Annotated in this window: 54 protein-coding genes and 2 pseudogenes (1 of these 56 cut by a window edge); 35 read left to right on the top strand and 21 right to left on the bottom strand. The window is 58.1% G+C overall.

The genetic code is table 11. The annotated features are described in order from the left end of the window. Positions 1-247: 247 nt before the first annotated feature. A pseudogene (locus ACR0E2_RS09260) lies at positions 248-627 on the bottom strand (hypothetical protein); the annotation flags it as partial. Between the two features lie 122 nt (positions 628-749). On the opposite strand from ACR0E2_RS09260, the pseudogene ACR0E2_RS09265 reads away from it, so the two are divergent. Next, positions 750-1,391 (top strand): annotated as a pseudogene (locus ACR0E2_RS09265) (IS6 family transposase). A gap of 97 nt (positions 1,392-1,488) precedes the next feature. Here the strand turns inward: ACR0E2_RS09265 and ACR0E2_RS09270 are convergent. The 11 genes from ACR0E2_RS09270 to ACR0E2_RS09320 form a co-directional block, all read right to left on the bottom strand. Beyond that, positions 1,489-2,952, bottom strand: a complete 1,464-nt coding sequence (locus tag ACR0E2_RS09270; protein WP_480446193.1) for a M81 family metallopeptidase — start codon at positions 2,950-2,952, stop codon at positions 1,489-1,491. Positions 2,953-2,968: 16 nt separating this feature from the next. Beyond that, a complete protein-coding gene (locus tag ACR0E2_RS09275; protein WP_480446194.1) occupies positions 2,969-3,823 on the bottom strand; it encodes an alpha/beta fold hydrolase in 855 nt (284 codons plus the stop codon). Positions 3,824-3,852: 29 nt separating this feature from the next. Beyond that, on the bottom strand, positions 3,853-5,871 hold the full coding sequence (locus ACR0E2_RS09280; RefSeq protein WP_480446195.1) for a CocE/NonD family hydrolase: 2,019 nt from the start codon (positions 5,869-5,871) through the stop codon (positions 3,853-3,855). After that, entirely contained in the window at positions 5,868-6,869 is a 1,002-nt protein-coding gene (locus ACR0E2_RS09285; protein WP_171205890.1) for an ABC transporter ATP-binding protein, read from the bottom strand. Before ACR0E2_RS09285 ends, ACR0E2_RS09280 begins: the two co-directional genes overlap by 4 nt. Continuing rightward, on the bottom strand, positions 6,866-7,852 hold the full coding sequence (locus ACR0E2_RS09290) for an ABC transporter ATP-binding protein (protein ID WP_480446196.1): 987 nt from the start codon (positions 7,850-7,852) through the stop codon (positions 6,866-6,868). The genes ACR0E2_RS09285 and ACR0E2_RS09290 overlap by 4 nt, the downstream gene beginning before the upstream one ends. Beyond that, a complete protein-coding gene (locus ACR0E2_RS09295; RefSeq protein WP_480446197.1) occupies positions 7,852-8,730 on the bottom strand; it encodes an ABC transporter permease in 879 nt (292 codons plus the stop codon). Before ACR0E2_RS09295 ends, ACR0E2_RS09290 begins: the two co-directional genes overlap by 1 nt. Then, on the bottom strand, positions 8,711-9,655 hold the full coding sequence (locus ACR0E2_RS09300; protein WP_171118247.1) for an ABC transporter permease: 945 nt from the start codon (positions 9,653-9,655) through the stop codon (positions 8,711-8,713). The genes ACR0E2_RS09295 and ACR0E2_RS09300 overlap by 20 nt, the downstream gene beginning before the upstream one ends. A gap of 56 nt (positions 9,656-9,711) precedes the next feature. Further along, on the bottom strand, positions 9,712-11,271 hold the full coding sequence (locus ACR0E2_RS09305) for an ABC transporter substrate-binding protein (RefSeq protein WP_480446198.1): 1,560 nt from the start codon (positions 11,269-11,271) through the stop codon (positions 9,712-9,714). 93 nt (positions 11,272-11,364) lie between these two features. Further along, the gene (locus tag ACR0E2_RS09310; RefSeq protein WP_171170118.1) at positions 11,365-12,057 is read right to left on the bottom strand and encodes a helix-turn-helix domain-containing protein; all 693 of its coding nucleotides are present in this window, start codon (positions 12,055-12,057) and stop codon (positions 11,365-11,367) included. Between the two features lie 108 nt (positions 12,058-12,165). Next, positions 12,166-14,205, bottom strand: coding sequence for an oxidoreductase (locus tag ACR0E2_RS09315; RefSeq protein WP_480446199.1), 2,040 nt, complete (start codon positions 14,203-14,205; stop codon positions 12,166-12,168). Further along, on the bottom strand, positions 14,202-14,864 hold the full coding sequence (locus ACR0E2_RS09320) for a helix-turn-helix domain-containing protein (protein ID WP_480446200.1): 663 nt from the start codon (positions 14,862-14,864) through the stop codon (positions 14,202-14,204). Before ACR0E2_RS09320 ends, ACR0E2_RS09315 begins: the two co-directional genes overlap by 4 nt. A 166-nt stretch (positions 14,865-15,030) precedes the next feature. Between ACR0E2_RS09320 and ACR0E2_RS09325 the strand changes: the two genes are divergently transcribed. Next, complete coding sequence (locus ACR0E2_RS09325; RefSeq protein WP_480446201.1) at positions 15,031-16,995, top strand: CocE/NonD family hydrolase; 1,965 nt, start codon at positions 15,031-15,033, stop codon at positions 16,993-16,995. A 288-nt stretch (positions 16,996-17,283) separates the two neighbouring features. Here ACR0E2_RS09325 and ACR0E2_RS09330 read toward each other — a convergent pair whose 3' ends face one another. Beyond that, complete coding sequence (locus ACR0E2_RS09330; protein WP_480446202.1) at positions 17,284-18,342, bottom strand: LysR family transcriptional regulator; 1,059 nt, start codon at positions 18,340-18,342, stop codon at positions 17,284-17,286. 63 nt (positions 18,343-18,405) lie between these two features. Between ACR0E2_RS09330 and ACR0E2_RS09335 the strand changes: the two genes are divergently transcribed. Then, on the top strand, positions 18,406-18,837 hold the full coding sequence (locus ACR0E2_RS09335) for a hypothetical protein (protein WP_480446203.1): 432 nt from the start codon (positions 18,406-18,408) through the stop codon (positions 18,835-18,837). Beyond that, positions 18,795-19,493, top strand: a complete 699-nt coding sequence (locus tag ACR0E2_RS09340; protein ID WP_480446204.1) for an aminotransferase class III-fold pyridoxal phosphate-dependent enzyme — start codon at positions 18,795-18,797, stop codon at positions 19,491-19,493. Before ACR0E2_RS09335 ends, ACR0E2_RS09340 begins: the two co-directional genes overlap by 43 nt. A gap of 203 nt (positions 19,494-19,696) precedes the next feature. On the opposite strand, the gene ACR0E2_RS09345 is transcribed toward ACR0E2_RS09340, so the two are convergent. Continuing rightward, positions 19,697-22,123, bottom strand: coding sequence for a GcvT family protein (locus ACR0E2_RS09345; RefSeq protein ID WP_480446205.1), 2,427 nt, complete (start codon positions 22,121-22,123; stop codon positions 19,697-19,699). A 4-nt stretch (positions 22,124-22,127) separates the two neighbouring features. Further along, positions 22,128-23,624: a trimethylamine methyltransferase family protein gene (locus ACR0E2_RS09350; protein ID WP_480446206.1), complete on the bottom strand. Its 1,497-nt coding sequence runs from the start codon at positions 23,622-23,624 to the stop codon at positions 22,128-22,130. A gap of 165 nt (positions 23,625-23,789) precedes the next feature. Between ACR0E2_RS09350 and ACR0E2_RS09355 the strand changes: the two genes are divergently transcribed. From ACR0E2_RS09355 to ACR0E2_RS09440, 18 genes are all read left to right on the top strand, one after another. Then, entirely contained in the window at positions 23,790-24,674 is an 885-nt protein-coding gene (locus tag ACR0E2_RS09355) for an NAD(P)-dependent oxidoreductase (RefSeq protein ID WP_480446207.1), read from the top strand. 3 nt (positions 24,675-24,677) lie between these two features. Continuing rightward, positions 24,678-26,153: an aldehyde dehydrogenase family protein gene (locus ACR0E2_RS09360; RefSeq protein ID WP_480446208.1), complete on the top strand. Its 1,476-nt coding sequence runs from the start codon at positions 24,678-24,680 to the stop codon at positions 26,151-26,153. A gap of 2 nt (positions 26,154-26,155) precedes the next feature. Then, a complete protein-coding gene (locus ACR0E2_RS09365) occupies positions 26,156-27,415 on the top strand; it encodes an aminotransferase class I/II-fold pyridoxal phosphate-dependent enzyme (RefSeq protein ID WP_480446209.1) in 1,260 nt (419 codons plus the stop codon). Beyond that, positions 27,412-28,419, top strand: a complete 1,008-nt coding sequence (locus tag ACR0E2_RS09370) for a glutamate cyclase domain-containing protein (RefSeq protein ID WP_171232396.1) — start codon at positions 27,412-27,414, stop codon at positions 28,417-28,419. Before ACR0E2_RS09365 ends, ACR0E2_RS09370 begins: the two co-directional genes overlap by 4 nt. 230 nt (positions 28,420-28,649) lie before the next feature. Then, positions 28,650-28,784, top strand: coding sequence for a hypothetical protein (locus ACR0E2_RS09375; RefSeq protein WP_480446210.1), 135 nt, complete (start codon positions 28,650-28,652; stop codon positions 28,782-28,784). 91 nt (positions 28,785-28,875) lie between these two features. Beyond that, the gene (locus tag ACR0E2_RS09380) at positions 28,876-29,802 is read left to right on the top strand and encodes a hypothetical protein (protein WP_480446211.1); all 927 of its coding nucleotides are present in this window, start codon (positions 28,876-28,878) and stop codon (positions 29,800-29,802) included. 84 nt (positions 29,803-29,886) lie between these two features. Next, positions 29,887-30,843 carry an AAA family ATPase gene (locus tag ACR0E2_RS09385; protein ID WP_480446212.1) on the top strand — a complete coding sequence of 319 codons (957 nt, stop codon included), beginning with the start codon at positions 29,887-29,889 and terminating at the stop codon, positions 30,841-30,843. Next, the gene (locus tag ACR0E2_RS09390) at positions 30,840-31,745 is read left to right on the top strand and encodes a DUF58 domain-containing protein (RefSeq protein WP_480446213.1); all 906 of its coding nucleotides are present in this window, start codon (positions 30,840-30,842) and stop codon (positions 31,743-31,745) included. Before ACR0E2_RS09385 ends, ACR0E2_RS09390 begins: the two co-directional genes overlap by 4 nt. After that, positions 31,742-32,113 (top strand): hypothetical protein, encoded by a 372-nt coding sequence (locus ACR0E2_RS09395; protein ID WP_480446214.1) that lies wholly within the window; start codon positions 31,742-31,744, stop codon positions 32,111-32,113. Before ACR0E2_RS09390 ends, ACR0E2_RS09395 begins: the two co-directional genes overlap by 4 nt. Beyond that, entirely contained in the window at positions 32,106-33,065 is a 960-nt protein-coding gene (locus ACR0E2_RS09400) for a VWA domain-containing protein (RefSeq protein ID WP_480446215.1), read from the top strand. The genes ACR0E2_RS09395 and ACR0E2_RS09400 overlap by 8 nt, the downstream gene beginning before the upstream one ends. Continuing rightward, positions 33,065-33,964: a vWA domain-containing protein gene (locus tag ACR0E2_RS09405; protein WP_480446216.1), complete on the top strand. Its 900-nt coding sequence runs from the start codon at positions 33,065-33,067 to the stop codon at positions 33,962-33,964. Before ACR0E2_RS09400 ends, ACR0E2_RS09405 begins: the two co-directional genes overlap by 1 nt. Then, the gene (locus tag ACR0E2_RS09410; RefSeq protein WP_171232390.1) at positions 33,961-34,635 is read left to right on the top strand and encodes a tetratricopeptide repeat protein; all 675 of its coding nucleotides are present in this window, start codon (positions 33,961-33,963) and stop codon (positions 34,633-34,635) included. Before ACR0E2_RS09405 ends, ACR0E2_RS09410 begins: the two co-directional genes overlap by 4 nt. Further along, positions 34,632-35,822, top strand: coding sequence for a hypothetical protein (locus tag ACR0E2_RS09415; RefSeq protein ID WP_480446217.1), 1,191 nt, complete (start codon positions 34,632-34,634; stop codon positions 35,820-35,822). The genes ACR0E2_RS09410 and ACR0E2_RS09415 overlap by 4 nt, the downstream gene beginning before the upstream one ends. 101 nt (positions 35,823-35,923) lie before the next feature. Beyond that, positions 35,924-36,643: a response regulator gene (locus ACR0E2_RS09420; protein WP_171118293.1), complete on the top strand. Its 720-nt coding sequence runs from the start codon at positions 35,924-35,926 to the stop codon at positions 36,641-36,643. A gap of 9 nt (positions 36,644-36,652) precedes the next feature. Beyond that, positions 36,653-37,810: an FIST N-terminal domain-containing protein gene (locus ACR0E2_RS09425; protein WP_171205907.1), complete on the top strand. Its 1,158-nt coding sequence runs from the start codon at positions 36,653-36,655 to the stop codon at positions 37,808-37,810. A gap of 2 nt (positions 37,811-37,812) precedes the next feature. Next, the gene (locus ACR0E2_RS09430) at positions 37,813-40,068 is read left to right on the top strand and encodes a hybrid sensor histidine kinase/response regulator (protein WP_480446218.1); all 2,256 of its coding nucleotides are present in this window, start codon (positions 37,813-37,815) and stop codon (positions 40,066-40,068) included. Positions 40,069-40,113: 45 nt separating this feature from the next. Further along, positions 40,114-40,788 carry a hypothetical protein gene (locus tag ACR0E2_RS09435; RefSeq protein WP_171229305.1) on the top strand — a complete coding sequence of 225 codons (675 nt, stop codon included), beginning with the start codon at positions 40,114-40,116 and terminating at the stop codon, positions 40,786-40,788. Positions 40,789-40,820: 32 nt separating this feature from the next. Next, a complete protein-coding gene (locus ACR0E2_RS09440; protein ID WP_171229304.1) occupies positions 40,821-41,174 on the top strand; it encodes a hypothetical protein in 354 nt (117 codons plus the stop codon). A gap of 15 nt (positions 41,175-41,189) precedes the next feature. Here the strand turns inward: ACR0E2_RS09440 and ACR0E2_RS09445 are convergent, their stop codons facing one another. Further along, complete coding sequence (locus tag ACR0E2_RS09445) at positions 41,190-42,002, bottom strand: quinoprotein dehydrogenase-associated SoxYZ-like carrier (RefSeq protein WP_480446219.1); 813 nt, start codon at positions 42,000-42,002, stop codon at positions 41,190-41,192. A 122-nt stretch (positions 42,003-42,124) separates the two neighbouring features. On the opposite strand from ACR0E2_RS09445, the gene ACR0E2_RS09450 reads away from it, so the two are divergent. Next, positions 42,125-43,156 (top strand): quinoprotein relay system zinc metallohydrolase 2, encoded by a 1,032-nt coding sequence (locus ACR0E2_RS09450; RefSeq protein WP_480446220.1) that lies wholly within the window; start codon positions 42,125-42,127, stop codon positions 43,154-43,156. Positions 43,157-43,161: 5 nt separating this feature from the next. Here the strand turns inward: ACR0E2_RS09450 and ACR0E2_RS09455 are convergent, their stop codons facing one another. Both ACR0E2_RS09455 and ACR0E2_RS09460 read right to left on the bottom strand, forming a co-directional pair. Then, positions 43,162-43,941: a pentapeptide repeat-containing protein gene (locus ACR0E2_RS09455; RefSeq protein ID WP_480446221.1), complete on the bottom strand. Its 780-nt coding sequence runs from the start codon at positions 43,939-43,941 to the stop codon at positions 43,162-43,164. 29 nt (positions 43,942-43,970) lie between these two features. After that, on the bottom strand, positions 43,971-44,585 hold the full coding sequence (locus tag ACR0E2_RS09460) for a hypothetical protein (protein WP_171229300.1): 615 nt from the start codon (positions 44,583-44,585) through the stop codon (positions 43,971-43,973). A gap of 165 nt (positions 44,586-44,750) precedes the next feature. On the opposite strand from ACR0E2_RS09460, the gene ACR0E2_RS09465 reads away from it, so the two are divergent. The 7 genes from ACR0E2_RS09465 (at position 44,751) to ACR0E2_RS09495 (ending at position 50,997) form a co-directional block, all read left to right on the top strand. Continuing rightward, positions 44,751-45,863: an S-(hydroxymethyl)glutathione dehydrogenase/class III alcohol dehydrogenase gene (locus ACR0E2_RS09465; protein WP_480446222.1), complete on the top strand. Its 1,113-nt coding sequence runs from the start codon at positions 44,751-44,753 to the stop codon at positions 45,861-45,863. A gap of 1 nt (position 45,864) precedes the next feature. Then, positions 45,865-46,698 carry an S-formylglutathione hydrolase gene (fghA, locus tag ACR0E2_RS09470; RefSeq protein ID WP_216601148.1) on the top strand — a complete coding sequence of 278 codons (834 nt, stop codon included), beginning with the start codon at positions 45,865-45,867 and terminating at the stop codon, positions 46,696-46,698. Positions 46,699-46,753: 55 nt separating this feature from the next. Then, positions 46,754-47,110, top strand: a complete 357-nt coding sequence (locus tag ACR0E2_RS09475) for a c-type cytochrome (protein ID WP_480446223.1) — start codon at positions 46,754-46,756, stop codon at positions 47,108-47,110. Between the two features lie 134 nt (positions 47,111-47,244). After that, positions 47,245-49,047 carry a methanol/ethanol family PQQ-dependent dehydrogenase gene (locus tag ACR0E2_RS09480; protein ID WP_171118316.1) on the top strand — a complete coding sequence of 601 codons (1,803 nt, stop codon included), beginning with the start codon at positions 47,245-47,247 and terminating at the stop codon, positions 49,045-49,047. Positions 49,048-49,116: 69 nt separating this feature from the next. Then, entirely contained in the window at positions 49,117-49,620 is a 504-nt protein-coding gene (locus ACR0E2_RS09485) for a c-type cytochrome, methanol metabolism-related (protein ID WP_480446224.1), read from the top strand. Beyond that, positions 49,604-50,446, top strand: coding sequence for a substrate-binding domain-containing protein (locus ACR0E2_RS09490; protein WP_371809338.1), 843 nt, complete (start codon positions 49,604-49,606; stop codon positions 50,444-50,446). Before ACR0E2_RS09485 ends, ACR0E2_RS09490 begins: the two co-directional genes overlap by 17 nt. Continuing rightward, a complete protein-coding gene (locus ACR0E2_RS09495; RefSeq protein WP_171640690.1) occupies positions 50,443-50,997 on the top strand; it encodes a PQQ-dependent catabolism-associated CXXCW motif protein in 555 nt (184 codons plus the stop codon). The genes ACR0E2_RS09490 and ACR0E2_RS09495 overlap by 4 nt, the downstream gene beginning before the upstream one ends. A 1-nt stretch (position 50,998) precedes the next feature. On the opposite strand, the gene ACR0E2_RS09500 is transcribed toward ACR0E2_RS09495, so the two are convergent. Genes ACR0E2_RS09500 through ACR0E2_RS09510 form a run of 3 tightly spaced genes read right to left on the bottom strand, consistent with a single transcriptional unit; the run spans position 50,999 to position 53,284 of the window. Further along, on the bottom strand, positions 50,999-51,817 hold the full coding sequence (locus ACR0E2_RS09500) for a quinoprotein dehydrogenase-associated SoxYZ-like carrier (protein ID WP_480446225.1): 819 nt from the start codon (positions 51,815-51,817) through the stop codon (positions 50,999-51,001). Then, positions 51,814-52,758 carry a YncE family protein gene (locus ACR0E2_RS09505; RefSeq protein ID WP_480446226.1) on the bottom strand — a complete coding sequence of 315 codons (945 nt, stop codon included), beginning with the start codon at positions 52,756-52,758 and terminating at the stop codon, positions 51,814-51,816. The genes ACR0E2_RS09500 and ACR0E2_RS09505 overlap by 4 nt, the downstream gene beginning before the upstream one ends. Next, on the bottom strand, positions 52,745-53,284 hold the full coding sequence (locus ACR0E2_RS09510; RefSeq protein ID WP_480446227.1) for an SRPBCC family protein: 540 nt from the start codon (positions 53,282-53,284) through the stop codon (positions 52,745-52,747). The genes ACR0E2_RS09505 and ACR0E2_RS09510 overlap by 14 nt, the downstream gene beginning before the upstream one ends. A 366-nt stretch (positions 53,285-53,650) precedes the next feature. Here ACR0E2_RS09510 and ACR0E2_RS09515 point away from each other — a divergent pair, with 366 nt between their 5' ends. The 5 genes in view from ACR0E2_RS09515 to ACR0E2_RS09535 are tightly spaced (at most 20 nt apart) and all read left to right on the top strand, a layout consistent with a single transcriptional unit that may run on beyond the window. Next, positions 53,651-54,784 carry an ABC transporter substrate-binding protein gene (locus tag ACR0E2_RS09515; RefSeq protein WP_480446472.1) on the top strand — a complete coding sequence of 378 codons (1,134 nt, stop codon included), beginning with the start codon at positions 53,651-53,653 and terminating at the stop codon, positions 54,782-54,784. Positions 54,785-54,796: 12 nt separating this feature from the next. Then, positions 54,797-55,768 carry a YVTN family beta-propeller repeat protein gene (locus ACR0E2_RS09520; RefSeq protein WP_171205913.1) on the top strand — a complete coding sequence of 324 codons (972 nt, stop codon included), beginning with the start codon at positions 54,797-54,799 and terminating at the stop codon, positions 55,766-55,768. 19 nt (positions 55,769-55,787) lie between these two features. Further along, positions 55,788-56,225 carry a cupredoxin domain-containing protein gene (locus ACR0E2_RS09525; protein WP_480446228.1) on the top strand — a complete coding sequence of 146 codons (438 nt, stop codon included), beginning with the start codon at positions 55,788-55,790 and terminating at the stop codon, positions 56,223-56,225. A 15-nt stretch (positions 56,226-56,240) separates the two neighbouring features. Further along, positions 56,241-56,489 carry a PepSY domain-containing protein gene (locus ACR0E2_RS09530; protein ID WP_171232378.1) on the top strand — a complete coding sequence of 83 codons (249 nt, stop codon included), beginning with the start codon at positions 56,241-56,243 and terminating at the stop codon, positions 56,487-56,489. A gap of 20 nt (positions 56,490-56,509) precedes the next feature. After that, positions 56,510-56,734 carry the 5' end (the start) of an ABC transporter substrate-binding protein gene (locus tag ACR0E2_RS09535; RefSeq protein WP_480446229.1) on the top strand. The gene runs 741 nt beyond the window's last position, so only the first 225 of its 966 coding nucleotides appear in the window; its start codon is at positions 56,510-56,512; its stop codon lies off the right edge, out of view.

Raw genomic sequence — 56,734 nt, forward strand, 5'->3', positions numbered from 1 at the left:
ATCCGTCCGTTTCAGCAGTTTATCCAGCTTGCGGGATAAACGGCTCACCAGTTTCGTCTATACAACTCTCAAAGAAATTTGCGACAGAACCCATTCTTCCCTATGTTTGACATGCTTTCGACCCACCTGACCGCGATGTTACGGTGGCGGTTTAACCGTGAGTGAGTGTTTTCAGTACGTTCTGCACTCGGGGGCTGGTTCCCCGAGTGGCATTCAACCGACCGCGAGTGTGGTTTCATGGAGTTCACTAGCTACTCTGGCGAGGCCAGTTGTGCGTCTTGTACACAGTTCGCAATTGGCCTGTGATCGATCTCAGACAACCGGACCCTCTCAAGTCGCGGCATGAACACGGATGTGACGACTGCGGATCAATCTCGTGATGCTTATAGAGATCACAAATGGTTCCCGTCTGGCCAAAACGCTCGACACCGAGCCAGATCGTATGATCTCCAGCCACACCCCCAGCCATGCGAGGGAGGCCGGGTACCCATCAATGGCAGTGACGATCTTGCAGTGCGACGGTAATTCGCCCATCAGGGTTTCGATGTGTGACTGGGCAAGAAAATTTCCTCGCGAACGGGGCCGCCGAGCGGCAGTCCAACCAGCATTAAGCCGTTCAGCTGACGTCGGCTTTATCGCAAACTCTGTCCCCACCTGTCAGCTCGAACGAAGTTTTGTTAACGCGGGTTGGAATATGACGGGAGCCGATCGCGACGATCTCTTTATAGGGCGCATTTCCGAAAGACGTTATCTTGTGCTCGGATTTCGTCTTCCTTCGATTCGGTGTGTCGTACCGTGACCTGGAAGAAAAAATGGCAGAACGCGGCGTTAATCTGGATTATGCAACACTGATCCGTTGGGTCACAAAATACGCTGGTGCAATTGCCGATGTCGCGTGCAGGCGAAAGGGACCGTGCGGCTGTTCGAGGAGAATGGAAGAGACTTGCATCAAGGTAAAAGGAGCGTAGGTCTGTCACTATCGCGCTGTCGACAGGAACGGAAAGACACTTGATTTCATGCTTTCGCAGCGTCGAAACAAACCCGCCGCCGCCATATTTTTCGCGTAGCTACTGGAGGTCAACGGCCACCCGAGAATGATTGTCGTCGACAAAAGCGGAGCTAACACGGCTGGCATCAAATCCATAAACAAGATGCTGAAAGGCTTTGGCTGCCCGATACCAATCGAGATGGTCAGACGGAAGTATCTAAATAACATCTTGGAACAGGGCCATAGCTGCATCAAGAGACGAACACCGCCTATGTTGGGGTTCAAGGCCTTCGCTTCAGCGGCGGCTACATTGGACGGGATCGAAGTGGCGCATATGATCCGCAAAGGCCAACTCACGCCTGGGGTTTGCCCGTTTCGCCAGTTGGCAGAACTGGCGGCATAAGCCGCGGGTTCGGTGTCAACTCTTCGGTCAATAAGAAACTTTGCAACAGATCCGTTTCGTACTGTTGCGGAGACGACGCTGAGGCGCTTTGACACCCTTATATTATGCGCACGCCCGGTCGCAGTTTGGTATACCTGACATCCTTGAGCTGACACGGAAACTGCCCCCGTACGGCACATTTCAAGACTTTTTGCGCGATGGGTTCAAAGTCAGCTCGGAAGTGGGTTGTGCTTTTGACACATAGTATCCGAGCGTCTGCCGGCTCCAGGTTGAACAAACGTATTTGCGCCAGATCCAGACACTGATTTCGAATGCTGGTGACCAGGACATGGATTTGCGTTCCAATCAGCTGTAAGGCGGCCGACGGACCCATCGTAGCAACGCCGCCACCATACATTTCGCCCGAATAACGACATTGGCCATCGCTTAGGTGATGCACGCGCACCTTTGAGGCGAAAGGAACGTCGCCGGGACCTCGACCACCAATCTCGGCCTCGAGTTCCGCGCCTTCGCCCAATTCGTGGGCCTTTGCCGCCAGTTGCGGGTCGTTCAGCAACCCGAGAATGGCCGAGGGGGCGTTTTGTTGCATCAACTCACGTAGCAATCCTGTCGTGTCGGCCGACGCTCCAGCCCCCGGATTGTCCTGCACATCAGCGATTACTACAGGCCCTTTGCCATTTGCATGCCGTGCAGTTTCAACAGCATCTTTCGGACAAAGCAGAGACGTATCGAACTGCGTTTCCGCCGCTTGAAGCTTTTCGAATATCTGCGCGGCCATTGCATCGGCATCGGATTGTGACTCGCCGTAAGCCAGGACAGATGGTCCACAATCGGCCGTATCCGCTGCAGTAAACCCAACGGCGAGTTCAACCAGTCGCGCGTTTGGCCCGTCGAAGACATCCAACGCGGCGTACAGCGTTTTGGCGGGGGCGACTTCAGTATACTGGCTGTGCAGCGGGATCAGATACTCCCCTTGACGCCACGCTTTTGCGGGCGGGCCATTTGTGCAGATGTCGCACATCATTCGAAAGGCCCGCGCGCCTGTTTCTGCCATGTCGAGATGCGGATAGGTGCGGAAAATGGTCATCGCGTCCGACAGATCCACCATCTGCCTCGAGATATTGGCATGCATATCGAGGCTTGCAACAAGCGGCAGGTCTGGACCTATGACCTGTCTGATCCGCGACAACAGCTCTCCCTCCCCATCATCCAAAGACTCTGTGACCATGGCCCCATGCAGGTCCAGGTAGACCCCATCAAGCTGCGCCATGTTCGCAAGCGTATTGGTGATATGTCCGGCAATGGTATCAAAGGCGTGATCCGTAACCTTGCCACACGGTTCAGCAGCGCACCACAGGATAGGTTGTAATTCGACCCCATCCGCCAAGGCAGTTTTTGCGAAACCGGCTATGGGCAGGTTCATACCTTGGGTTATGTTCAGCACGTCTTGGCCCCAAAGCAATTCCGGCCAGCTATCTGCCTGCTCAAAATCGCTCAGCTGCGTTGGAGTGGCGACGAAGGTATTGGTTTCATGTTGAAATCCTGCGATAGCAATTATCATCTGACCCTTCAGCCGCTTATTGCTGCACCAATTCGGCGGTCAAAATCTCACGCAGTTTTGCCGCCACGATTTCTGGTTTGTGGCGGGTCATCGAAACATGACCCAGGCCAGGAATTTCATGGAACACGCCGTTCGGCGCAAGATCAGAAACCACCTTGCACATGACCGGAGCGGTTTGAACATCCTCGGAAAAGGCGATGACATGCATCGGGACCGGGCAGGTTTTCAACCCTTCACGACAGTCGAATTCCAGACAGGCTTCCCACTGATCAATTGTTGCCTGCGGGTCGCGATTCCGAAAACGCTCGGTGTAGGATGCTTTGAGCTGCTCCCAAAGCTCAGGCTCGTGCAGCGCTTTGGCCGGAAAGGCGTAAACGGCATAGTGCGGGGCCAGGAAATAATCAGGCAGGGTGATGCCGTCCTTGCGCAAGTCGATCTCGGCCTGCATCCAGTCGCGAGTGAACCCGTCGATATAGGCCGAGGTGCCCATCGGAATTGCCAGTCGCACCTTTTCTGGGAAGTCGATTGCGGTTTGCTGCGTGACCAGCCCGCCCAGTGACAACCCGCAGACAACGGCCTGACCACCAGCGAATGCATCAATCACCGCAGCGCAATCGGCCGCGTAATCCTGCATCGACCAGGGCGGAGGGGGCGATTGCGTGTCACCCGCGCCGCGTGGATCATAAGTGATGCATTTAAAGTGATCTGACAGGCACGAGAATTGTTCGGAATAAGCCTCAGCCGTCTGATCTCCGCCGGGGACGAACACGACCGGAGGCCCTTCGCCTTCAACGACGACTCGCATGGTGAGGCTGCCCATGGTCAATTGATGTGTTTCTGATTTTGGCCCAAATTCGGGGAAGACTGACATTGGAAGGCTCCTGTGGCCGCAAAGATGCGCTACATTCCGTTGCGGGGAATGGTGTGCGTCTTTTCTTCTTCGAAAATGAGTTCACCACCTGACCAGGCTTTTAGGCGTGAGGTCAGGTGAAACTCGGTTGCCGTTGCCCGTTGCTCGGAATAGGTCCAGATTTTCGCGGACCAGCCGTCCCGATCGAAACCGGCCGTTTGCTCCATTGTGGCGACGGCAGACAAGGGATCGCCGGGGTGGATCGTGTAGCGCCGGTCGGACACATCGCTGAGCACCGTTCCGATGTCGTCAAGACGGAAATCGCCGACCGGACCAAACACACCGCCATCCAGAAAGAATCGGTGGGTCACTTCGCCATTGGTCAGATCAGTGTGGACCGAGCGTTCCATTGAGCCATTGCGAACATGGGTTTTTCGCGGGGCCGCGTTTGGGGGCTCCGGTTCCGGCAGCGGACGCGGCTCGGCGCTGCCGTCAGGCTGGACTCTGATCGGCAGGGTCAGCCGGGACATGCCGGACTTGATCATGAGTGTCACCGGCTGCGGCGCAGGCCACAGAACAGGCCAATAGGCTGAGGCGATTTGCAATGTGATGCGGTGGCCTTTGGGAACATGATAGCCGGTTCCGTACAAGGGAACCGTAACGGTCATGTCTTCGCCGGGCGTGATCAGCGTAGGTTGGGTGTCGCTGTCGCGGTGGTTGAGATTGCAAAATCCCCGCGCGATCAGCGTTTGCGCGCCGTCCGGGGCCTCATCCACCAGCAGCACGGCGACATAGGCTTGCGTCTGATCCGCCGACACCGTCAGGTCAACGCTGGGCTGACCCAATAAGTCCAGCGGTTCGGTCAGGGGTGACCCCTTGAACTGTAGTGCCCCCCCAGCGTCGATCCGGCAATCCGCTGCCATATCGCCGGGAATGGCGAAAGAGCACATATCGCCCGCAGCGGCACCGAAGCTCTGTGGCGAGCAGATGGACATCGCAGTCCCTGACTGTGCCGTTTCGCCCAGAGTTTGGTCATTCAGCCAGAACGTTTGCTCGGCGATATTGGGCGACGGCCAAGACGGTTCTTCCACCCAGCGCCCCGTGCGTTGCAGATGGGTCCCCGAAGGCGCCGCGCTGTCCTGCAAGAAAAACCGCAATGGGGGTTCATCCATTAACCCCGTGTCGATCCCTTTCAGCCAATGATCCCAGAAACGGATTAACTCGCCGACAAAATCGGCCTTGGGGCCGGGCACCCCTTCATGGGGGTAAAGATGCGCCCAAGGTCCCATCAGGATTTTGACTGGTCCGCCGAGGTGTTCTGCAATGCGGAAGGGCGTGTCCCGATACAGATCCATCCAGCCGCCAAAGAAGTAGACCGGTACCTGTAGGTCAGAGTAATTCTCGCAGATCGAACCACGTCGCCACATTTCGTCGTGGGTTTGGTGTTCCAGCCACATGGCGGGCCAGAATTCAGCGCCTTCCAAACGTTCGCGCCACATGTCGAGCCAGCGATCAGCTCCGACAATTTCGGGGTCCGGCGGCATAGCGTTGTAGAGCTGCATGATTGAGCCCCACCAGAAATTGTCATTGGCCAAACAGCCGCCGTAGAAGTGAATATCCTCGCGCCATCGGTCATCCGTGCCCATCACCGGAGCGATTGCCTTAAGGGCCGGGGGCCGGGTCGCCGCAACTTGGAACGCGTTATACGCCCCCCAACTTTTGCCGAACATGCCGACATTTCCGTCGCACCAGTCCTGATCGGCTATCCATTGGACAATGTCATGGCCGTCCTGGATTTCCTGGTGGGAATACTCATCCTCGGACACGCCTTCACTGTCGCCATACCCTCTTATGTCGACGCGGATTGAGGCGTACCCGGCGGCTGCGAAATGCGGGTGCATGCTTTCATCGCGCATACGCGTGCGATCCCGACGCCGGTAGGGGATGTACTCAAGGATACAGGGCATCGGTGAAGTTCTGGTTGTTTCAGGCAGCCAGAGCCGGGCAGCAAGCTTGGTTCCGTCAGGCATTGGAATCCAAACGGTTTCAATGACCTCGATATCGCTCATGACGCTGCCTTTTCTGCTAGTTCCGGCGGGCGGGCGCCGGGTTCCAAAGGGAAATGACAGGCGACAGCGCGCCCGTTTGCAACCTGCCGCTCCGGCGCATCCACACTGCATCGCGATTGCGCCCATGGGCAGCGGGTGTGGAACTCGCATCCCGATGGGCGGGCCAGCAACGAGGGGACTTCGGCCGGCAGCGTGATCCGGTCATGTGTCTTGTCCGGGTCGGGCTCGGGGTTGGCTGACAGAAGCGCCGCCGTATAGGGGTGTTGAGGCGCACTGAACACCTGTTCGGTGTCTCCGGCCTCGACAAAGCGGCCCAGATACATGACTGCGGTTCTGTCCGCCACATGATGTACCACATGCAGGTTATGGGTGATGATCACCATCGCCAGACCCAGCCGTTCGCGCAGATCATTCAGCAGGTTCAAAACTTCGCCCTGCACCGACACATCCAGGCCCGCAGTGGGTTCATCCGCGATGATCAGCGCCGGGTCCAGCGCAATGGCGCGCGCGACGCCGACACGTCGGGCCTGTCCACCCGATAGCTGATGCGGGAAACGCGACGCGAAGCTGGTCGGCAAACCTACTAGTGTCAGCAGGCGGTCAGCTTCTTCCCGCAGATTGCGCCCTTCTATACCGTGAATTCGGAAAGGTTCGGTCACCAGATCGCCGACGGTCATGCGGGGCGAGAGGGAGCCTACCGGGTCCTGAAACATCATCGACATGCGTTTGCGAACGGGCTTCATCGCCTTTCGGTCCAACTCGTCGATGCGCTGGTCCTCAAAAGTGATGGCGCCGGCGCTAATCTCTTGCAAACCGTTCACGGCCCGCGCAAGCGTTGTTTTGCCAGAACCGCTTTCGCCAACCAGGGCAAAGGTCTCGCCGCGGTTGACCTCAAAACTCACCCCAGCCACACCCAGGATCGCGCTGCGGCGTCCCAGTCCGCCGACCGGAAACGAGACCTGAACATCTTCGACCTTGAGAATCGGATCGCTGCTCATGCTGTCACTCCGGTTTCTGCTGGTGTGTCCGCGACAAAGCAGCGGGCGACATGGCCTTCCCCGATGTCCTTGTCAGGTGGCGGGGCCGAACACGCGTCGCTTACCCGGTCACAGCGGTTGGCAAAGATGCAGCCCGCGGGCCGTGCGCGCAGATCGGGGATTTCTCCGGGTATCGTCGGCAAGTGCCGCGTGCGTTCGCTTTGCCGCGCAGGGTCGCATTCCAGCAGCCGCGCTGTGTAGGGGTGGCGTGGATCCTGGAATATCTGACGGACGGTACCGCGCTCGACCACTTCCCCGGCGTACATCACCACGACATCGTCACAAAGCTCGGCGATGACACCCAGATGGTGCGAGATGAACATGACTGAACAGCCGATCTTTTGCTGAAGGTCCTTGAGAAGTTCGATTGTCGTAACCTCAAGCGTCGCATCCAGCGCCGTTGTGGGTTCGTCCGCGATCAGCAGAGCGGGCTCCATCATCAAGGCCATGGCGATGGCGATGCGTTGCTTCATCCCTCCCGAGAACTGGTGCGGATACCGTGCCAGCGCCGCACGGGCATCGGGGATGCGCACCAATTCCAGCATCTCGACCGCGCGGCTTAGCTTTTCGTCCTTTGAAAGGGGCGAGCGATACTGAATGTTCAGCATCTGTTTGCCGACCGAGATCACAGGGTTCAGCGCGCCCATCGGGTCCTGAAACACGGTTGCGATGCGCGGGCCACGCAGGTCCCGCATGCGCGACGGGGGCAGGGTGTTTAGCTCATCCTGCCCCTCAAACAGGATCGATCCGCTGTCGATGCTGCCATTGTCGGCCAGCAATCCAAGAATGGCGTTGATCAGGGTGGATTTCCCGCAGCCAGATTCGCCCACGATACCGACAATCCGGTTTTCGGGTACATCGAAGCTGACGTTTTTCAACGCGTGCAGCGGCCCGGCCTCGGTCGAGAAGCTGACGTTCAGATTTTCTATGCGCAGCGTGGTCATCAGCGTCCTTTCAGCCGGGGATCGAATACGTCCCGCAGCGTCTCGCCCAAAAAGGTAAAGCCCAGCGTTGTGATGATGATCGGCACGCCGCCAGCAATCGCGATCCAGGCAGTATCGCGGATATTGGTGAAACCGTCATTCAGGATCGAGCCCCAGCTTGGGGTCGGGGGGCGCACACCGAGGCCCAGAAAACTCATCCCTGCTTCGATGCCGATGACGACCGGGATGTCCATCGATGCGAGGATAACCAGCGGACCGATGACGTTCGGCAGAATATGCACTCGCAGGATACGCGCCGAAGAAGCGCCCATGCTTTGCGCCGCCGTGACATATTCTGACGTCTTCAACGCGATAGTCTGAGTGCGAATGATCCGCGCGTAACCGGGCACGGTGACCAGAACGACGACGACCATAACGGCGGTCAGCGACGGCCCCATAAGCGTGACCAGCGCAAGGGCCAGCATGACGGTCGGAAAGCTTTTCATTGCGTCGAACAAAAGGATCATCAGATTGTCCAGCCAACGCGGCCCATAGCCCGCGATCAAGCCCAGAACGATGCCTATCACCAGCGACACAGCAGTCGAGACCAAAGCCACAAAAAGCGCAATCCGTCCACCATGCAGCACCCGGGCAAACAGATCCCGACCCAGCTGATCGGTGCCCATCAGATGCTGCGCGCTTGGGCTTTGGAACCGGTCACGCGGGTTGATTTTCGTCGGGTCCCAGCTGGTGAGAAAATCGGCAAACACGGCGCCAAAGATGACAAACAGCACAAGGAATAGTCCCAGCGCGCCCAGCGGTTCACGCAGGATTTTGCGGATCGGGCGCCACAGCTCGGCCATGCGCCCGGGGGCGGGGTTAGAAACTGCTTCTGACACGGGGATCCAAAGCTCCGATGATGAGGTCTGCCAACAGATTGAGCAGAACGAACAGGACTGTCGTGATCAGAACGGTTCCTGTCACGATGGGGAAGTTGCGGGTCAGGATGGCGTCATAGACCAGCTTGCCGACGCCGGGGCGGGCAAAGACGATCTCGGCAAAGACTGCCGATGAGAGCATTTGACCGATGCCCACGCCCAGCAACGTGACCGTGGGCAGGATCGCAATCGACAGGGCATAGCGGTAGGTGATCGTTCGATCCGGCAGGCCAAAGGCGCGGGCGGTGCGGATATGGCTGGCCTCAAGCACTTCGAGCATAGAGGCGCGCACCATTCGGGCGATATAGCCGACCCAGCCCAGACCAACCGCCAGCGAAGGCAGGACCAGGTGCGTGAGTTGATCGCCGAGATTGCCGGGTTCGCCTGCGCCAATGGCAGGCAGCCAGCGCAATTCAACGGCAAAGATCAGCAGCGCATAGATCGCGATCACGAACGAGGGCACGGCAATCACTGCAACGGACAGGATGCCAACGATCCGGTCGGCCCAGCTGCCGCGGCTGACCGCCGCCCAGCAACCCAGCGGAATACCAAGCGCAACCGACCACGTGATACCGCCGACGATCAAGGCCAGCGTATAGGGCAGTTGTTCGAACACGACCGTAGTGACGGGACGACCCGATAGAACCTCATCCCCTAAATCACCTGTCCAGGCTCCGATGTAAAAGTTCCAGAACTGAACCAGAACCGGCTGGTTCAGCCCCATTTTTTCGCGCAGGGCGGCGCGCATTTCCTCGGTTGCCCGAGGCCCCAGCGCAACCGAGGCCGGGTCGCCGGGGATCAGGTAGATCATACAAAACAGCAGGAACATGGCGACCGAAACGATCGCGGCAGCCAGCCCAAGCCGTTTGAAAAAATAGCTCAGCATACGCGCCCCCCAAAAGGCCGTGCGGGCGGCGGCCATACGCCGCCCGTTTGCGTGGATCAGGCGGGTTTGAACAGCGGCAGCAGCGGCTCGCCATTCGGTTTCAGGCCCGGATTGACCGTATCCTTGTGGATCAGGCCGACCACTTCGTGCGTCAGGAAGACATAGCAGCCACTTTCATCCATGAGACCTTGCATCTTCTTGTAGATCTCATCGCGCTTGGCCGGATCGCTTTCGACCAGACCTTCGTCGTGCAGCGCCTTGTATTCCGCGTTGTTGAACCGTTCCCAGTTCCAGACGCCAACCTGTTCCGGCGTGAACCAGACCGTCGCCCAGCTTGGGTCAGGGTTCATCGAAAACCGGCTGAGCACCAACTGAAGATCCATGAAATAGTCGCCGTCCTTGGAACCAAGCGTCCAGAACGTCCCACTGTCATTTTGCTTGATCTCGCAGGTGATCCCCACATCGGCCAGATTGGCCTGTATGACCTGAGCCGCCGTCAGGCGTTCGGACTGGTTCAGGATGTCGAGCGTGACGGTCATGCCTTCCGCACCCGCTTCGGCCAGCAGTTCGCGCGCTTTATCGGGGTCGTAGTCGTATGTCACGCTATCCCGGCTGCCCGGCAGGCCAGGGGCGATGATACCGTTGCCTACGGCCGCTGCGCCGAAATAGGCCGCGTCAACCACAGTCTGCCGGTCAATCGCGTGCTGAATGGCACGGCGGATGCGAACGTCTTTCAGTGCTTCGTTGTCCTGATTCATTCCCAGCCAGACATAGGCCAGCGAGGGTTTTTCCTCGACAACCGATCCCGCCGGCGGGTTTTCCTTAAGCCGCGGCAGAGAGGATACCGAAGTCCAGGTGTAGTCCAGATCACCAGCTTCAAAACCCAGCTCGGCTGTCGAGGGGTCCTCAATGGGTAGGATGTGGATTTCCTCATACCCGCCAGGTTCATAAGCCCAATCCGGGTTGCGCTTTAGAACGGTTTTCTGCTTGGGAACCCATTCAGTCAGAATGTACTGGCCAGATTGCGCCACAGGCTCTGACCCGATCTTTCCGCCGATTTCTTCGACCGCTTTGCGCGAAACGATACACGAGGCGGGGGTCGGCAGCGTGGTTGTCCACAGCGGCACGAATTTGTTTTTCAGATGAATCAAGCCCGAAAGGGTGTCTTTTACTTCGACCTCTTTCAGCGCGGTCCAGTCACCCGCATAGGGGCTTTCATTCGCTGGGTCAGCGATACGCTCGATCGAGAACTTCACGTCATCGGCGGTCATCTGACCGAAGCCGTCTGTGAAACCGATATTGTCGCGCAGTTTGAAGGCGATAGTCAGGTCGTCCAGCTGTTCGATGCTTTCAACAGCAACGGGGCGCCAGTTCCACTCATCGCCCTGTTGGTTTGAGACCAGCGGGGCATAGATCGACCGCATGATGTCGGCCTCGGGCAGAGCCAGCCAGAAGGCCGGGTCCAGCACTTGCAAATCGCTATAGGACCGGATGGTCAGAACTGAGCCATCGGCACTAACTGCCATATGGGGAAATGCGAGGCTGGCCGCGCCCAATGCACCGGCACCGGCCAGAACGGAGCGTCGGGAAACGTCCCCCTTAAAAATCGAACTCATTTGCTTACTCCCTGTTTGTCTTCGTATCCGGGCATCTGTCCGGTTTGGTTGCTTGCGGGCAGGCGTGCCCGCGACTTCAGGTGCCAGCAGGCGTTATCCGTTCTTTTTCTTGTGTGACTGTGGCAGTTGCTCATCAGCGCCGAGCGCTGAGAATCTTGGAATGATCACGGGTGAGTTCACCCAGATCATGCGCGCAGGTTGATTGGATACGTTGCGCAGGACGTGAAGAATGTCTCCGGGAAAGCTGAAACTGTCACCGGTGCGCAAGGTTACGGTTTCGTCCTCGAGCACCAGTTCTAGCTCACCGTCCAGAATGACCCCGTGCATCTCGCCATCGCGCGAGAAATATTGGTCTACCACCTGTTCGGAATAAGGGCGGTAGTCCGAGACGCCCATACAAAACCCACCGCCGATGGAGCTGGACAGTAACTGATCGGCATAACCGGATTGCTCGGCCGGTTCGTCATACAGCATGTTCAGGTTTCGTCGGTTGGACTGGCGCACGACATAGGCGCGCTCCAACGGGCCAGAGCCGGGGCGGTGGTTGAAAAACCATTCCTCAGGGACGCCAAGAGCATCGGCAATGCGAGAGATCTTGTTGAGAGACGCGCTGACGGTTCCGCGCTCAATCGCGCTGAGATGGCTGATCGAAACACCGCTGCTGGTCGCAAGCTCGGCCAGGGTCATCTGGCGCGCTTTGCGCAGCTGGCGCACCTCGGCACCGAAGGCTGCAAGGCCCTCTTCGCTGGCGGTGCGGGTTTGTTTTTTCGATTTGCCCTGGCTCACGAATCCTCCCTACGCTCGCTATATATGTCGGAAATCCTACGTTTGTTTTTCTTCTTCGCAAGAAAAATTATTCAAAATTCCTTTATTGGCGCTGCCTCCCTGCGCTTGCTACCATTGGATGCCCATACGCAGGGCGTCGTAGATTGCTGCGTGAATGTTGCGAGCCGATACGGCGTCACCGATGCGATACAGGTCAAATCTGGCGCTGGGATTGGGTTGCGGAAACAGGTCGCCTGTGCCGGAGACAAGCGCACCCTGATTCACTGCTCCGCGATTGCGCGACAAAGGTTTAAGATCAAAATAGAGATCGTCCAGAGGCTGCGTGCCTTGATTGACAACGACCTGATCATATTCCCTTTTTTCGACCAGATCAGAATAGTCGGTGCCAATATGGGCTTGCAGCTGATTGCCTGATTTTTCGATCGCTTGCAGGGTTCGGGTGACAGTGAACACGGCTCCGGTTTTCTGCAGGGACCGCATATAGGGCACCAGATTCATTGCCATCACTTCAGGTGCGAAACTGCGATCCCGGGTCATGATTTCGACCCGTGCGCCGGTGGCTGCGATGACCTCGGCGGCCATCAGGGCCGGGTGATCTCCTGCATCGTCATAGATCAGCACGTTTTCGCCCGGCTGCACGTCGCCGGATAGGATATCCCAGGCGGATACCGCCAGCTCATTGCCCGAATCGAGGATCGTTGTATTCGGCAGGCCCCCGGTCGCAATCACGACCATATCCGGTGACAGCGCGGTCACGTCACTGGCTTCGGCATATGTGTTGAACTGAAACTGAACGTCCCGCGCAGCACATTGCGCCATGCGCCAATCGATGATCCCGATCATCTCGGCCCGGCGCTTGGATTGTGCTGTAAGGCGCACCTGCCCACCAGGTTCGGGGGCGGCTTCCAGAACGGTGACATCGTGCCCGCGTTCTGCGGCGACGCGCGCGGCCTCCAACCCACCGGGACCTGCGCCCACAATGACTGCCCGGCGGCGCGTGTCCGCCGCAGGTATTACATGCGGCATGGTCAGTTCACGCCCGGTGGCAGGGTTGTGGATGCACAGCGCTTCGCCCGCTTGATAAATTCGATCCAAACAATAGGTCGCGCCGACGCAGGGCCGGATGTCATCTTCCTGTCCGGCTTGAACCTTGGAAACGATCATCGGGTCGGCCATGTGCGCGCGGGTCATCCCCACCATATCCAAAAGCCCCGAGGACACCGCATGTCTAGCCGTCGCCACGTCAGGGATGCGCGAAGCATGGAAGGTCGGCATGCCCGTTTCGGCCCGCACCCGCCCGGCGAAATCCAGATGCGGCGCGCTTTTCATGCCCTGCACAGGGATCACGTCCGTCATGGCAGGGTCGGTGTGAATGCGCCCGCGAATGACATTCAGGAAATCCACCTGACCGCTGTCGCGCAGCCTGCGCGCGATCTCGAGCCCTTCTTCCTCGGTGATGCCGCCCTTTTCAACCTCATCGGCAGTATAGCGAACGCCGACAATGTACTCTGGTCCTACACGGTCGCGGATCGCATCCAGGACCAAGAAGCCAAAGCGCAGTCGGTTGTCGAGATCACCTCCGAACGGTGCGTCCATCGTGTTGGTCAGCGGCGACCAGAACTGGTCCAGCAGATGCCCGTAGGCCTGCAACTCGATCCCGTCCAAACCGGCGGCCTGCATGCGTTCGGCCGCATCGGCATAGTCGGTCACGATCCGCTCGATGTCGAAGTCTTCCATCTTCTTCGGAAAGGCCCGATGCGCTGGTTCGCGATAATGTGAGGGCGAAACTGACGGTAACCAGTCACCTTTGTTCCAACCGGTACGCCGACCCAGGTGGGTCAGCTGGATCATCACGGCGCAGCCATGGGCGTGGCAGGCATCCGTCAATTCACCCATCCAGCGCACGACCTCATCTTTGTAGGCGAGGATGTTGTTGAACACCGGGGGGCTGTCACGGCTGACGGTGGCAGAGCCAGCGGTCATCGTCATCGCAACGCCGGCTTTCGCGCGCATTTCGTGATAGGCGCGATAGCGTTCCTTAGGCATTCCGTCTTCGGGATAGGCGGGTTCATGACTGGTGGTCATGATCCTGTTTTTCAGGGTCAGGTGCTTCAGTTTATAGGGTTGCAACAGGGCGTCGCTGCTCATGAGGACGTTTCCCGGTTAGAAGGCTGCGTTGCGACGACATCCTTGGGAATGACGACAGGTGAGACGGCCCAGATCAACCGACAGACCTGATCGGTGCGGTTGCGGGCATGGTGCGGGATGCGTGCGTCAAAGCTGTAGCTGTCCCCGGCGCGCAGGGTGATGAACTCATCCCCGATCTGCATCTCCAGCTCGCCTTCCAAAACCAGCCCGTGCTCTTCGCCTTCGTGCTTTTGCAGCGGTTCTTCCGGGCGCTCGGAATGAGGCGCGTAGACTGCCAGACCCATATAAAACTGTCCTCCGATCGAACTGGAAAGAAGGTGATCGGTATATCCAAGTTCAGCCGCGTCCTGACCGTAAAGCGTGTTCAGTGCACGACGGTTCTGGGCGCGCACAACAAAAGCCTGTTCCATTGGACCCGCCCCAGCGCGGCGGGCAAAGAACCAATCTGGCGTGACGCTGAGTGCGCTGGCGATAGTTTGCAATACGTCAACAGAAGGCTTGGATACCCCGCGCTCAATCGCCGACACGTGGCTGAGGGAGATGCCCGCTTCTTCGCTCAGTTGCTTCAGCGTAAGCTGACGGGCTTTGCGTAATTGCCGAACCTCGCTGCCCAGCGAAGAAATAGCGGATGGCAAGGCGACAACTTTGTCAGATGACATGCGGGTCTCCGAAAAATGAGTGGAGTGGTTAAACTCTATCCAAATTGAAAGCAGACTAGAATTTTAAAGTCAAATTCTATTTTTGGACGAATAGCACGAAACTATTGCATGTTCGATCTGGATTTGCAGAAGTGAGGCAGACATGGATTCCACGCGGCGGATCAAAATGACCGATCAAACCGATCATCCCTTCAAAGTGTCAGAGACAGACCATCTATGGATCGAAATGCCTGATGGCGTACGTTTGGCAGGCCGTCTGTGGCGCCCGGTAACACAGATGCCTGTTCCTGCCATTTTGGAATACATCCCGTACCGCAAAACCGACATGGTGCGCGCGCGAGATGAAAGGAACCACCCCTACTTTGCAGCCCACGGCTACGCCTGCATTCGGGTTGACATGCGGGGCTCGGGCGACAGCGAAGGGCACATGCCGGATATGTATGCGCAGGCTGAATTGGACGATGCGCGACAAGTGATCAAGTGGCTGGCTGCGCAACCTTGGTGCAATGGCCGTGTGGGAATGTTCGGCACGTCCTGGGGCGGTACGGCATCGTTGCAGGCCAGTGTGAATGCGCCCGATGCGCTGAAGGCGGCGATCGCTGTTTGCGCAACCCATGACCGTTTTGAGGATGACATCCACTATATGGGCGGTTGCGTTTTGTCGGATACGTTCGAATGGGGTGCGACGCTTCCGGCTATTCTGGCCTCGCCTCCAACGGCAAATGTCGGGACAGATTGGAAAGCGCTGTGGAAAGAGAGAATTGAGAACCTTACGTTTCCATTGGAAAACTGGCTGCGCGAGGATGGTAGGGGGCAATACTGGCGACACGGTTCTGTCATTCATCAAGCAGATGCACTTTCTGTCCCGGTTCTGGCTATTGGAGGGTGGAGCGATCGCTATTCCAATTCGGTAATGTCTCTGGTTGATGCGCGACCCACCCGGGTTTGGGGGGTGGTCGGCCCTTGGGGTCACCACTATCCAGATCAAGGGTCGCCCGGACCCGCCGTCGGGTTTCAGAAACTGGCTCTGGATTGGTGGGATCACTGGCTGAAGTCAGACACGTCGCAAACGCCAAACTGGCCGCAGCTTCGGGTTTGGTTACGCGAATACGTTGATCCGAAGGATTTTTTATCCATGGCCACAGGGAAATGGATAGAAAGTGGCCCAACGATCCAAGAAACAAAAGTTCAGGAAATTTCCCTGTCTTCACTAAAATCCAATACCAACCACGAGCGGTGGATCGTTCCAGCAGATCCGACGGTGGGGCAAAGCGCAGGGGATACAGGGTATTTTGGCCGAACCGGCGGTTTACCCCTTGATCAAAACTTTGATGATTCCCGTTCTTTGGTTTTCGAAACAGCGCCTCTTACAGAGGATCTGATAATCTATGGGTCGGTCGTTTTGAGGTTACATGGAGAAACGAAAGACAAACCAAATCAGATTATCGCAAGACTCAGTGATGTAAATTCTGACGGCGTGTCGGCACGTATAACCTATGGCGTCAGGAATCTGTCGCTGGATGAGAACCTGGATCGCATTTCGCCCTCTGCAAAATCCGACGCATTTAACGCAGACATCCGTTTTCACTCAACCGCCTACCGCATCCGCAAAGGACATCGCATCCGACTAGCGTTCTCTTCGTCTTACTGGCCGCTCATTCACGCGGCGGCACCGAAAGGTGACTTGAGTCTGGATGATGGAGAATTTGTTCTTCCTTTGATGGCCAATAAGCCTTCCGACTTAAGCGAACCTCTTCCGCCTGCAGAAGATTTGCCAGAAGAGAAATCGCATTTCACTTCTGCTGCTGACAGGCTGACACGTTGGAATAAAACCCGTGACAACTGTATCGAGATGGGCTGGCGCCAACCACTGGTGAAGACTGCATTCCCTCAGATGGGTACTGTTTTTAGCTACGAAACAGACATGGTGCATAGATTGAAGACCTCGGATGTCGTCGAGCAAGAGACAAACGTTGATCACAAAATGATTTTTGAACGACCTGACGGAACCGCCAAGGTTTCAGTTACTTTGACTGCGTGTTCATCGCTCGGGCATACGACGGTGGATGCTGAACTGATTGTTACATGGAACAAAGAAATCTTCATGACACGGCACTGGCGTAAATCTTAATCAATGCAGCGCAAGTGGTTTCCTCCAACCAGTGTTAGCAGTATCGCAGGTTTTCAATGTTTCGGCACTGGTTGCAATCAAGTAGAAACGTCGCTGGTTCTGCAAACTGCAAATATCACCATAGTGCGCGGCGGCAGCAAAGCCTGATAGTGCAGAGGCTTCATAAACCGTAGCCCCAGCTGGCCTTGCGGTTGTTGATGCGCTTACGATCAGCCAATGAGATTCAACCGTCGTTGCGATGACCGTTTGGCTTGTAACTTGAACGTTGTTTGCTGGCACATCGTTTCTTCAGTGGCGCTTTGTCCTGTTCTTCTTCGATGAACTCCGGGACGGAACTGAGGCGCTTGTTCTCGGTGATTGCGGCATGGGTGACGCGCTGATCCTTGTCGAAGACACAGTAGGGGGGCGAGACGCCCTTCCAGCGATTTCCCAGTCCTTTAGCGCATGCGCGACGCGGAGCACCGGCCCATCTTCAGGTTCGTCTGTGCGGAACTTGCAACTCCAATTCATGAGCACCGGATCGGGGCCAAGCGGTATTGCCAGGATACGCTTGGACGCCACGTGTGGTGAGACGGCCCATTGCGCCAGAATGCTTGTACCTTGGTTTGCAGCAACCAATTCGACAATGGCTTCGGGCAACTCAACGGCTGCAGTCCAGTTGGGATAGCGACGTTCTGCTCGAAACAGTCTTGCAAATTCTTGATCAGGCTCGGGGATCTTGGTGAATGTGATAAACCGTTGCCCTTCGATATCACGCGCAGATACCGATGCAGCCCCGGCCAGCGGGTGTTCCGGCGCGCACACGAATACAAGAGGATCCTGAAAGAGATGCAACGACCGCGTCGCTGCATGGCTCGACTCTCCGGCGACGATGGCCAAGTCAATCTGACGGTCCAGAAGCGATGTGACCATGTCACGACGGTAACCAGCCATTATTTGAATATCGATCGCCGGGTGTTTAGCGCGAAACATTTGCAGAAACGCGGGGAACCAGTGATAGGCGCTGTAGTTTTCCACCGCGATGCGCACGACGTGATCAATGCCCGCATTCATCCGACGCACTTCATCTTCGATCACATACATCTCGCTCAGAAACTTGTCGCTGAATCGGGCAAGATACTCGGCGGCAGCCGTCATGCGCAAACGCTTGTGCATGCGTTCAAACAGGGGCACACCCAGCCTGCGTTCTGCTTCGCGGATTCTGTGGGACAGCGCTGACGGTGTCAGGCCCAACTCATCGGCCGCGTCAACGACGCGACCGGTTTTCCCAATGGCGCGGATCATCTGCAGGTGGCGGATGTCTAGTCGCGGATTTTCCATACTGATCTCTGCATGAAAGTTGTTCATGAAAACCTACGATTAACGCGAGTGTTGCTCAATATTTTTTCGCCAAGAATACGCCCGGCACAGATGATCAAGATCCATATGGACAAGCTCGCAGACGTCGATTCACCCCGCGCTTGGGACCGTCAGTTCCATGTGCATGGACAGACGAACGCCCGCCTGCACCAGCGAGATGGCCCCAACGCGATGGTGACGCGCGGCCAAGGGGTCCGGATTGAAACGGATGATGGGCAAAGCATCATAGACGGCTTTTTCGGGTTGGGATGCGTGTCATTGGGTAATCATGACGACCGGCTGGCGCGGGCGGCCATGGATCAGATTCAGGAACTGCCTTTCGCGCCGACATTTTACGGGAGGTCCCATCCAAGAGCCGCGGATTTGGCGCGCGCACTAACGTCGAAAGCAGCGGTGCTCTGTCCGGCCAGCCTCACATTCATGCGGGCTTTGGTCTGCCGATGCATGATTTTCTCAAGCTGTCGACGTCGAACTACTATTTAAATGCCGAGGCCGGTGAAACCGAGGAGGAGTTCTCTGCCCGAATGGCGGCTGAGTTCGAAGCCACCGTACTGGAGGCGGGATCTGACACAATCGTCGCCTTCTTTGCTGAGCCGGTGCAATCCGGCGGCGGCGCGATCCGCCCGCCAAAGGGAAATTGGCAGGCGATGCAGACCGTGATCCGGAAGTATGACATTCATTTCCATGTGGACGAGACCGTTTGCGGCTTTGGCCGCACCGGGCATTACTGGGGCGTAGAGGCCTTCGATCTAACCCCTGATAGCACCACCTGCGCCAAGGCGCTGACCGCTGCGTTTTTCCCGATATCGGCGATCATGTTCCGGCAGGATTTCTTTGACGATCTGATGCTGAGCTCAGACGCATCCAGCGTGTTGGGCCACGAGTTCACCTATGTTGGTCACCTTGTCGGTGCCGCCGTCGCGTCGGAGGCGCTGAAAATCTATGGCGACATAGATCTGATCGGTCATGTGCGCGGGATCGGTCTGTTTTGCGGTATTCAACTGGTGCAGGGCAAAGGGACGCGTGCGCTGTGGGATCCGGCGCTGAAGGTGGGGACGATGGTGCAGGATCGCGCCCACACGCGGGGCTGTACTTGCGGTCCGTCCCGCCCGATCGGATTAGTTTTATGCCGCCGTTGATTATCAACGAAGATAAGATCGACGAGGCAACTGCGATCCTGAAAGCCGCCTTGGACAGTGTCTGGGCCGAGGTGAAAGGGCGCGCCTAGGGCTCATCCAGAACGCGGCCATCACGGTAGGAAATCAGCGATTTCATCGCATCGGCCCAATTGAGTTTCAGACAAAAGAAAAAGGTGCCTATTCATACAGACGCCTTTAGTCGTTCAGGCCTTCATTTTCAGATTGTCCGGGTCATAGACATGGGGATTATGCCGCCGAGCGTTGCGGGGCTGGCCAAGCACACGCACCGTGCAATCGGCCCCCATACCCAGTGATCCGCGCTTGATATAAGCCAGAACACAATGTGTTCCGGTGCGATAGCCTTGGCTGGCTGAGGTCACGTACCCGATCCATTCGCCATCCTTCAGGATCGGATCAGAGGCAAGCGGTTCGGGGCTGTCGTCACTGATTTCCAGCCCGATCCATTCCCAGTTGGCCTCCTCGCCAGACTGCCGCTCGACCGCATCGCGTCCGATGAACTCCCCCTTATTCATATTGGCAAACCGGCCCAGACCCGCATCGTAAAGCGTATATTCCGTTCCGAAATCCGAACCCCATCCGTGATAACCTTTTTCGATCCGCATCGCGTTCAGCGCGTAGGAGCCGAACTGGCAGCCGCCAACCTCGTTCACGCGCGTCACGATCGTGTCGTAGACCGCTACAAGGTGCTCGGAGGCCAGATGCAACTCCCAACCCAGCTCACCGACGTATGATACGCGCATAGCGGTGACAGGAAAGCCGGCCAGCGTGATCTCGGCCACTGACAGCCACGGGGCAGCAGCGGCAGAGAGGTCTGCATCGGTCAGCGGGGCAAGCACCTCTCGCGATTTGGGGCCCATGACCATCAAAGCGGCATCGTGTTTGTAGCCGCGGCTTAGTGTGACGCCCTCTGCTGGTAGGTGGGCGTTCAGCCAGTCAAAGTCTCGCAGATCGGCCAGGGTCGGGCCACATAGAAGGAACCTGTCACTCGCCAGTCGCGCAACGGTGGCTTCTGACCAGATGTGCCCCTTGGGGGTCAGCATATAGCTGAGCCGGACGCGTCCCGGTTTCGGAACACCGCCGCACAGGACGCTGGATAGGAACGCCTCAGCGCCGGGGCCGCGCAGATCGTATTTGGTGAAACCGCCGTGATCCATGACGCCGACGCTTCTTGCCACGGTTTTGCATTCTTGCGCGACAGCGTCCTGCCAGGGTTCGTGGTGGAAGGACAGGTCGGCATCGCCATTGTCCTTGATCGCATCGGTTTCGAACCAGAAGGCGCGCTCCCACCCGGCGATCTGGCCCATGACGGCGCCCTGATCCTTCAGGCGTTCATAAAGCGGGGTACAAAGCACCGGGCGGCCACGCTGCATGTTCCGATGCGGAAATGGAATGGCATATTGTAGATCATAGTGTTGTGAGGCACGGGAATGGGCATAGTCCTGCGTGGTCCAATCGCCAAAGCGGCGCGGATCCCACGCACTGAGGTCCCATTCTGTTTCGCCTTCGGTGATCCATTCGGCCATCGCTTTGCCGATAGCGGCCGAATGGGTGATGCCAACCTGCACGCCAGTCGCTTGATAGAAATTCGGCGCACCCGCCGCCGGACCGACCAGCGGCAGGGCATCTGGGGCATAGGCGATGGGGCCGTTGACAAACCGCTGCGCGCCCGCTTCGCCAAGCAGCGGCACATGGACCATCGTCGCCTCCAGCACATCCAGAATATCCTCAACACTGTCAGGGAAAAGCTGATGCGCAAAGTCATCCGGCGGGCCGTCCTCCTCCCACGCGGGGCGACCATCATGGGCGTAGGAACCAACAAGGAAAGCGTTGCGTTCGCGGCGCAGATAGAAGCGGATATCGGGGTCACGCACCAGTGGGAAAAGACCGGCATGATCCTCCAACGCTTTGAGCGGTTCGGTCACAAGATACTGGTGCTCGAGCGTGACCACCGGGGCAGGCAATCCTGCCATCTCGGAGATTTTGCGGCCGTAGAAGCCACCTGCGTTGATGACGATCTCTGCCTTCACTGTGCCTTTCGCACAAGTGACCAGCCATTCCCCTGACGCCTTGCGGTCAATGGCTTTCACGGGCGCAAACCGTTCCACCTGCGCGCCCAGATCCCGCGCGCCCTTGGCCAGCGCTTGCGTTAGCTGGCTGGGGTCAATGTCACCTTCGTAAGGGTCCAGAATGCCGCCCAGAACGGATTTGTCCGGGTGCCAGAACGGGTGCATCTTGTCCATCTCGGACGGGCTCAGCATCTGCAGATCGAAGCCTGCGCTTTCTGAAATTCCGCACAGATGGCGGAACAGGTCCATCCGTTCCGGCGTATGGGCAGGCCAGAACGCCGAGGTATGACGATAGGTGATCGCGCTGCCCACCTTTTCGGCCAGATCTTTATAGATTGACCAGCCGTAGTTTCCTGCTCGCATTCCCAGCCATGAAGTCGCGTAGGTCGGGATGTTGCCCGCTGCGTGCCAGGTCGAGCCGGAGGTCAGTTCGTTGCGCTCAAGTAGAAGCGTATCAGTTACGCCGGCCAAAGCGAGATGATACAGGATTGAGGTGCCAACGGCCCCCCCGCCAATCACAACAACGCGGGCAGTGTCTTTCATGGGGCTATTTTCCTTCGGGCAATCGGATATCGAAAGCGGCGCGTATCGCGGCCTCCCGGTCCTTGGGCAAATGGGTTGGTTGCTCGCGCAACATCTCGGCGCTGCGATCAACAGCGACATCCCAGATCGTGCGCGACCCGGCATCTTTCCAATCCGAAATACTCTGCCGGTTGCCGAGGCTCGGATAAGTGTATTCGGATTTCATGAGTTCCAGTGTCTGCGCCTCGCCCAGGTAATGCCCTTCGCCGGTCGCCACGGCTTCGATCCGGCTGAGGTCGATCGCGGTTTCGGTCAACTCGACCCCGCGAACCGACCGTAGGATCGCGCCACACATGTCATCGTCGATCACCAATGCCTCGCGCGAGGCGGCCATGATGGACCCGAGCATGCCAACAGACAGGTTGATCATGTCTGCCCCGGCTTGCGCTGCAAGAGCCACCGTGTACCCTTTTTCATACCCCGCCTGCGCATCGGGGGTTTTGGCATCGGTCATTCCCGCAGAAGCGGTTGACGGCAAGCCTAGATGCAACAGCAATTGCGCGGCGGCAGCGGCGGCGACGGCAGCTTCGCCTGATCCACCTGTCATTGCACCGGTGCGCAAATCGGAAATGAATGGCATGAACGCAAAGATGCAGGGATACCCCGGCTCGAGGGCGTCGACGACCATCAACCCAGCCAGCGTTTCCGCAAGACCCTGCGCCAGCGCGCCCGCCAAAGTGACAGGGCTGGTTGCCCCCGCCTGCGCCGCGGTGCAGATCTGCAGCGGCATTCTGTGGGCCATGGCCCGTTGCATAATGTCTAACCCTTCGGGCGCAAAGCGCAGCGGCGAGACCGCATGCACGATCACGCCGAAACAGAAGGGTTGCGCTCGAAAGGCGCCCTCGTGGCCCAGGGCCATATCGAACATGGCGATAACCGGATCCAGATGCGCGGCGCTGTCAAAGCTGATCCCGATGGGTTTGGGGCAGGCCCTGAGACAGGCAAACCCGGTGTTGAGGTCCAGCAGCAAGGGCTGGTCCATGTCCCGTGCAATCACCGGGCGCAAACCGTAGTGGATGTTCGGCAATCGTCCCACCAACTGCATAAGATCGTAGAGATCGTACAGCTGGGCACCGCGAAACTCGCCGGTGGCGCTGTCCAGAACCTCTGTCGCCGCTCCGCCTGTTCCGATATGCACACGGCCGCCGCCAACGGTCAGGCCCATATCCTCCACAAACCCTGGTAGATTGACGCGCCTCGCCGCCCGCGCAATGGCGGTTTCCACCATCGATTGCGAAAAGCAGACCCGCCCATCCGAACGTCTGGTTGCCCCGGCATTGACGAATTGTTCTGCGATGGCGTCGGGGCATTCTGCGATCCCGGTCTGCGCAAGGATATCAAACGCGGCCTGCACGATCCGATCTACCGCAGCAGCATCCAGTGGCGCAAACCGCCCACCCTGTGGAGGCGGAGTGATGCGGGGCGCGCAACTGTCGGTTTTTGAGCGGGTTCTGCGGGCCATCGGGCGGTCCTTAGAAGAACAATCTACGCAAGGATTGCGCAAACTCACGCAATGGCAATTCGAAAATTCGCGCACTCAGACCAGAATCTTTCATGCAAACGTCGGCTTTTCCTGCGCAATACTACAAACCAGCATTTGACGTTCTACGACTTCGGCGGGGTGAACATGGCGAGGATTGCGTTTATTGGCTTGGGCACGATGGGCCGTCCGATGGCGCAAGTTCTGCGGGACGCAGGCCATGACGTAACGGGCATGGATATCAGCCCCGAAATGCGTGAAGCGTTTGTCGGTGCGATCGCGCCGTCGTCGGATACCATCGCAGCGGCAGAGGTCATTATCACCATGCTGCCAGAAGCCGATCACGTCGCGCGCGTTCATGAGACACTGATCCGAGCGGCTGCCAAACCCGGCGCGCTGGTGATCGATTGTTCGAGCATTGATGTGAACACGGCGCATGCGCTCGCCCTTGAGGCGATGTCTCATGGGTTGGCAATGCTAGACGCGCCCGTTTCCGGCGGCCCTGCTGGGGCCGAGGCCGGGACACTTAGCTTCATGGTCGGCGGAGATGCGGCGAATGTCGAACGGGCGCAACCAATCCTGCTGGCAATGGGCTCCAAAATTACCCATTTCGGTGGACCCGGAACGGGGCAGGCCGCGAAGGCCAGTCACAACATGATCTGCGGTATTACCGCGATGGCGGTGATGGAAGGATTTGCGCTTGCCGACGCCTTGGACCTCGATCTCGACAAATTCTATGCGTTGTGCGCGGGGGCCGCGGCGCAAAGCTGGACCCTTGAAAACCGCTGCCCGATACCCGGTGTGGTTCCCGACGCCCCATCGTCCAACAACTTTGACCCCGGCTTTGCAGTGCGCCTGATGGCAAAGGATTTGCAACTTGCTCAGGCGGCGGCAAAGTCGAGCGGACAGCCCACGCCTTTCGGGGCCGAGGCGGCCAAAGCCTTTACAAAATTTGCCGAAACGCGCGGCGACCGCGACTTCTCGGCCTTTTACACCACGCTTCGGGCGTTGCCCGAGCACCAGAAGGAATAACATATGGCAATTCTGGATTATACCTTGCCCACAGATGGGTTGGCCGGGTCCTTCATAGACGGGCAATGGCATTGGCCCGCAAGCGGAGAGATGCTGGCAGTTGAAAACCCCTCGCGGCGCGAAACGATCTGCGAGATTGGCCGGGGGACCAAAGTAGAAATAAGCCTTGCCGTTGCCGCCGCTGAACGGGCGCGCCGGGACTGGGCCGCGCGACCCGCCGCAGAACGCGGCGCAATGCTGACCGAGCTGGGCAACCGCCTGACTACACATGCCGAAGAGGTCGCCCGCGTTCTGGCCGCCGAAAGTGGCAATGCGGTCCGCACACAATCCCGGGGCGAAGCGATGGGCGCGGCTGGAGTGCTCAAGTATTATGGCGGTGTTGCGGGTGAGCAAAAGGGCGAGACGCTGCCCTTTGGCCCCGGGCTCATGTCGTATTCCACGCGCGAGCCATTGGGCGTTGTCGGCTCGATCATCCCATGGAACTCGCCCTTGCAATTAGGCGCGGTGAAGATTTCCATGGCGCTGGCCACGGGCAACTGCATCGTCCTGAAACCTGCCGAAGATGCGCCACTCGCCGTTCTGAGGCTGGTTGAGCTGGCTGCCGACATCTTTCCACCAGGTGTCTTAAACGTGGTCACCGGGCTTGGGGAAGAGGCCGGCGCGGCGCTGGTCAATCATCCCGGTATCGCGAAAGTGTCGTTCACCGGATCGTCCGAAGTGGGCAAACTGGTGGCTCATTCCGTGGCGGATCGGGTGGCCAATGTAACGCTTGAACTGGGGGGCAAAAGCCCCTGCATCATCTTTCCCGACGCTTGCGCACCAGAGCGTATCGACGCCACGGCGCAAGGTGTGGTCAATGCCATGCGATTTGCACGTCAGGGGCAAAGCTGCACAGCCGGATCTCGCCTGTTTGTGCATAAATCTGTCTGGGATGACCTGATGCCTTTGGTCGCAGAAAAGGCTGCTGCGATGAAAATCGGCGATGCGCTGGATGAAGACAGCGACATCGGGGCCGTGGTGAATGAAGAACGCTACTCTGAGATTTGTGCCTATGTCGCTGAGGCCGAAGAGCAAGGCGCCACATTCCTGACAGGCGAAACGCCAAAGGCAACAGACAATGGGTTTCATCCGATCCCCACAATCCTGACGGGGCTAGACAATTCTTGGCGGATTGCCCGCGAAGAAGTGTTTGGCCCTGTCCTGGTCGCAATCCCGTGGGAGGATGAGGCCGATATGATCGCGCAGGCCAACGACACGCATTACGGGCTGGCGGCGTTCATTTTCAGCTACGACATGAGCACCGTCATCCGCATGACCCGCGCGCTTGAGGCCGGCTGGGTGCAGGTCAATCAGGGTGGCGGGCAAATCCCCGGCATGTCTTACGGCGGGATTAAGCAATCCGGAATGGGCAGCGAATATTCTATCGAAGGCGCGCTTGAGGCCTATACCTATCGTAAGTGCGTGACCGTGGCGCTGTAGGCATGGAAACAGACCGGTTCGGGAACACGATTGACGCTTCGGTCGGCTATGCGCGGGGGCGATATTTGTCCTCCAGCGCAGCCGAAATCCGCCGGCTGCGCCATGCGCAAGCGGTTGCGGCAGAGGTCTTGGAAACGCGCGGGGCTGACGGAATTGGGATTTTTACAGGTAACCCGCGTTACTTTCCGCTGAAACCGGATGATCTGTCGACCTATTGCGAAGAATGGGTGGGACCGGGCCTGTTTTCAGCGGAACTGACCCAGGCTGCCATCGCGCATTTTGGGGGCGGGGATACGGTCGCTGTCACCAACCGCACAAGTGCAGGTATTGTGGCGGCCATATTGGCGCTATGCGATGGGCGACCCGTGGTCTCCGTGGTGCCCGATAAGGACCGCAGCCACGCATCGGTTGTGCGCGGATGTCGGCTGGCGGGCGTTGAGCTTGTGGAAATCGAAGGATCGGCGGACCCAGGGCCAGCGATAACCAAGCACGCGCCCGCATTGGTGGTGATCACGACTGTCACAAGCACGTTGGCGCGATTGCCGGACGCTGAGACGAGCCGCGCCATAGCTGAGGGGCGGGCCGCGGGCGCCACCGTGTTCATGGACGAAGCTTATGGCGCGCGTCTGCGCCCGGTGCTGCATGGTGGAGCGCTGAGCCTTTCCATGGGAGCGGACATAGCCATCACGAATGCGGATAAGGCGGGCCTGTGCGGCCCGCGCGCGGGCATCCTTTGTGGGGCGTCCACGCCGGTACTGGCCACACTTGCCAAGGCGTCGGAACTGGGCCAGGAGGCACGCGCGCCCATAGCGGCCGGCGCGATGCGCAGCCTGCAGGCCTTTGACCCGGAAGATTTGCGAATCGAGGCAAGCGACGGCGCGTCCATTGCAGAAGCGCTGGCCGGGGCCTGGGGTGCAGAGGTTGTGCAGCGGTCTGATCTGGGGCCGATGCTGGATGAAGAGGACGTGTTAGCGCGGGTGCTATCACTGGCAAGACGGGACAAGACCGACATTGTCCCGGCAGAGGCGACAGCGGCCGTTGGTATGCTATTGCTGAAAGAGCACGGCGTTTTGACCGTGAACACCCATGGCGCGCCGGGCGGAAGGGTTTCGCTGCGCCTGAAACCGACCGCCGGAGCTGTGGCCGCCGTGGGTGGGGTTGCTGCTTTGGTGTTGGCGCTGGACGCGGCCACAGAAGAAGTGTCGCACAGGCTTGACGATGACGCGTGGTTCACGGCGGTTTTGTTCGGAGACGAGTCATGAGCGAATTCGCAAAGTATGATGACAGGCTGGACCGGCTGGTGAACCTCGACCTCGGCAACCGGGGGATCGAGCCGCTCTATGACGCCTCGCGCGCCTTGGCGGGCCAAGCGTTGTGCGGCGCCGCGGCGGATTTGCTGCTTGCCATGCCCGAAAGCGGGACGGCAATCGTCACCACGGGTTCCGTGTCGCGGGCGTGGCTGTCTCCGGCTTTGGGCGAAAACGATGGCCCATCCGGGGCGGCGGCCCTCATTCGCGCGCTTTGGCTCGCCCGAAAAGCAACCTGCGTATTGGTGATCGAGGAAACGCTGATCCCGCCCATGGCTGCTACCCTGCAGGCCTGTGGCGTCGCGATCGTGGATCTTGAGACGACGCGCAAGGCCAGTGCGGATGGCTCAATGGCCTGCGCAACCTTGCTGCCGTATCCGGTGACAGATGCCGAGGGCGCCGTTGCGGCGGCCAAGATGCTGAATCAGCTCAAGCCCGATATCATGGTCTCGACCGAACGCGTGGGGCGCAACGAAAACGGCATCTATTACAACATGCGTGGGCGCGACTACGGCTTAGGCCGGGCGCGCATCGACATGCTGTTCGATGCTGCCATGGCGCGAGGTATCCCGACGCTGGCTGTGGGTGATGGCGGCAACGAGATCGGCATGGGGCTGGTCGCCGATATCGTGAAAACCGCCGTTCCTTTTGCTGCCCCCGGCGATTGCGCATGCGGCGGTGGGATCGGCGCGACCTCTGGCGCCGATATCCTGATGACCGCTGCGGTTTCGAATTGGGGCTGCACAGCGATTTGCGCGGCCATGGCCATGCGCACAGGCGACGCCCGCCTGATCCACACCCCAGCGATGGAAGCCCGCCTGTTGAAGGTCATGACCGCCAACGGGCTGATCAATTCTGCCGATGGGATCATCGACCCCCATGTGGACGGCATCAAGGACACCACCCATATCGCGCTGGCGGAAATGGCCGAGGCCATTACCCGCAAAGCGCCGTCATAGCAGAAAGACCCAACCGTGATCACCGAAACACTCCTTCGCAATATCCGCGACCCCATCGCTCATGTGAAAAATTGCCCTGTGACGGGGGCTCTGTTGCAAAGCTTTGGCGGTTGATGCGTCTGAGTTTAACGTGCGGGTGGCTTTCGGTCCCAATTGAAAACGTAAGGTTGAAATTTCCTGATAGCATTGTTGAGCAAGGCCATCGGTTTAACAAATGTCTGGCAGAGCCAATGCTATGGTCTAAGTCCATCGATACTAAAATATCTGTCCTTGCGGGAATGGACCTGATCGACATGGCCGGCAATGTTCAATACTCGTCCGGCCGCTCTGCCCGGTTCAGCAGGTTGCTCAGCTGGCGGGCTTAACGGATCGCCATTCCCATCAAGGCGGGTCTCAAGAAATTTTGCGAGAGACCCGTATCCCAGATAGAATGCGCGTCACATTGAGAGGGGCTGAATGCGCTATCTGTTGTTGCAAGTATTGGCGATTGTCGCTTTTGCAGGCGCGCTTTGTGCAGAGAAGAGCGATTATATCGAACTTGCACAGAGAGGATGGGGGTATGAACTGCGGTCCACGATGCTGGGGCGGGACATGGCGATCCCCGTTCACATCAATGGCCGCGATCAGGCCGGTGCAGCCTTGTGCCTGGTCGGCGAAAAACCGCATCCGCAAACGCTTGTCGTTCTGGATACCTTTCGGGCGTTGCTGAAACACAGCTTCGGCCACCCGACGCCCATGCGCTACGCAGGCCCATCTGCGCGGGATTGTGGAACCGGTCGAACCGTGGTTTTGCGATTGTATTCCGGGTACCCTCCCAATCGGGACCTTTCGTCAGATATCGACTGGCTCAGCGAACTCCACCAGCTTGGTTTGCCTGCGGGTCGAAACTATGTGGTGACATCACCGGCGATGGCACAGACCTTTTTTGGTCATCGGGGGCAGGGGACCCATATCGTGGTGAAACAACCGGCGCATGATCGGCCCAGCAAGCTTGAAAGGGATTTTCACAAATCGATCCTGCTGGAAGAGCTGTTTCAGTCCTTCACCTTCGGCATGGACATCCTGCTATATGACAAATCGTCAGGGTTCTTGTCGAAGTTGCAGGAAACGCCGGTAAACTTGCAGCGCCTGCCTTGGAGTTCGCACGACTTCATGCGCGCATTGCTGGCTTCGAACCCAAGCGGTCTTTGTGCGTTTGACGTCTTTATGATGCATGCTGTCGCGCAGTCCCCGGTGGATCAAACCATAGACCCCGGCTTTATCGAATACATTGACGCCCAATATGATCGGCTATGGGCACAGGCGGACGAAACCCTCGCCAATCCCAGATTTGCAGCCCTTTTTGATGAAGGCTGCACCAATTCGGTTCGTGTGCCCAGGTAATACCATCTGACGTGTTTTGTCGGGCGGGTGACTCCGGGTAGCCTGAGCGCAGGCAATGCGCCCTCAGAGGCTATGGGAGGACATATGGATACGAGGCCTGAAAACCCGCCACGCGCCATTGCGGGATTGTCCGCGTATCTGTCGCAGGGGCTTATCGGTCACGCGCATCTGGTGGACTCCCTTTTGATCGCGCTGCTGGAAGGTGGCCATCTTCTTGTAGAAGGTCCGCCCGGGCTGGCGAAGACACGGGCGGTCAAATGGCTGTCAAACGCTGTCGAAGGCGGCTTTGCCCGTATTCAATGCACACCTGACCTGATGCCCTCTGATCTGACCGGAACGCCAGTCTACCAGCCTCAGGAAGGCCGCTTTGAGTTTGTTCCGGGGCCGGTGTTTCACACGCTGGTGCTGGTTGACGAGATCAACCGCGCGCCGCCAAAGGTGCAGTCTGCCTTGTTGGAGGCCATGGCAGAACATCAGGTTACGGTTGGTAATGAAACATACGCCCTGCCGGATCCCTTTCTGGTTGTGGCGACCCAGAACCCCATTGAACATGATGGAACCTTTCCCTTGCCCGAGGCGCAGTTGGACAGGTTTCTGCTGCATGTCATACTGACATTGCCGGATCTGGAAACGGAACGTGAGATCCTTGATCTGGTCATCGCCGAAACCCGGAATGGGCCTCCGGACGCGCAGCGGATGACGCTTGAGGAGCTGAAGATTGCCCGTGCCGAAGCCCAGTCGGTTCACGTCGCGCCAGAATTGCGGGACTATATCGTACGGCTTGTGCTTGCGACCCGTGAAGGTCCGTTTTCCGAATATATTGAACACGCAGTCTCGCCGCGCGGGTCATTGGCCCTGGCCTCGGCATCGCGCGCGCGCGCCTATCTGCGGGGCCGGGATTTCGCCCTGCCTGAAGATGTCGCCGCTGTTGCACCCGATGCGCTGGCCCACCGCATGGTGCTGACCTGGAGAGCCGTTGCAGATGGGAAAAAGCCGCGCGAGTTGGTGGCCGACATTCTGAATGCGGTGGAGCCGCTGTGACGGGGGTGCTGGCACATGCGGGGGTTCGCCTGACGACCGAGGCCTTGATTGCATTGCGGCATATCGCATTGACCGACCGTGGCAACCCGACAATGACGGCCCTGCCCGGAGGATTTCTGACCCGAAAGCGCGGGCAAGGCGTCGAGGTTGCAGATGTACGCGAATATGTGGACGGGGATGACATTCGTCATTTGGATCGCGGAACAACCGCCCGCACGGGGCGTATGCATATCCGGCAGTTTCAGGAGGAACAGGACCGCGTCGCCCTGTTGGTTGCGGATTTTCGTGCACCGATGTTCTGGGGCATCCAGCGGGCGTTTCTGTCAGTCGCTGCCGCCGAAGCCTTGACCCTGATCGGGTGGTTCATGGTTGAAAGCGGCGGGCGTGTTGGTCTTTTGGCGCTTACCGCCGGCGCACCCGTCATCGTACCGTTGCGAGGGAAAACGCGCGGAATGCTGGACGTGATCGGTGGCCTGGTTCAGGCTCATGCGCGCAGTCTGACCGCGCTGCAAAAAGGTGAGGATGAAAGCTGGACGCTGGAACAGGCACTTGCCGGCGTTGAGCGCCTGACGCCGACGGGGGCCGAGATTATCATCGCGTCTGGCTTCGATCAGCAGGGAGACGGTTTTTCGGACGTGCTGGGCCGGCTCGATCATCGCCGCACCCCCAGACTGCTTCTTGTGACCGAAAGCAAAGCGCATGAGATGCCAAGAGGCTGGTATCCGATCCGCCTTTCAGATGGGCGGCAAAAGCGGGTCTATCTGGCCCGGGCAGAGCCTTCCGGTGAACTTGCGTTTCAGAAGGTGGCAACACATCCTGCGCTTGTCCTGAATGCCAGTGACCCGGTCGAACAAACCTCTCGTCGCATTTCGTCGGTTTTCGCGGCAAGATATGTGGCATGAGTGAGAAAGCACTCTCTGAAGCCACGATGCTGGCCAGCCTGCGGGATATCCATTTGCCCGCCGAGGCCGCAGGCGGGGCGGTTGCGGAATACGCGGCTGTTCTTGGTATCGCGGCGCTGGCCTCGGTCGGCTGTGTCGCAATCTTGCGGTTGTTGAGTGTCAGGACCACAGCAAACAGGCGGCCGGATCCACCTGATCGATCTGTTGAACAACCGGGGTGGTCCTTGGATCGCCGCAGGGTGGCTCTTTTGCACAAACTGCGCGCTCAGAATCCGAAGCGTTATGCAGAGTTGACGGGTGATCTTTATCAACCCGGCGGCGAACCGGATCTGGCGACCCTGCAAGAGGAGGTCGCGGGTCGTGTTTGAGCTTGCTGACCCCTGGATCTTGCTGGCGCTGCCATTGCCTCTTGTCATCACACGTTTGGTCAAGCCGCGGCCGGTTTTCGAGCGGGGGTTCCCAGTTCCGGACCGCATAGGCGGATTGCTTATGGCGGCCAGCCCACAGGCTCAGGCCAGGACCCGGACTTTGGCGGACCTCCTGATTTTGTGGATCATATGGGGGCTCATGATTTTTGCACTGTCCGGTCCGCGCCAACTGCAACCCGTCAACGCCCTGAAAGTGTCCGGACGGGACCTTGCGATTGTTCTGGATCTTTCGGGATCTATGGTGCGGGAGGATTTTTATCTCGATGGGCACCAGATCACTCGTTTGCAGGCGGTGACACGCGTTGGATCCGAGTTCGCCCGACGCCGCGCCGGCGACCGGGTGGCCTTGATTGTTTTCGGATCCGAAGCCTATTTCGCCACGCCTTTCACTTTCGATACAGAGGCTGTCGCGCGACGGATCCAAGAGGCCACGATCGGTATCTCGGGCCGTGCGACAAACATATCCGATGGTCTGGGCCTTGCTTTGAAGCGCCTGGCCAACAGCCAGGCGGCGTCGCGGGTCGTCATTCTGTTGTCGGATGGGGTGAACAACGCGGGCGCTACGAATCCCGGTGGCGTGGCCGAACTGGCGGCCGAGATCGGGGTGCGGGTCCATACAATTGCTCTGGGCCCGAAAGACCTGCAAAGCGCCGAACCTGGTGAGCGCGGCGTCGTCGATACGACAACCCTGCGCGCCATTGCCGAAATTTCCGGCGGCGAAGCGTTTCGCGTCAAAACCACCGATGATCTTGTCGACGTGACTCAAGCCTTGGATCGGCTGGAAGCGACGGACAGCGCGGGCCTTACGGCCGAGGTCTACCGATCATTTTGGACCTGGCCCGCAGCAATGGCGGCAGCGCTTGCCCTGTTGGCGGCGTGGAGGCAAGCGTGATGATTGAGCTGGATGTCACTCTGCTCAGACCGGCCTGGGGGCTTTTGTTGCCCGTCATCTGCGGGGCAGGGTGGTGGTTGCTTTCCCGTGCCGGAGGGTTCGGAGCCTGGGACAAGATCACCGACCCGCAGCTTGTCCAGGCGATGGCCGCGATTGGCCGGATCGAAGGCGGCTCCTTCCCGGTTAAACCAGCCGCATTGCTTCTGACCGCCGGGATCGTCGCAATTGCCCTGACCGGCCCGGCAATCGAACGGCGCGACGCGCAGACCTATCGCAATCTGGATGGCGTATTGTTCCTTGTGGATGCATCAGACAGCGTGGTGGAAGACGACCGCTGGCCGCAACTGCTGAGCATGGGGCGTTTGGGTGTCAGTGCGCTTGGGTCCCGCCCCGGCGGCATCATCGTTTACGCGGGCGATGCCTATGTCGCCACGGATATGACCACCGATCACCGCCAATTGGGTCAAACGCTGTCGCTCATCGATGGACAGACCGTTCCGGACAAGGGATCGCGACCCGAACGCGCGCTGGCTTTGGCGTTGCAGCGGATGGAAGAGGCGGGCATCCTGGCCGGAGACGTCGTCCTATTCACTGACGAGGACGGGCTTGGATCACCCTCATTGCAGCAGGTCGCATTGCTTGCCGCACGAGGGGTGCGCGTGTCTTTGGTGTCGGTTCATCCCACGACTGCGCAAATCCAAACCCACGCCGCGCTCGGCGGTGGCGCTGTCTTCACTTTGGACCAGTCAGATGATCTGGCCAATTGGCTGGCAGATGATGCCGCAACCCGCTTGATACGGGCGGACTATCCGGTGCTGTTCTGGCATGATCTGGGGCGGTACATGCTGTATTTCGCACTGCTCCCCCTGCTGTTTTTGTTCTGGAGGGAAGGGGCATGAGATGGTTCGCGATTGCAGGTGCCACTTGTATTGCCGTTGCCTTTGCGCTGGGCGGCGCTGCCCCTTTTGGCCGCGTCGCATTGGCAATCGGTCTGTATCCAATGGCTGCAAAGCTGTTTTCCGACCCTGACTGGCAAGGTGTTGCCTTCTACCGTGCGGGCGTTTTTGACAAAGCGGCCAGTGCTTTCGAGCGCGCCGGGAACCAGTACAACCTTGGCAATGCTTACGCCCGGACCGGCCAATTGGCCGCCGCGCTGGAAGCCTATGATCAGGCCATGGCCAGGGGAAACCTGGATGCTCAGGCGAATTTCGATGTGCTGGCCGCCTATTACGCAGGGCAGCAGATCACCCCAGAGGCGTTGAGCCTTTTCCCCGAACGCAAATCCGGCCCCAAGGCCGACAGTTTTGTCGCGCGCGGGAATGCGCGGGCGGCGGGAACCGGCAGTGAGGTCACGAACGCGAACACGATGCTGGGATTGGCGGAATTGGACAGTCGCGGGCAACTGGGCGTGCGCCGTATCTTTGATGACAAGTTCATGGTTGCCGATCTGCGCTGGCTCAATCAGCTTTCCGATGTTCCGGGTGAGTTCATGGCGGCCAGGATCGCACACGAACACAAACGCCGGGAAAAGCTTGGTCTTTCGCCGCCAGAAGCGGAGAACCCGGAATGAAGTGGCTGTTTCTGCTTCTTATTGCATTTCCGATGCAGGTTTTGGCGCAGTCGAAAACAGTGCTGCCGTCCGAGGCGTTGATCGAAGTTGCCGTCGAAGACAATGCCCCGATTCCGTTCACCCAAGAGATGGTGCTGTTGACGATCCGGGGTGTCTATCGTCGGCACATCACGCGCGAAGAACTGATCCAACCCCGCTTGGATGGGTTCAGCTGGGCGCAACTGGGCCCGGACAGCTGGTCGGAACAAAGGATCAATGGCCGGAAATACAAAGTGTTCACCCGACGGATGGCGATCTATCCTGTCGAGGCAGGCAAACTTTCAATTGGTCCGTTTGTGCACAGGTTGACCCTGACAGACGAAAATGACGACTGGTTCGAACACGAGATTCAATCAGAGCCGCTGACCATTCAGGTGGCGCAAGCCCCGGCCACCAAGGAGTGGTGGTTTCCGGTTCGCAAATTGCAGATTTCGGATCAGTGGTCGAATTCGCCGGATCAACTTGCGCCGGGTGAGGGGGTCTTGCGCGTCATTCGACTGGAAGCCCTGGGCGCGACGCCCGAGATGATCCCGCCCATGCCCGAGTTGACCTCGCCTTCGGCCCTGATCTTCCCGCATCCTGAGAAACGGCTTGTCGAACTGACCCCGGAGGGGCCGGTCACCCATGCGTTCTGGCGCTGGACCATACGCCCCTCGAACGACACGTCCGGCATCGTTGAACCCTTGCAATTCAGTTACTTTGATACCGTGGCCCGTGAAACCCGAGAGGTCGTCATCTCACCACAACGCATTGCCTATGGCACGGCCATCGAAAACGCAGGCCTTGGCGGCGCAGAGGCAGATGCGCCACCAGCAACGCTGTTGGGTTGGCCAATGGCCGCAATCGCCATTGTCGTTTTTCTGGCCGGTTTGGGGTTGGGGCTGTCCGGTCACAAACTGGCCGTTTCAAGGGCACTGCGTCGCTTTGGGGTTTTTGACCCGTTGGCCCGGGAATTGCGACGCAGTGCAAGGGCTGGTCGCGCAGACAGGCTGCGGCAAGCGGCTTCTGCCATCCTGCGCCGCGACGGCCCTTCATCCAGTCGACTCAAACACATGCAAGACTTTGACAGGCAGTATTTTGATCCCAATGCTGCGGCGCCCGATTTGAACGCGTTTGCCAGGGTCTTCCTCAGGAACCAGACCGGCTGAGTCATCAAGCATTTGTTATCTATGGTATCTTTTGCATGTCTCAAAATGAAACAGTTGAACTGATCGGGAAATGCTGTAACTTTCCTGTCGGAGGAGAAGCAATGCACATTGCGGGATGCCCTAAACCGGTGGACCAGGTGTCCAGCGTGCTTATCGTGGATGATCATCCGCTGTTCAGCGATGCGTTGGCCGCGGCATTGCAGCTGAGTTTCGAGAACTGCCGAATTGAAAAAGCCAACACGCTGAAGCAGACACTTGAAATACTTGGCGCAGGCTTCAAGCCCGATCTGATCATGTTCGATCTGAAATTGCCGGACGTAACGGGTATCTCGGGTTTTCAGCAGCTACGGCAGCGCTGTCCGAATGCGCCGGTTCTGGTGATATCATCCCTGGCATCCGGAGAGCTGGTAAGATCTTTGCTGGACCACGGTGCGATGGGGTTTCTGCCGAAAGATACGCCGGCGCAAACCCTGAAACACGCCATTCAGGAGATCACCTCTGGGCGGAGATACGTACCCACCGAATACAACCGCGTCGAAGAGCTGAAGCCCTCCGAAAGCACCGTCTACCAATCCAGCCCCGAGCTTTCATCACTGACGCCACAGCAGGTCAAAATTCTCAAGCTTATCTGCGTGGGCCAATCCAACAAACAGATTGCCTATGAGCTGTCGTTGGCAGAGGCGACGGTCAAGGCGCATATCACCGCTTTGCTGCGCCGCCTTGGGGTGCGCAACCGGACCCAGGCCGCTGTTCTGGTCGACTCGGTTGTCGCCAGACAGTCGCGACACGAACCGGAGGTCAAATCCTTTCTTCAACACTAGGGGGGACACATGCGGGATCTGGAGCATGAACCAAATTTCATTGCGATTGGCCGTTCCGATGATTTGGACCCGACGACCGCCGTTGAAGAAGCCTGCGCGGAAATCGATAGTCTGTCGTCCTGCTTTGTCCTGGCCTTTGTCCCCAGCACTCTTGACCCGGCAGAGGTGTCACGTTGCCTGAACAGAAGACTTGCGGGTGTTCCAGTCTTTGGCTGCACCACCGCAGGTCAAATCACGCGATCGGGTTATGAATCGCATGCGCTTTTGCTGTTGGCCTTTCCAAAGTCCAACTTTCGGTGTTCGTCCATTTTGTTCGAGTCGCTCAGGCCGCTCAATTCAATGGAGATCGCTGCCGCAGCGCAGCGACTTGCCGAAAGATTCCGCCACACGGCGGGGTGGAACAGGCTGGCGCTGGTGTTTACGGATGGATTGTCCAAGCAGGAAGACTTGCTGGTTTCAACGCTGGAAACCGTTCTGGATGGATTGCCGATATTCGGCGGCTCTGCCGGGGATGGCCTTCAATACGAAGAGACGTTCGTTTTTCACGGTGGCAGCGCGCACAACAATGCTGCCGTCCTGTTGCTGATTGAAACCAACCTTGGTTTTCAGGGTATCGGTTTTGATCATTTCCTGCCCATCGGGTCAGAGATCATAATCACCGACGCCAACCCGGAAGAACGGGTGGTGTATGAGATCAACGGGGCGCCGGCAGCGCAGGAATATGCACGACTGGTCGGGTGCGCGGCCGAAGATCTTTCGCCACTGGTATTCGCGGAAAACCCGCTGCTTCTCAGGCAGAACCTCAATTACTATGTGCGTGCCATTCGTGAACCGATGGAGGGGGGATCCCTGTCTTTTCTCGCGGCGATCGATGACGGCCTTATCATGACACTGGGGCGCGGGAAGGAGATCATTGAAACGCTCGAAGCTGGACTGAATGTGCGCGACAACACCGGCGCGGCCCCGGATTTCATTCTTGGGTTCGACTGTATTCTGCGGAAACTCGAAATCGAACAGAAGCAGTTGAGCAAACAGGTTTCGGATGTTTTGCAATCCCACCGGGTGGTTGGCTTCAACACCTACGGAGAGCAGCAATCCGGCGTACACATGAACCAGACCTTTGTAGGGGTCGCTTTCTTTGAACCCGAAAAGCGGGAACTGAGCTGACCATGCTTAATCCGGACGACCCGCCAGAGATCCAGATATCCAAACAGGCCAAGATCATTGATGCGCTGATGCGGCGCGCCAACCGTCAGAAAGATGTAGGCCCGTCCGCCTTTCTGGCGTTTCAATCGGCGATAGAGTTGCAGCAGCAGGTGATGAAGCAGAGTCGCGATCTGGAACGCGCGACCACCGAACTTGAAAGCGCCAGGTACGAACGCGAACAAACCCGCAAGAGCCTCGTCAAGGCCCTGTCTTCCATGGAAGAAGGGTTTGCGCTGTTCACGGATGGTGAATTGAACCTGTGCAACGAGCTGTTTCAGGCGATCTTCCCTGATATGTCCGATATTGTCGGGCCCGGCCTCAGCCTGGGTCGGTTTTTTCTGTTGGTGCAGAACAGCCCCGAATTCGTATCGTCCGACAATGGCATATCGAAAATGCTGGATACGCTTGAGCGCAATTGCCATACCGGGATGGTGTCCAGCGACGTGATCGAACTGATTGGGGATCGTTGGTATCAACTCAGCGCACAATACACGTCGCCTCAGAATGTGGTCATTCTGTTGACCGATATCACATCCGTTGTTCGCAGAAACCGTGATGAGAAAGAAACCCTTATTGACCGTCAGGAGGACTACCTTCAGGCGGTTTTCCAAAACATGAGCTCAGGCGTTTGCACGTTTTCATCAGATACGAAGATCATGATGCACAATGCGCGGTTCAGGGAAATACTGAACCTGCCGCTTTCCGTCTTGCAGGCAAATATGCCAGTGCAAACGCTTTTGGATTTGATGCGGGCGCGTGGGTTGATCAAGGCCGATGATGAACTCAGGATCGGCAAATGGCAACACGAGCTGAAAAGCCGTGGCTGGTTACGCAAACGTGTGCGCGACGGATCAGACCGCGTATTGGACATTCAGGTCAACCAGCTGCCGGATGGTGGTTTTCTGGTCGAACTGAAAGACGTAACGTTTGAGGCACGCGCGACCGAAACCCTGGAAAACCGGGTAATGGAACGCACGGCAGAGTTGACCCATGCCAACGCCAAGCTGGTTCAGGAATACGAAGAAAAAGCGCGGGTGGAAGAGGCGCTGCGGATTGCAAAGGAACGCGCCGAAGCTGCGGTTTCTTCCAAGACACGATTTCTTGCGGCCGCCAGCCACGATCTGCTTCAACCGATCAATGCCGCAAAACTCATGATCTCGACCCTGCTGGAGATCACGCGTGAAACCGAGCTTCATGAGATGATGGAGCGGTTGGACGGTGCGTTTGGATCTGCTGAACAACTGCTGCACTCATTGCTGGATATATCGCGGCTTGAAACCGCTGACCCGGACACGGTCTCACCGACAGAAGTTAGCCTTGCTACGATGATTGTAGGGATACAGGGCGACCAAACGCTGGTGGCCGAGAGCAAGAATGTGACGCTTGATGTGGTTCCGTGTTCGGAAATCGTGAAATCCGACCCGGTCTATCTGTTGCGCTCGATCCAGAATTTGGTCGTGAATGCCATCCAGTATACCGAACCGGGTGGTCGGGTTCTGGTGGGGTGCCGCAGGCGCGGCGACAAGGTCATTTTGCAGGTCTGGGATACGGGTATCGGGATCGCACGCAAAGACCAGGAACGCGTGTTCGAGGAATTCACGCGGGCCGAAAACGTGCCATTGGGGTCCGGCATGGGGCTGGGTTTGTCCGTCGTGGACCGCGCCTGCCGGTTGTTGGGTCATAAGCTGTCGCTGCGGTCCAAACCTGGCATAGGTTCGGTGTTCAGCATAGAGATGGACAGGGTCGAAACCGGGCCAAGCACCATCGAACCCTTGGATCTTCTGGCCAATACGGGCGACGTGCCGTTGGATTTCATCATTCTGGTGATTGAAAACGACCGTGACGTTCTTTTTGGAACAACGCAGTGGCTGGAACAGAACGGCGCCAGTGTTCTGCCGGCCCGGTCACCGAAAGAAGCGCTGCAATTCACAAAAGACATAGGAATGCCCCCGGATATCATTCTGGCCGACTATCAATTGGATGATGGGGAAACTGGCGTGATGGCCATTCACCGGATCCGAGAGATGACGCAGACTCAAGTTCCGGCGATCCTGATCACGGCTGATCGCAGCGAAGCGTTGCGCAAAGACGGATTGCGGCATGAAATTTCGGTTATGGCGAAACCGGTCAAGCTGCCTCGGCTGCGGTCTTTGATCTTCTGGAAAATACAGAATGCCCTGCACGCGCAAACGCTCAACACCGACAAAAGTCGGCGATGACATGGGGCGATTTGCCCATACTCTCATCCTTGGGAGGGCCAGGTTATGAGAAGGCTTCTTTGCGGCATCGCCGTTTTGTTTCTGAGTTTGAATGCCGTTTCCGCGGCATCGGTTGATGCCGAGCAAGCCTATGATTTGCTGTTCCAAAATGGCGTTTTGGACACAATCGAACGTGACAAGGAGTTGATTTATCAACGTACCGTCACAAACCGGATAAGACCCGATGCGGCGGAACGTGATAGTGGTCTTATCTCTCTCAGTTTTTCGGATGACGGGAACGAGATGGCCCATCTGGAATTTCGCCAAGATGACAAACACCGCGCCATGGGTGTTTTTCCGGCCAGCGTCGGCAATCCGATGATCATGGTTTTCTATGAAAGCGCCATACGGGATATGGCCGAGTCCGCCGGAGGCAGCCCGTTTTACATCCGAAATCGTATCAAGGATGCGCTGGTTCAACCTGCCGAGATCGTCGAGGGCGAGGCGGCGATTGGTGGCAAAACCATCCCCGTTCGGACCATTTTCATGCGTCCTTTCGCCGAGGATCCGAACCGCGACCGGATGCAAGGGTTCGGAGACCTGGTTCTTCGCGTCACGGTGTCCGAAGAGGTCCCGGGCTGGTATCTGAGCCTTGTGGCGGAAGCTGTTTCCGAACGTGACGGCACGGCCGTTTATCGATCGGAAATGCGGTTTGAAGGAATGCAGGAGGGTCGCGAATGAAAACGCCAGGCCAAATTAGGGAACGCGGCCGCATGACCTTTAAAGCGCTGGTCGCGGGCATTCTGGCAGCGCCCATTGCAGCGTCAGCACAAAGCGTTGCGGATCGGCTCAATGACTACCCGACCGCGGCGCGCGCGGATTACGTGTTTGCATGCATGGTCACCAACGGTCAAACCCGCGAGATGCTGGACAGGTGCTCATGCTCGATCGATTTGATCGCTTCGATTCTGCCGTATGAGCAATACGAACAGGCGGAAACGGTTCTGTCGATGCGCCGGGTCGGAGGAGAGCGTATGGCGTTTTTCAAAAGCGCGGTGCTGGCCGAAAACATGGTGGCTGACCTGCGCCGGGCGCAGGCCGAAGCCGAGGTTGTCTGTTTCCGATAAACGCAGGCTCGTCCGTCAGCTGGCCGTAGCTTTGGGTAGGTCTTTTTCGAACGTGTTGCCCTCGGTATCCGTTGCCTTGACCGTCAACATGGTCGAGCCGTTGTCATTGTAGGCAAAACGGAAAGCCGGGTTTTCCGAGATCGAGATGCCGCCATCCATCGTGAACAGCAACTCATCCCCCTGCCAGACTTCGATATGGTCGATGAAATGCGCGGGGATGAACAGTTGCGTGACCTGGTCGCGTTGCAGGCCGGAATAGTTCGGGTGGCGGATCATGATTTGAGCTTCTCGGCGTGATGTTGAAATCTGCGCCTCTTCCCCAAAGCTGCGCAGCTTCATCTTGCCCATGGACGCCAATGCGACCTCTGGGTCTTTGCTGGCCGGTGCCGAACAGCCGCCCGACGCTTTGACAAACCGGCCTGTCATATGAAGCCCGTCAGGCGTTTCAGCGATCACGCGGACATTCGAATATTGGTTCACGCGAACGCGCATCTCGAAATCCAACTGACCCATGGCCGGTGAAAAGCTGAAGACGCCTGCGATCGGCGCCGGGTTTTCGTCGATAACGACGGTGGCAGCGGAAATCCGGGCATCGGGATCAAGCTGTTTCAAAACGATCGGCACCGTTGCGGCATCATGCGCCCGGTAAGGGGCGTCCAGCGCAAGCAGCGTGTCCGCGTTCCCGATCTGGGCGTCGCCCACGACATCGTATTGCAGGTCCTTCCAGGTTTCGCTGTCGACCAGCGGATTTTTGATCGGCTGCTGTGCCCATGCCGGCAGGGACAGCGCAAGAGAAAGGATCGCTGCGGGTGCTAGTGCTTTGGCCATGGTGTCTCCTCCGGCAACCGGTGGCCGAGAATGTGCCACAAAATGCGGGGAAAATACATGCCGACGAAAGGCGCGGTGGTTCGGGCAGAGATCTATGCCAATGTTCCGGTCGGAGGGCTGCCATGTTTGAAGCCGTGATTTTGCTATGCGCGCAGGTTGCGACAGAGCCTTGCAGAGAACGACTTTTGCCGGGTTACGAAGCCCGATCCCAGGCTGAATGCGAGCAGAAGCTGATAACAAATCCTCCGCCGCTGTCGGATTGGCGTAGCGGCACGCCTTTTTGCCAACCCATTGGCCAGGCTCTGGAATTTGAAGAAGCTGCGCCCGGTCTGTTCGTGCATCGCGGCTTGATAGCGGAACCCGACGCGGACAATCTGGGCGACGTGTCCAATATCGGGTTTGTCATTGGCCAGGACAGTGTCGCCGTGATTGACACGGGAACGGCACCATGGATAGGCGAGGCTGTCTGGCGGGCCATTCGGGCCGAGACGGACAAGCCGGTCAGTCACGTAATTTTGACTCACATGCATCCCGATCACACATTGGGCACAGAGCCTTTGGCCCTTTCAGGTGCGCAGGTTGTCGGCCATGTGGGGCTGGAGCGAGCGTTGCTGGACCGGTTGGGCAACTATGTCGAAAGCCTGAGCGCCGCGATCGGCGAAAGCGCCTATGTGGGCGTCGGGCCGATTTCCGTCGACATCGCCGTCGAAACCACGCACGAGATTGATCTGGGCGGGCGTAAACTGATCCTGCGGGCCTGGCCCCGGGCACATACCGGGAATGACTTGACCGTAATGGATGCAAACACCGGCGTCATGTTCACCGGCGATCTTGTATTTCACCGGCACACCCCGGCATTGGATGGTCAACTGATAGGCTGGCAACGCGTCTTGAAACAGATGACCGGGCTTGAGGTCACCCAAATCGTGCCGGGCCATGGTGGGCCGATCCTGGCGTGGCCTGAAGGTGCCGAGGATATGATGCGCTATTTGAACGTGCTGGAAAGCGACACGCGCGACGCAATCGACAGTGGCCAGCGGTTGGGGGATGCGGTTGAAACGATCGCTCAGGAAGAAGCGGTGCACTGGGACTTGTTTGACACCTACAACCCGCGCAATGCAACGGTCGCATTCACCGAACTTGAATGGGAATAGCCCGGTCAGCGAATGGCCCGATCCAGGTTTTTCGCTTCGTTCAGATTGGCCTGATCTGCGCCCTGAACATCAGTCAGCCGCGTTGCCGTCAAATCGGCATTCGTAAAATCGGCACCGGACAAAGTGGCCCCTGTCAGGTCAGCCCCGCCCAATGTGGCCATCGACAAATCGGCATTGGTGAAATTGGCGTTGGGCAATTTGGCAAATTCCAGATCGGCGCGGGACATTTGCGCATCAGTGAAATCCACGTCCGATCCACGAGCCGAGGACAGAACTCCGCGCATAAGCCCCATGGATTGGTTGCGCATGTCGGCCGAAAAATCCGCCCCTTTGAATACTGCCCGGTTCAGATTGGCCTTGGTAAAATCGGCGGCTGTTCTGGCGTTTGTGAAATCCGTATCGCTCAGATTCGCCTGGCTGAGCTGAGTCTGGAACAGCTCGGCCCCGACAAGAGATGCGCCTGAAAGGTTGGCGCCGATCATCCAGGATTGGCTGAGAATCGCGCCGTCCAGAGTCGATCCCGACAAATTGGTGCCGTTCAATGATGTCGCTCGCAGGATCGCGTTGCTGAAATCCAACCCGGACAAGTCGAGATTGTTCAGCCAGACCCGGGTGAAATCGGCGGGCGCGTCGGCCGTTGCAGCCGCAAGCCGGGCCACGACATCGGCGCGGGTCATTTGCGCTTGGGTCATTTTGGGCAGGGTCATGTCAACGCCGCTGAGCGGGGACTGGCCCAGGGCCGAGAGGGGCGACAGCGTCAGAAAGATGATCAATACGTGTTTCATGTGCCCCTCCTTGCCCCGAGGCCGCTGCGTCAACCCTGGTCTGAGGTCAATTGTTGCAGCATTTGCGAAATCGCGAACAGGCGCCGCTCGATGATTTGCGGCGTTTCACACAGATAGGTGATCGAGCGTTGACGGTCAGAATAGATCAGCTGATCCCAATCCAGCTGCTCTTCCAGGGCGTCAACGCGGTCATAGTCGGGCGGGTCGGAGGACAGGGCTTGGTCCATTTCCACCCTGGCCAGATCAATCTTTTCGGCCAGATCGATCTGCTTGAGCGAAAACTCTCCGATCCCCGCGATGATGTGCTTGCGCCTTTTGGACAAGGTGTCAAAGACGCGCTGGAACACCTGACCCAGAATATCCGGATCCCCGTTGTGCCGCGCGGCGAACTCTGCAACCTGGGGCCGAAGGTCTTCCAGTTCGATCCGCCTCAGGGCCAACAGCCCGGCGATTTCGTCGATGTCGGTACTGTTTTCAGCGGTTTCGCCGTCAACAACCTGATACGGCCACATGAGGCCCAGCGACAGGTCCTCGACCTTGCGCTGAATGCACGGCCACGTTGGATCGGAGAAATCCGCAGCCAAGCCAGGGCCAGCCGCACCCAGACAGGCCAGCGCCAAAACAATCAGCTTGCCGTTTGACATCACAGCTTTCCTCCACGCGGACATCATGCATGAAATGTGCGCGCGAAGTCCATTCAGCCCAATACACACCATTGTCTTAATTGTTTGCACGTGGTGCTCGCCCCCATACTCGACCCAAGCTGCCGGACTGCGGTTGATTCCGGTGCCATGGGAGGACAGACGGAGATGAGAACACGCGCGGCGGTTGCTGTGGCGGCAGGCCAACCTCTGGAAATCATGGAGGTTGAGCTGGATGGCCCGAAAGCAGGTGAAGTCCTGATCGAGGTCAAGGCGACCGGTCTATGTCATACGGATGAGTTTACCCGTTCCGGAGATGACCCCGAAGGGATTTTCCCTGCAATTCTGGGCCATGAAGGTGCCGGGGTCGTTCTGGAGGTCGGGGAAGGCGTTACCAGCCTTGCCGTCGGGGATCACGTGATCCCGCTGTACACACCAGAGTGCCGCGAATGCGAATATTGCCTGAACCCCAAGACGAACCTGTGTCAGAAAGTGCGGGCGACTCAGGGTGCCGGTCTGTTGCCGGATGGAACGACGCGGTTCAGCATGTTGGATGGCACACCGATCCACCACTACATGGGCTGTTCGACTTTTGCCAATCACACCGTTGTGCCCGAGATAGCGTTGGCCAAGGTGCGCAAGGATGCGCCGTTTGACAAGATTTGTTACATCGGCTGCGGCGTGACCACCGGCATCGGGGCCGTCATCAACACCGCCAAGGTTGAAATTGGTTCGCGTTGCGTGGTCTTTGGTCTGGGCGGAATCGGCCTGAACGTCATTCAGGGCTGTCGCATGGCGGGCTGTGATCAGATCGTTGGTGTCGACTTGAACGACGGAAAGGCCGAAATGGCGACTCATTTCGGTATGACCGATTTCGTGAACCCCTCGAACGTCAGTAGTGATATCGTGGCGCATCTGGTCGAACTGACCGGCGGCGGTGCGGATTATACCTTTGACGCGACCGGCAATGTCGGCGTGATGCGGACCGCTTTGGAATGCGCACACAAAGGTTGGGGTGAAAGCATCATCATCGGTGTGGCACCCGCTGGCGCCGAGATTTCGACGCGTCCGTTCCAGCTGGTCACCGGCCGGTCATGGCGCGGAACCGCGTTCGGCGGTGCCAAGGGCCGGACGGATGTTCCGAAGATCGTGGATTGGTACATGGCCGGGAAGATCGAGATCGACCCCATGATCACGCACAAGCTGACGCTTGATGAAATCAACCACGGCTTTGACCTGATGCACCAGGGTAAATCGATCCGCGCGGTCGTGGAGTACTGACATGGGTTTGAAGGTTATCTCGCAAAACCGCAGTTTCGGAGGGGAACAGACCGTGTACTCCCACTCGTCCGAGACCTGTGATTGCGAGATGACCTTTGCCGTCTACCTGCCGCCTCAGGCCAAATCCGGCCCGGTGCCGGTGTTGTGGTACTTGTCCGGCCTGACCTGCACCCATGAAAACGCGATGACCAAAGGTGGATTTCAGGAGGCGGCCGCGGACTACGGTGTCGCGGTTGTGTTTCCCGATACGTCCCCGCGTGGCGACAATGTTGCCGATGATGACGCCTATGACCTGGGGCAGGGGGCCGGGTTCTACGTGAACGCCACCCGGGACCCGTGGCGGGCCCATTTCAGGATGTATGACTACATCGTCGACGAACTGCGCGACATAGTACTGAAGAATTTCCCCGTTCAGGATCGCCACGGGATCACGGGCCATTCCATGGGTGGACATGGTGCGATTACGATCGCGATACGCAACGCCGACAAATTCGGGTCTCTTTCGGCTTTTGCGCCGATTGCGCACCCGACGCGGTCGGATTGGGGCCGCAAGCAGCTCAGCAGCTATCTGGGTGACGACGAAAACACTTGGGTCGCGCATGACGCCACGCTGCTGCTGGAAGAGCACGGCTGGAAAGGTGACCTGCTGATCGATCAGGGCGCGGATGATCAGTTCCTTGATCTGCTCAAACCCGAAGCTCTGGCCAACATGATGGCAAAGCGCCGCCAGCCCGGACAGATCAGAATCCAGGAGGGGTATGACCATTCGTATTTCTTCGTGAACAGTTTTGCGCGCGACCATGTCGAATGGCACGCGGAACGTCTCAGCCAATGAAAATAACAAGGAAAGATTGATAGTGATCAGAACGGTATTCGCAGCAACCTGCCTCATGCTTGCCCCCGCCTTCGCAAGTGCCGATGGCGACCCCGAAGCGGGTGAGAAGGTCTTTCGCAAGTGCAAGGCCTGCCATGCGGTGGGCGAGGGGGCTGAAAACAAGGTGGGGCCGGTGCTGAACGGCATCGTTGGACGTCAGGCCGCAACCGTCGAAGGGTTTGGCTATTCACCGGTGTTGATTTCGCTGTCCGAAGAAGGGCTGGTTTGGACGCCCGAAGAACTGGACGCGTTTCTGACGAAACCGCGCGACTATGCGAAGGGGATCAAGATGACCTTCGCCGGGCTGCGAAAAGAGGACGATCGGGCCAACATCATCGCATATCTTGCGACCTTTGAGGACAACGGGTCGTAAGAGATCGCATTGCTCTCCCACCTATGCGACCGGAAAACCGTCGGTCGGGGCGAGCATCAACAGACACCGTAATCCGACCTGGGTGAGGTGTTGCAATGCAGAGAGAGATCGCTGCACGAAAGGGAGGAGATTGAATGAAAAATCTATCGCTTTGGACCTCCGGGATTGCCATTGCACTGGCCACCACGGCCTATGCAAATGACGACCTGGTTGCCCAGATGGAGAACGCGAAACAATGGGCGATCCAGACGGGTGACTACAAAAATCAGCGCTATTCCGAACTGGATCAGATCAACGCAGACAATGTAGGTGATCTGCAAGTGGCCTGGACCTTCTCGACCGGTGTTCTGCGCGGGCACGAGGGTTCACCGCTGGTGATTGGTGACATGATGTATGTCCACACGCCGTTCCCGAACATTGTCTATGCTCTGGATCTGGCAAATGAGGGCAAAATCGTCTGGAAGTATGAGCCCAAGCAGGACCCGGACGTGATTCCGGTCATGTGCTGTGACACGGTGAACCGCGGTGTGGCCTATGCGGATGGCAAGATCTTCCTGCATCAGGCCGACACCAAGGTTGTGGCGCTTGATGCCAAGTCCGGGGATGTCGTCTGGGAAGTCCAGAATGGCGACCCGGCGATTGGTGAAACCAACACAGCCACGGTGTTGCCAATCAAGGACAAGGTCATTGTCGGCATCTCGGGTGGCGAATTCGGTGTGCGCGGGTCAGTTACGGCCTATGACATGAACTCGGGCGAGCAGGTCTGGCGGGCCTATTCCATGGGGCCGGATTCGGACATTCTTGTTGATCCGGAAAAAACCACCCATCTGGGTAAGCCGGTTGGCGCGGACTCGGGTACAAACACCTGGGAAGGCGATCAGTGGAAGATTGGCGGCGGCACCACATGGGGCTGGTATTCTGCGGATCTGGACGAGAACCTGATGTACTACGGCACGGGTAACCCATCGACCTGGAACCCGGCGCAGCGCCCGGGTGACAACCGCTGGTCCATGACCATCATGGCGCGTGACATCGACACCGGTATGGCAAGATGGTTCTACCAGATGACGCCGCATGACGAGTGGGACTATGACGGCATCAATGAAATGATCCTCACCGAACAGGAAATTGATGGCGAGCAGCGCAAGTTGCTGACCCATTTCGACCGCAACGGTCTGGCTTACACCATGGACCGCGTCACGGGTGAACTGCTGGTGGCCGAAAAATTCGACCCGGTTGTGAACTGGACAACTGGCGTCGACATGGATCCCAACAGCGAAACCTATGGCCGCCCGGCCGTGGTTGCGCAGTATTCGACGGAACAGAACGGCGAGGACGTGAACTCGACCGGTATCTGCCCGGCGGCTTTGGGCACCAAAGACCAGCAGCCGGCGTCGTATGACCCGAACCTTGGTCTGTTCCTCGTGCCAACGAACCACGTTTGCATGGACTACGAGCCGTTCCGTGTCAGCTACACCGCCGGTCAACCCTATGTGGGCGCGACGCTGGCGATGTATCCTGCACCGGATAGCCACGGTGGTATGGGTAACTTCATCGCCTGGGACAACATCAAAGGTGAGATCAAGTGGTCTATACCCGAGCAGTTCTCGGTCTGGTCGGGTTCGCTGACCACCGCAGGAGGCGTCACCTTCTATGGTACACTAGAAGGTTACATCAAGGCGGTGAATACCGAGACAGGTGAAGAACTTTACAAGTTCAAAACACCCTCTGGTATCATCGGCAACGTGATGACGTACGAGCAAGGTGGCAAGCAGTATATCGGCATCCTGTCAGGTGTCGGTGGCTGGGCCGGTATTGGTCTGGCGGCTGGTTTGACCAACCCGAATGACGGGCTGGGCGCCGTGGGTGGCTATGCCGCACTCAGCGACTATACCGCGCTGGGCGGTCAGCTCACCGTGTTCGCATTGCCGAACTAAGCCAAAGATCTGGCCGGCGCGGTTCAATCGGACCGCGCCGGTTTTCACTTGAAAAGAAACGAGCGTTCCATGAACCATTCTGTACGTCTTCTGGCATCAATTCTTGCATTGTGCCTTCCTGTTGCCGCCATTGCTGACAATCTGACAGTCGCGTATTCCGAAGATGGACGGTATTACACCGAAGACGATATCCCGACATTCAACGTGGCCGAGGATGGAACCGTGGACTGGATGACATTTTCAGGCTTCCGGCGCTATCACGCAGAATGCCATGTCTGTCATGGCCCGGATGGCGAGGGCTCGACCTATGCGCCGGCTCTGAAAAACTCAGCGTTGGAAATGGATTATTACGACTTCGTTGATATCGTCACCAATGGCCGCCAGGTGGTGAACGCCGCTGAAAACTCGGTGATGCCGGGATTTGGCGACAACCCGAATGTGATGTGCTTTCTTGATGATATCTATGTATATCTCAAAGCCCATGGATCGGGCGCGATCCCGCGTGGCCGCCCTCCCAAGAAAGAGGCGAAATCTGACGTGATCCGCGAGGATGAAGATGCGTGTATGGGCTAAGGCCTGCCTGCCGATTTTCGGACTTTGCGTCTGGCTTTGTCAGGCAGTGCCCGTGTCGGCGCAGACGTCTGACCTGGTTTCAAGAACGGCTTTTCGCGTTTGTGCGGATCCAGCCAACTATCCCGTGTCATCCAAGGATGGATCGGGATATGAAAACAAACTGGCCGAATTGATTGCCGAAAAGCTGGAACTGCCCGTGCAATATGTCTGGTTTCCGCAGGCGACAGGCTTCATACGGAACACGCTGGCCGCCAAACGTTGCGATGTGGTGATCGGTTATGCGCAAGGTCATGAGCTGGTGCAGAACACCAACCACTACTACACGTCCGCCTATGCGCTGATCGTGCCGATGGACAGTGATCTGGCCCAGGTGGACAGGCTGAACGATCCCATGCTCAAAGGGAAACGGATCGGGATCGTGGCGGGTACACCGCCTGCGGCTCATATGGCGCGGAACGGGCTGATCGGGCAAGCCAAGCCTTATAACCTCTTCGTTGACCGACGTGTGGAAAGCCCGGCCATCGACATGCTGGATGACCTGCAAACAGGTGAGATCGATGCGGCCATTCTTTGGGGCCCGCTGGGCGGACCATTGGTCAAGGCGGACTATCCTGATTTCAAGGTGATCCCACTGGTCAAGGAAGAGCTGCCGCCGCGCCTGTTCTATCGCATCACCATGGGCGTGCGGCAGGGTGAGAAGGTATGGCAGAGACAGCTGAATTCCCTGATCCGGCGCAACCAGGACGAGATCAATTCGTTATTGGCCGAGGCCGGTGTTCCCTTGGTGAATGATCTGGGGACAGAGGTTCTGGACCTGTCGCAATGATACGGACAACGGTGGCAATTGCGTTGATCTCGACTGCCGCAATAGCGCAGACAGTACCCGAACCAGGTGATTATCGCATGGACCACTACCGCGCGCCGGTGCCGGATCAGATAACCGGCGGGACGGTCATCGGCCCGGAAGAGGCGCACGGCCTGTGGCAGGAACAAAGCGTCGCGTTCATCGACGTTTTGCCGCAGCCGCCCAAACCGGCCAATCTGCCTGAAGGCACGATCTGGCGCGACAAGCCGCGCGACAGCATTCCGGGATCACTGTGGTTGCCCAATGTCGGCTACGGCGCAATTGCCGATGTTACGGCAGACTATTTTCGAACCGGCCTAGAAGCCAGCACCAATGGCGATATCAACCACGGTCTCGTGTTCTTTTGCTTGGAAGATTGCTGGATGAGCTGGAATGCCGCCCGACGCGCAATCGAATGGGGATACACCAAAGTTTATTGGTTCCCGGAAGGTACCGACGGCTGGGCCTTGTGGGGCTATCCGCTGGAACGGGTAAAGCCAGCCCCAGGCCAACCCGTTGCCGGAGGCGGCTGATCTAAAAACCCGCCAGTTTTTTGTGTAAATGACTGACCGTGCCGTCCGTGTCCGTCATGGTCACGTCAACCGCTTGCGCCCTGCTTGGAACGGAAATGCCGACCCTTGGATTTTCGGACAGTGAAATCGACCCCGTCATCTGGACATACCCCGCGCCATCAAGATCGATATCCACGGTCTCTACATATCGCATCGGAATGAACAGCAGGGAAATCTGATCCATCTGCATACCGGAATGCGACGGGTGATCAATGTTCAGATCCATCTTGTTGGCCCGATCCGCCCCAAGGCTGGACAATCGTGTCCGCGTGTTCAACCCAGGGACGCGGCCCACCAGTTCGGCCTCCATCGTTCCAAGGTTTGCCAACGCCAGTTCCGGATCAGTTCCGGGAGGTGCCGCGCAGGCGCCAAGACCCGAGGTTTTGACAAAAGTTTCCGATACCCAAAGGCGGCCATCCGTGGTTTCGGCGATGACATGCATCGGCGTCGGGCCGTTCACGCGCATGGTCACGTCGAAGTAGAAACTCGGCAATGGTTGTTCCAACTCGAACACGGCAGAAACCGGCATCGGGTTTTCGTCCAGCACCAAAGTCACCTTGGCCACTTTCGTCCCCCGAGGGGCCGCAACCTGAGCCGCCAGTTGAGCCCGCGCATCGTCGGGCGTGCGATAGGGGGCATCAATCGCGATGAACGCATCTCCGTTTTGCATCGGTCGGTCGCCATACAACATCGCTCGGACATTTTCCCATGCCTCGTTGGATGCCCAAACCGGAGCCGCCAGCACACAGAACAGGACTGCAATCAGATGAGAAACTTTCATGGTCGTCCTCCTTGCAGGAACCTGCCAAAGGCACGGGGCCCATCACAGGTTTCCATTGTTTCTAACACCGACAGTGCCTGCGGGTCCACGATGCTGACGGTGTTGTCGAACCAGTTTGCGATGACCAGAAGATCTTCGCCCGCCGTCGCATCAATGCCTTCGGGGTATTCTCCAACATCAATCACGCCCTCATGTTCGAGCGTCGCCAGAGATATGACGCTGAGCGTATTGGCATATTGGTTCGTGACGAACGCCCGGCCGTGGGCGAAGGCGATGCCGTAAGGGCGTTCTCCGACCGGGACCGTTGCGAGGACGGAGCCGGTTTCCGCATCGACCACGCTGACATCATTGCTGCCGACATTGCCGACGAACAGACGCCCATCCGGGTCAAAACGCAGCCCGAAGGGGCGTGATCCAACCGGGCTGCGGTGCAGAGGCTGAAGAGTGTCGGAATCGAAAACCGACACCTGGTCCGCGTCCTTGTCGGCCGACGCCAGAAAACGCCCGTCTTTTGATATCGCAATACCCGCCGGGGCGGCTCCGGTGGGCAACTCGGATTGAACTTTCAGAGTTTCACTGTCCAGCACCCACAGTCGGGAGTTGTACCAGTCCGAGACGAAAACCCGCCCGCGATCCTGATCCAGTGCGATTCCAATCGGCCCCCCTTCAAGCGTGACTTGTGCGATCGTTTCACCGGTCTTGGCAGACAGACGCCTGACCATCTTGCTGTCCGGGGATACGGTGAACAGCGTTTCATCCAGACCAACCGCCACACCCGCAGGCTTGCCAGGTAGGGGCCAGCGGGCCGTTTCCTGCATCCGTGCAAGATCCACCCGGCTCAGTTCCTCACCGTTCTGACAGGTGATGAATGCTGTCTGTGCCAGTGTCGGGCTGCCAGAGAGCGCCAAAAACAACATCAGCGCGTGGCTAACTTGCCGCACCGAACCGCTCGATCAACGCGTCGAGACCCGCCTGATAGACGCCGGTCACGGCGGCAATGGCGGCTTCGTCATTCAACTCGGCCGGAGGATCGTTGTTTGGATACCCGCGATAGAAGGCACCGCGCCATTCGATGATCGAACCACCTCCTTCGCGCGGTTTTACCGTCAGATGCGACGAATAGTTGGTGACTGGCAGCACCTCTACCGCGACCTCGGTGATCCGGTAGGAGTAGCTCATTTTCTCTGCGCTGTACTTATACAGAATTTCATTGATCGTCGGACCGCCTTCTTGGCCAAGTGTCAGCAATCGGGTCGCATCAATCTTATTGCCGCCATTTCCTTCGGTCGCAAACACAGCCGGATGCCACGACATGTCATCAAAGTTCCCGACAACGGCCCAGACTTCTTCTGGTGAGGCTGCGACCTCGGCAGTCAGCGTGATTTTCTGCCGGGTCGGCCCGTGGGCCCAAACCAGACCCGGAACCAGCAGAGCGGCGGTTGCGGCAAGAAGAAATCGTCGATTCATTCCATGTCCTCCCTGAATGCGCAAAGCGTTGGCACACGCTGCGCGCTCGCGGCGTTTCTTCTGTCAGACCTGACATGCGAGCGCACCTCGCTGGTCACCCGCGACACCCTATGAAAAATCGGCGGGTGTCGCGGGAAACCGCAGCAAGATCAACCGTATACGCGCATTCTTATAAAATAAGAATCGAGCTCAATGATGAAGCTGATAGGCTTTGTTTTACAACACGGCCAAAAGTATCGGTTCCGTTTTTCGGGGCGCTATGCCCCGGATGTTTCAACCTGAACTCTGACTTTCAGGCAACGGGAGGACATCTTGAATATTCGCCTGCTGCCGCTGCTTGCGGCGCTTCTTTGGTGTGCATCCGCGATGACCGCGGCGGCGCTGGATGTAAAGGCTGCGGTGCTGCGGATCGACTATCCGTCGCTTCTGCCGATCTCGCGTTATGATCTGAAACCGGACGACCTGGGATTTGCCGGTGCCGCGCTTGGGGATGAGGATAACGGAACCACGGGCGGATTTCTGGGACATACATACGAGACCGTCACGATGGCCGTTCCGCCGGAAGAGGCTGACGCCGCAATGGACCAGATCCTTGCCGGAGGCGTGCGCCTGATCGTCCTTTTGGCCAAAGCCCCTGACATGTTGCGCCTGACGGACAAGGCGGCAGAGTCCGGGGCGCTTGTTTTCAACGTGTCTGCACCTGATGTCGATCTTCGCGACGCAAACTGCCGGGGCAACCTGCTTCATATCGCCCCGTCCCGCGCCATGAAGGCCGATGCGGTCGCACAGTTTGCCGTCTGGAAGAAATGGGGCGACTGGTTCCTGTTGGCGGGATCCAACCCCGAGGACGTCCAGCTTGCGGACGCGTATCGCCGCGCAGCCAACAAGTTCGGCGCGAAGATTGCAGAAGATCGAACCTTCGCGGATACCGGGGGATCTCGTAGAACGGATTCCGGTCATGTCCTTGTTCAACGCCAATTGCCGTTGGACACGCAGGATGCGCGAGACCATGACGTTGTGATTGCCGCGGACGAAACCGATTATTTCGCGCGCTATCTGTCCTATCACCTTTGGACCCCGCGCCCCGTGATGGGGTCAGGCGGCTTGCGCCCAACGACGTTTCACGGCGCGCATGAGGCATGGGGCGCGACCCAGTTCCAGACCCGTTTCGAGGATCTGACAGGCCGCTATGTCCGCCCCGAAGACTACAACACCTGGCTTGCACTGCGCGTGATCGGCGAGGCCGTGACCCGTGCCAGTACGGCAGAGGCCGAAGGTGTTCGGGGTTATGCTCTGTCGGACGAGTTTGAGCTTGCCGCATTCAAAGGACAGAAAGTGACCTTCCGCGATTGGAACGGTCAGTTGCGTCAGCCGATCCTTCTGTATGACGGGTCGATCACTGTCAGCGTCAGCCCGCAAGAGGGGTTTCTGCACCAGGTCTCACCGCTTGATACGATGGGGTTGGATCGGGCGGAATCCAGCTGTCGCGCATTTGAGTAACCGGAGGTATTGATGAAACGACTGTTGTTGACCGTTGCCTGTGCTGCGCTGACCGCGGGTCCCGTGTTTGCGGGCAAGGCTTTTGTCTCGAACGAGCGGGGCAATACGATTACCGTGGTTGATACCGAAACCTGGGAGGTGATCACCGAATTTCCAGGCGGCAACCGACCGCGCGGGATCACCGTCAGCCCGGATGGCGGCACGCTGTATGTCTGTGCCTCGGATGACAATATCATCCGGGTATTTGATACCGAGACCTATGAAGAACTTCCCAGTTTGCCCTCTGGTCCGGATCCCGAGCTTTTCATTCTCGAACCCTCGGGCAAGCGGCTCTATATCGCCAATGAGGACGACAATCTGGTGACGGTCACGGACACTGAAACCCGCACCATTCTGGCCGAGGTTCCCGTTGGCGTCGAGCCCGAGGGCATGGGGATCAGCCCCGACGCCAAGTTCGTGGTCAATACGTCCGAGACCACCAACATGGCGCATTTCATTTCCACCGAGGATTATTCCATCAAGCATAATGTCCTGGTCGACCAGCGCCCGCGCTATGCCCAGTATACAGCGGATGGAAAGCGCCTGTTCGTGACATCGGAAATCGGTGGAACCGTCACGGTCATGGACATTGCAGAAGACGGAACGCCGACGGTTGTCGGCAAGATCAGCTTCGAAGTAGCGGGCGTGCAGCCGGAATGGTTGCAGCCGGTCGGTGCCAAGGTGACATCGGATGGCAAACGCCTGTTCGTAGCTTTGGGGCCCGCAAACCGGGTTGCCGTGGTTGACGCGCAAAGTCTTGAAGTGCTGGACTATATCCTGGTGGGGCAGCGGGTCTGGCAGTTGGATTTCACGCCGGACGAAAAATATCTGCTGACCACGAATGGCAATTCAAACGACATCACCATCATCGATGTCGCCTCTGAAAAGGCGATCAAATCGGTGCAGGTCGGACAACAGCCCTGGGGTGTGGTGACCATTGACTGAAGTTCTGGGAGGGACAGGAATGAAGAAACTATTGATCGCAGCGATGGTCGCGGCGCTGGGTGGGCCGATATCGGCGGCACCTCTGTGCGATGATCTGGGATTTGCCGGGCTTCTGGCGAAATGCAACCGTGGGGAAACCATCGAGCTGACGCTTGCTTCGGGGCAACCGCTGGGTGAGGACGTGGTTCTGCAATCCGGCGCATATTACAAGCTTGAGATCACCGCTGACGGTTCGGCGGAACTGGCCATCGAGGGGCCGTCTTTCTTTCGCGCGATCTGGATGAATGAGATCGTGATCAACAAGATCGAGATCCGTCCGATGGCGGTGGACAGCATCGAGTTCGACAAGGCCGGCGTCGCCGAATTGTCGTTTATCGCGATCAAACCCGGCAGTCATGAAATTCGCATCCCCGGTTCCACCGGCGATACGCAACGCATTACGGTGAGTATTCAGTAACGGAGAGATAACATCATGAAAAGATTTGCAATGTTGATAACCGCCGGGCTTCTGGCGGCCCCGGCTTTCGCCGACGACATTGATGCCGAAACGGTGGCAAAGATCGAGGCCTATCTTGCCTCGGTCGAGTGCCAGATGGACCCGGATGACATCGAGGTTGAAGATGATGGTTATGATTTGGACGATGTCATCTGCAAGGGCGGCAACCAGTTCGATATCAAACTGGACAAAGACTTGAATGAAGTCAGCCGAAAGGCGGAATAGCGAAAAAACGGGATCGGGTCATGTTCAAACTTCTTGCCGCGTGCCTTGCATTTGCACTCAGTTCGGGGGCTTTGGCCGCCGAGACCCTGCCGACCATTCGCGCGGCCGTACTCAAGATCGGAACGGTGAATTGGGAGCTTGAGACCATTCGCCGGAACGGTCTGGATCGGAAACATGGCTTTGTCCTTGATGTTCAACCTTTTGCCGACAATGGCGCGACGCGTATCGCGGTCGAGGGGGATGAG

It is taken from the genome of Ruegeria sp. A4 (genome assembly GCF_056543025.1).

Excerpts from the sequence above, each read along its gene's own strand:
- ACR0E2_RS09270 (WP_480446193.1), bottom strand. The coding sequence starts at position 2,952 with ATGATAATTGCTATCGCAGGATTTCAACATGAAACCAATACCTTCGTC.
- ACR0E2_RS09275 (WP_480446194.1), bottom strand. The coding sequence starts at position 3,823 with ATGTCAGTCTTCCCCGAATTTGGGCCAAAATCAGAAACACATCAATTG.
- ACR0E2_RS09280 (WP_480446195.1), bottom strand. The coding sequence starts at position 5,871 with ATGAGCGATATCGAGGTCATTGAAACCGTTTGGATTCCAATGCCTGAC.
- ACR0E2_RS09285 (WP_171205890.1), bottom strand. The coding sequence starts at position 6,869 with ATGAGCAGCGATCCGATTCTCAAGGTCGAAGATGTTCAGGTCTCGTTT.
- ACR0E2_RS09290 (WP_480446196.1), bottom strand. The coding sequence starts at position 7,852 with ATGACCACGCTGCGCATAGAAAATCTGAACGTCAGCTTCTCGACCGAG.
- ACR0E2_RS09300 (WP_171118247.1), bottom strand. The coding sequence starts at position 9,655 with ATGCTGAGCTATTTTTTCAAACGGCTTGGGCTGGCTGCCGCGATCGTT.
- ACR0E2_RS09305 (WP_480446198.1), bottom strand. The coding sequence starts at position 11,271 with ATGAGTTCGATTTTTAAGGGGGACGTTTCCCGACGCTCCGTTCTGGCC.
- ACR0E2_RS09315 (WP_480446199.1), bottom strand. The coding sequence starts at position 14,205 with ATGAGCAGCGACGCCCTGTTGCAACCCTATAAACTGAAGCACCTGACC.
- ACR0E2_RS09320 (WP_480446200.1), bottom strand. The coding sequence starts at position 14,864 with ATGTCATCTGACAAAGTTGTCGCCTTGCCATCCGCTATTTCTTCGCTG.
- ACR0E2_RS09325 (WP_480446201.1), top strand. The coding sequence starts at position 15,031 with ATGACCGATCAAACCGATCATCCCTTCAAAGTGTCAGAGACAGACCAT.
- ACR0E2_RS09330 (WP_480446202.1), bottom strand. The coding sequence starts at position 18,342 with ATGAACAACTTTCATGCAGAGATCAGTATGGAAAATCCGCGACTAGAC.
- ACR0E2_RS09335 (WP_480446203.1), top strand. The coding sequence starts at position 18,406 with ATGATCAAGATCCATATGGACAAGCTCGCAGACGTCGATTCACCCCGC.
- ACR0E2_RS09340 (WP_480446204.1), top strand. The coding sequence starts at position 18,795 with ATGCATGATTTTCTCAAGCTGTCGACGTCGAACTACTATTTAAATGCC.
- ACR0E2_RS09345 (WP_480446205.1), bottom strand. The coding sequence starts at position 22,123 with ATGAAAGACACTGCCCGCGTTGTTGTGATTGGCGGGGGGGCCGTTGGC.
- ACR0E2_RS09350 (WP_480446206.1), bottom strand. The coding sequence starts at position 23,624 with ATGGCCCGCAGAACCCGCTCAAAAACCGACAGTTGCGCGCCCCGCATC.
- ACR0E2_RS09355 (WP_480446207.1), top strand. The coding sequence starts at position 23,790 with ATGGCGAGGATTGCGTTTATTGGCTTGGGCACGATGGGCCGTCCGATG.
- ACR0E2_RS09360 (WP_480446208.1), top strand. The coding sequence starts at position 24,678 with ATGGCAATTCTGGATTATACCTTGCCCACAGATGGGTTGGCCGGGTCC.
- ACR0E2_RS09365 (WP_480446209.1), top strand. The coding sequence starts at position 26,156 with ATGGAAACAGACCGGTTCGGGAACACGATTGACGCTTCGGTCGGCTAT.
- ACR0E2_RS09370 (WP_171232396.1), top strand. The coding sequence starts at position 27,412 with ATGAGCGAATTCGCAAAGTATGATGACAGGCTGGACCGGCTGGTGAAC.
- ACR0E2_RS09375 (WP_480446210.1), top strand. The coding sequence starts at position 28,650 with ATGCTATGGTCTAAGTCCATCGATACTAAAATATCTGTCCTTGCGGGA.
- ACR0E2_RS09380 (WP_480446211.1), top strand. The coding sequence starts at position 28,876 with ATGCGCTATCTGTTGTTGCAAGTATTGGCGATTGTCGCTTTTGCAGGC.
- ACR0E2_RS09385 (WP_480446212.1), top strand. The coding sequence starts at position 29,887 with ATGGATACGAGGCCTGAAAACCCGCCACGCGCCATTGCGGGATTGTCC.
- ACR0E2_RS09395 (WP_480446214.1), top strand. The coding sequence starts at position 31,742 with ATGAGTGAGAAAGCACTCTCTGAAGCCACGATGCTGGCCAGCCTGCGG.
- ACR0E2_RS09405 (WP_480446216.1), top strand. The coding sequence starts at position 33,065 with ATGATTGAGCTGGATGTCACTCTGCTCAGACCGGCCTGGGGGCTTTTG.
- ACR0E2_RS09410 (WP_171232390.1), top strand. The coding sequence starts at position 33,961 with ATGAGATGGTTCGCGATTGCAGGTGCCACTTGTATTGCCGTTGCCTTT.
- ACR0E2_RS09415 (WP_480446217.1), top strand. The coding sequence starts at position 34,632 with ATGAAGTGGCTGTTTCTGCTTCTTATTGCATTTCCGATGCAGGTTTTG.
- ACR0E2_RS09420 (WP_171118293.1), top strand. The coding sequence starts at position 35,924 with ATGCACATTGCGGGATGCCCTAAACCGGTGGACCAGGTGTCCAGCGTG.
- ACR0E2_RS09425 (WP_171205907.1), top strand. The coding sequence starts at position 36,653 with ATGCGGGATCTGGAGCATGAACCAAATTTCATTGCGATTGGCCGTTCC.
- ACR0E2_RS09430 (WP_480446218.1), top strand. The coding sequence starts at position 37,813 with ATGCTTAATCCGGACGACCCGCCAGAGATCCAGATATCCAAACAGGCC.
- ACR0E2_RS09435 (WP_171229305.1), top strand. The coding sequence starts at position 40,114 with ATGAGAAGGCTTCTTTGCGGCATCGCCGTTTTGTTTCTGAGTTTGAAT.
- ACR0E2_RS09440 (WP_171229304.1), top strand. The coding sequence starts at position 40,821 with ATGACCTTTAAAGCGCTGGTCGCGGGCATTCTGGCAGCGCCCATTGCA.
- ACR0E2_RS09445 (WP_480446219.1), bottom strand. The coding sequence starts at position 42,002 with ATGGCCAAAGCACTAGCACCCGCAGCGATCCTTTCTCTTGCGCTGTCC.
- ACR0E2_RS09450 (WP_480446220.1), top strand. The coding sequence starts at position 42,125 with ATGTTTGAAGCCGTGATTTTGCTATGCGCGCAGGTTGCGACAGAGCCT.
- ACR0E2_RS09455 (WP_480446221.1), bottom strand. The coding sequence starts at position 43,941 with ATGAAACACGTATTGATCATCTTTCTGACGCTGTCGCCCCTCTCGGCC.
- ACR0E2_RS09460 (WP_171229300.1), bottom strand. The coding sequence starts at position 44,585 with ATGTCAAACGGCAAGCTGATTGTTTTGGCGCTGGCCTGTCTGGGTGCG.
- ACR0E2_RS09465 (WP_480446222.1), top strand. The coding sequence starts at position 44,751 with ATGAGAACACGCGCGGCGGTTGCTGTGGCGGCAGGCCAACCTCTGGAA.
- fghA (WP_216601148.1), top strand. The coding sequence starts at position 45,865 with ATGGGTTTGAAGGTTATCTCGCAAAACCGCAGTTTCGGAGGGGAACAG.
- ACR0E2_RS09475 (WP_480446223.1), top strand. The coding sequence starts at position 46,754 with ATGCTTGCCCCCGCCTTCGCAAGTGCCGATGGCGACCCCGAAGCGGGT.
- ACR0E2_RS09480 (WP_171118316.1), top strand. The coding sequence starts at position 47,245 with ATGAAAAATCTATCGCTTTGGACCTCCGGGATTGCCATTGCACTGGCC.
- ACR0E2_RS09485 (WP_480446224.1), top strand. The coding sequence starts at position 49,117 with ATGAACCATTCTGTACGTCTTCTGGCATCAATTCTTGCATTGTGCCTT.
- ACR0E2_RS09490 (WP_371809338.1), top strand. The coding sequence starts at position 49,604 with ATGCGTGTATGGGCTAAGGCCTGCCTGCCGATTTTCGGACTTTGCGTC.
- ACR0E2_RS09495 (WP_171640690.1), top strand. The coding sequence starts at position 50,443 with ATGATACGGACAACGGTGGCAATTGCGTTGATCTCGACTGCCGCAATA.
- ACR0E2_RS09500 (WP_480446225.1), bottom strand. The coding sequence starts at position 51,817 with ATGAAAGTTTCTCATCTGATTGCAGTCCTGTTCTGTGTGCTGGCGGCT.
- ACR0E2_RS09510 (WP_480446227.1), bottom strand. The coding sequence starts at position 53,284 with ATGAATCGACGATTTCTTCTTGCCGCAACCGCCGCTCTGCTGGTTCCG.
- ACR0E2_RS09515 (WP_480446472.1), top strand. The coding sequence starts at position 53,651 with ATGACCGCGGCGGCGCTGGATGTAAAGGCTGCGGTGCTGCGGATCGAC.
- ACR0E2_RS09520 (WP_171205913.1), top strand. The coding sequence starts at position 54,797 with ATGAAACGACTGTTGTTGACCGTTGCCTGTGCTGCGCTGACCGCGGGT.
- ACR0E2_RS09525 (WP_480446228.1), top strand. The coding sequence starts at position 55,788 with ATGAAGAAACTATTGATCGCAGCGATGGTCGCGGCGCTGGGTGGGCCG.
- ACR0E2_RS09530 (WP_171232378.1), top strand. The coding sequence starts at position 56,241 with ATGAAAAGATTTGCAATGTTGATAACCGCCGGGCTTCTGGCGGCCCCG.